At 73.4% G+C, this 56,013-nt stretch carries 53 protein-coding genes and 1 pseudogene (1 of these 54 only partly in view); 13 read left to right on the top strand and 41 right to left on the bottom strand.

What is annotated here, in order from left to right; all coding sequences use genetic code 11:
• The 9 genes and pseudogenes from ACYVDO_RS19110 to ACYVDO_RS19070 form a co-directional block, all read right to left on the bottom strand.
• A protein-coding gene (locus ACYVDO_RS19110; protein ID WP_460938882.1) for an NADH-quinone oxidoreductase subunit G crosses the window boundary here: on the bottom strand, window positions 1-1,421 show its 5' portion. 1,090 nt of this gene lie to the left of the window's left edge; 1,421 of the gene's 2,511 nt are visible here — the first part of the coding sequence; it begins with the start codon at window positions 1,419-1,421; its stop codon lies beyond the left edge, outside the window.
• Window positions 1,418-2,731: an NADH-quinone oxidoreductase subunit NuoF gene (nuoF, locus tag ACYVDO_RS19105; protein WP_460938880.1), complete on the bottom strand. Its 1,314-nt coding sequence runs from the start codon at window positions 2,729-2,731 to the stop codon at window positions 1,418-1,420. Before nuoF ends, ACYVDO_RS19110 begins: the two co-directional genes overlap by 4 nt.
• Window positions 2,728-3,624: an NADH-quinone oxidoreductase subunit NuoE gene (nuoE, locus tag ACYVDO_RS19100; protein WP_460938878.1), complete on the bottom strand. Its 897-nt coding sequence runs from the start codon at window positions 3,622-3,624 to the stop codon at window positions 2,728-2,730. The genes nuoF and nuoE overlap by 4 nt, the downstream gene beginning before the upstream one ends.
• Window positions 3,624-4,976 carry an NADH-quinone oxidoreductase subunit D gene (locus ACYVDO_RS19095; protein ID WP_460938876.1) on the bottom strand — a complete coding sequence of 451 codons (1,353 nt, stop codon included), beginning with the start codon at window positions 4,974-4,976 and terminating at the stop codon, window positions 3,624-3,626. The genes nuoE and ACYVDO_RS19095 overlap by 1 nt, the downstream gene beginning before the upstream one ends.
• Window positions 4,976-5,695: an NADH-quinone oxidoreductase subunit C gene (locus ACYVDO_RS19090; RefSeq protein ID WP_460938914.1), complete on the bottom strand. Its 720-nt coding sequence runs from the start codon at window positions 5,693-5,695 to the stop codon at window positions 4,976-4,978. The genes ACYVDO_RS19095 and ACYVDO_RS19090 overlap by 1 nt, the downstream gene beginning before the upstream one ends.
• A 314-nt stretch (window positions 5,696-6,009) precedes the next feature.
• Window positions 6,010-6,561, bottom strand: a pseudogene (locus ACYVDO_RS19085) (NuoB/complex I 20 kDa subunit family protein); the annotation flags it as partial.
• Between the two features lie 75 nt (window positions 6,562-6,636).
• A complete protein-coding gene (locus tag ACYVDO_RS19080; protein WP_310153794.1) occupies window positions 6,637-6,999 on the bottom strand; it encodes an NADH-quinone oxidoreductase subunit A in 363 nt (120 codons plus the stop codon).
• A gap of 148 nt (window positions 7,000-7,147) precedes the next feature.
• Window positions 7,148-8,470 (bottom strand): geranylgeranyl reductase family protein, encoded by a 1,323-nt coding sequence (locus ACYVDO_RS19075; RefSeq protein ID WP_460938874.1) that lies wholly within the window; start codon window positions 8,468-8,470, stop codon window positions 7,148-7,150.
• Window positions 8,471-8,687: 217 nt separating this feature from the next.
• Window positions 8,688-9,425, bottom strand: coding sequence for a demethylmenaquinone methyltransferase (locus ACYVDO_RS19070; protein ID WP_460938872.1), 738 nt, complete (start codon window positions 9,423-9,425; stop codon window positions 8,688-8,690).
• A gap of 108 nt (window positions 9,426-9,533) precedes the next feature.
• Between ACYVDO_RS19070 and ACYVDO_RS19065 the strand changes: the two genes are divergently transcribed.
• Window positions 9,534-10,829 carry an isochorismate synthase gene (locus ACYVDO_RS19065; protein ID WP_460938870.1) on the top strand — a complete coding sequence of 432 codons (1,296 nt, stop codon included), beginning with the start codon at window positions 9,534-9,536 and terminating at the stop codon, window positions 10,827-10,829.
• Here the strand turns inward: ACYVDO_RS19065 and menD are convergent.
• Both menD and ACYVDO_RS19055 read right to left on the bottom strand, forming a co-directional pair.
• Entirely contained in the window at window positions 10,826-12,601 is a 1,776-nt protein-coding gene (gene menD / locus ACYVDO_RS19060; RefSeq protein ID WP_460938868.1) for a 2-succinyl-5-enolpyruvyl-6-hydroxy-3-cyclohexene-1-carboxylic-acid synthase, read from the bottom strand. The genes ACYVDO_RS19065 and menD overlap by 4 nt on opposite strands.
• Before the next feature lie 45 nt (window positions 12,602-12,646).
• A complete protein-coding gene (locus tag ACYVDO_RS19055) occupies window positions 12,647-13,939 on the bottom strand; it encodes a DUF1479 domain-containing protein (protein WP_460938866.1) in 1,293 nt (430 codons plus the stop codon).
• 86 nt (window positions 13,940-14,025) lie between these two features.
• Between ACYVDO_RS19055 and ACYVDO_RS19050 the strand changes: the two genes are divergently transcribed.
• On the top strand, window positions 14,026-15,279 hold the full coding sequence (locus tag ACYVDO_RS19050) for an ROK family transcriptional regulator (protein WP_460938864.1): 1,254 nt from the start codon (window positions 14,026-14,028) through the stop codon (window positions 15,277-15,279).
• 42 nt (window positions 15,280-15,321) lie between these two features.
• Here ACYVDO_RS19050 and ACYVDO_RS19045 read toward each other — a convergent pair whose 3' ends face one another.
• From ACYVDO_RS19045 to ACYVDO_RS19005, 9 genes are all read right to left on the bottom strand, one after another.
• Window positions 15,322-16,758: a PGAP1-like alpha/beta domain-containing protein gene (locus ACYVDO_RS19045; RefSeq protein ID WP_460938862.1), complete on the bottom strand. Its 1,437-nt coding sequence runs from the start codon at window positions 16,756-16,758 to the stop codon at window positions 15,322-15,324.
• The gene (locus ACYVDO_RS19040; protein WP_460938860.1) at window positions 16,751-17,077 is read right to left on the bottom strand and encodes a hypothetical protein; all 327 of its coding nucleotides are present in this window, start codon (window positions 17,075-17,077) and stop codon (window positions 16,751-16,753) included. Before ACYVDO_RS19040 ends, ACYVDO_RS19045 begins: the two co-directional genes overlap by 8 nt.
• Before the next feature lie 108 nt (window positions 17,078-17,185).
• Complete coding sequence (locus ACYVDO_RS19035) at window positions 17,186-17,923, bottom strand: hypothetical protein (RefSeq protein WP_460938858.1); 738 nt, start codon at window positions 17,921-17,923, stop codon at window positions 17,186-17,188.
• Between the two features lie 9 nt (window positions 17,924-17,932).
• Window positions 17,933-19,315: a M20/M25/M40 family metallo-hydrolase gene (locus tag ACYVDO_RS19030; protein ID WP_460938856.1), complete on the bottom strand. Its 1,383-nt coding sequence runs from the start codon at window positions 19,313-19,315 to the stop codon at window positions 17,933-17,935.
• Complete coding sequence (locus ACYVDO_RS19025; protein ID WP_460938854.1) at window positions 19,312-20,034, bottom strand: esterase family protein; 723 nt, start codon at window positions 20,032-20,034, stop codon at window positions 19,312-19,314. Before ACYVDO_RS19025 ends, ACYVDO_RS19030 begins: the two co-directional genes overlap by 4 nt.
• Window positions 20,035-20,044: 10 nt before the next feature.
• A complete protein-coding gene (locus ACYVDO_RS19020) occupies window positions 20,045-21,190 on the bottom strand; it encodes an alpha/beta hydrolase-fold protein (protein WP_460938852.1) in 1,146 nt (381 codons plus the stop codon).
• 13 nt (window positions 21,191-21,203) lie between these two features.
• A complete protein-coding gene (locus ACYVDO_RS19015) occupies window positions 21,204-22,118 on the bottom strand; it encodes a hypothetical protein (protein WP_460938850.1) in 915 nt (304 codons plus the stop codon).
• A 15-nt stretch (window positions 22,119-22,133) separates the two neighbouring features.
• A complete protein-coding gene (locus tag ACYVDO_RS19010) occupies window positions 22,134-23,363 on the bottom strand; it encodes an ATP-grasp domain-containing protein (RefSeq protein WP_460938848.1) in 1,230 nt (409 codons plus the stop codon).
• Window positions 23,364-23,424: 61 nt separating this feature from the next.
• Window positions 23,425-24,417 (bottom strand): o-succinylbenzoate synthase, encoded by a 993-nt coding sequence (locus ACYVDO_RS19005; RefSeq protein ID WP_460938846.1) that lies wholly within the window; start codon window positions 24,415-24,417, stop codon window positions 23,425-23,427.
• Between the two features lie 88 nt (window positions 24,418-24,505).
• Here ACYVDO_RS19005 and ACYVDO_RS19000 point away from each other — a divergent pair, with 88 nt between their 5' ends.
• Window positions 24,506-24,988, top strand: a complete 483-nt coding sequence (locus tag ACYVDO_RS19000) for a glutathione peroxidase (protein ID WP_460938844.1) — start codon at window positions 24,506-24,508, stop codon at window positions 24,986-24,988.
• Between the two features lie 55 nt (window positions 24,989-25,043).
• Here the strand turns inward: ACYVDO_RS19000 and ACYVDO_RS18995 are convergent, their stop codons facing one another.
• Together ACYVDO_RS18995 and ACYVDO_RS18990 are read right to left on the bottom strand one after the other, a co-directional pair.
• Window positions 25,044-25,445 carry a VOC family protein gene (locus ACYVDO_RS18995; protein ID WP_460938842.1) on the bottom strand — a complete coding sequence of 134 codons (402 nt, stop codon included), beginning with the start codon at window positions 25,443-25,445 and terminating at the stop codon, window positions 25,044-25,046.
• Between the two features lie 51 nt (window positions 25,446-25,496).
• Complete coding sequence (locus tag ACYVDO_RS18990) at window positions 25,497-26,408, bottom strand: hypothetical protein (protein ID WP_460938841.1); 912 nt, start codon at window positions 26,406-26,408, stop codon at window positions 25,497-25,499.
• Between the two features lie 278 nt (window positions 26,409-26,686).
• Here ACYVDO_RS18990 and ACYVDO_RS18985 point away from each other — a divergent pair, with 278 nt between their 5' ends.
• On the top strand, window positions 26,687-27,625 hold the full coding sequence (locus ACYVDO_RS18985; protein ID WP_460938839.1) for a 1,4-dihydroxy-2-naphthoyl-CoA synthase: 939 nt from the start codon (window positions 26,687-26,689) through the stop codon (window positions 27,623-27,625).
• A 40-nt stretch (window positions 27,626-27,665) separates the two neighbouring features.
• On the opposite strand, the gene ACYVDO_RS18980 is transcribed toward ACYVDO_RS18985, so the two are convergent.
• A complete protein-coding gene (locus tag ACYVDO_RS18980; RefSeq protein WP_460938837.1) occupies window positions 27,666-28,118 on the bottom strand; it encodes a hemerythrin domain-containing protein in 453 nt (150 codons plus the stop codon).
• A 100-nt stretch (window positions 28,119-28,218) separates the two neighbouring features.
• Here ACYVDO_RS18980 and menE point away from each other — a divergent pair, with 100 nt between their 5' ends.
• Genes menE through ACYVDO_RS18965 form a run of 3 tightly spaced genes read left to right on the top strand, consistent with a single transcriptional unit; the run spans window position 28,219 to window position 30,601 of the window.
• Entirely contained in the window at window positions 28,219-29,409 is a 1,191-nt protein-coding gene (menE, locus tag ACYVDO_RS18975; RefSeq protein ID WP_460938835.1) for an o-succinylbenzoate--CoA ligase, read from the top strand.
• Complete coding sequence (locus ACYVDO_RS18970) at window positions 29,406-29,669, top strand: PLD nuclease N-terminal domain-containing protein (protein ID WP_460938833.1); 264 nt, start codon at window positions 29,406-29,408, stop codon at window positions 29,667-29,669. The genes menE and ACYVDO_RS18970 overlap by 4 nt, the downstream gene beginning before the upstream one ends.
• Before the next feature lie 44 nt (window positions 29,670-29,713).
• Window positions 29,714-30,601, top strand: coding sequence for a 1,4-dihydroxy-2-naphthoate polyprenyltransferase (locus ACYVDO_RS18965; RefSeq protein ID WP_460938831.1), 888 nt, complete (start codon window positions 29,714-29,716; stop codon window positions 30,599-30,601).
• A gap of 10 nt (window positions 30,602-30,611) precedes the next feature.
• Here ACYVDO_RS18965 and ACYVDO_RS18960 read toward each other — a convergent pair whose 3' ends face one another.
• The 8 genes from ACYVDO_RS18960 to ACYVDO_RS18925 all read right to left on the bottom strand — a co-directional run bounded on the left by ACYVDO_RS18960 (window position 30,612) and on the right by ACYVDO_RS18925 (window position 37,541).
• A complete protein-coding gene (locus tag ACYVDO_RS18960) occupies window positions 30,612-30,893 on the bottom strand; it encodes a DUF4229 domain-containing protein (RefSeq protein WP_460938829.1) in 282 nt (93 codons plus the stop codon).
• 1 nt (window position 30,894) lies between these two features.
• A complete protein-coding gene (gene ccsB / locus ACYVDO_RS18955) occupies window positions 30,895-31,914 on the bottom strand; it encodes a c-type cytochrome biogenesis protein CcsB (protein ID WP_460938827.1) in 1,020 nt (339 codons plus the stop codon).
• Window positions 31,911-33,530 (bottom strand): cytochrome c biogenesis protein ResB, encoded by a 1,620-nt coding sequence (gene resB / locus ACYVDO_RS18950; protein WP_460938825.1) that lies wholly within the window; start codon window positions 33,528-33,530, stop codon window positions 31,911-31,913. Before resB ends, ccsB begins: the two co-directional genes overlap by 4 nt.
• A gap of 1 nt (window position 33,531) precedes the next feature.
• Entirely contained in the window at window positions 33,532-34,311 is a 780-nt protein-coding gene (locus ACYVDO_RS18945) for a cytochrome c biogenesis CcdA family protein (protein ID WP_460938823.1), read from the bottom strand.
• Between the two features lie 12 nt (window positions 34,312-34,323).
• Window positions 34,324-34,962 carry a TlpA family protein disulfide reductase gene (locus tag ACYVDO_RS18940; RefSeq protein ID WP_460938821.1) on the bottom strand — a complete coding sequence of 213 codons (639 nt, stop codon included), beginning with the start codon at window positions 34,960-34,962 and terminating at the stop codon, window positions 34,324-34,326.
• Window positions 34,959-35,573 carry a histidine phosphatase family protein gene (locus ACYVDO_RS18935; protein WP_460938912.1) on the bottom strand — a complete coding sequence of 205 codons (615 nt, stop codon included), beginning with the start codon at window positions 35,571-35,573 and terminating at the stop codon, window positions 34,959-34,961. Before ACYVDO_RS18935 ends, ACYVDO_RS18940 begins: the two co-directional genes overlap by 4 nt.
• A 35-nt stretch (window positions 35,574-35,608) precedes the next feature.
• Entirely contained in the window at window positions 35,609-36,943 is a 1,335-nt protein-coding gene (hemL, locus tag ACYVDO_RS18930; protein WP_460938819.1) for a glutamate-1-semialdehyde 2,1-aminomutase, read from the bottom strand.
• 67 nt (window positions 36,944-37,010) lie between these two features.
• Window positions 37,011-37,541 (bottom strand): MarR family winged helix-turn-helix transcriptional regulator, encoded by a 531-nt coding sequence (locus ACYVDO_RS18925; protein WP_460938817.1) that lies wholly within the window; start codon window positions 37,539-37,541, stop codon window positions 37,011-37,013.
• 142 nt (window positions 37,542-37,683) lie between these two features.
• On the opposite strand from ACYVDO_RS18925, the gene ACYVDO_RS18920 reads away from it, so the two are divergent.
• The gene (locus ACYVDO_RS18920; protein ID WP_460938815.1) at window positions 37,684-38,217 is read left to right on the top strand and encodes a YceI family protein; all 534 of its coding nucleotides are present in this window, start codon (window positions 37,684-37,686) and stop codon (window positions 38,215-38,217) included.
• A 415-nt stretch (window positions 38,218-38,632) separates the two neighbouring features.
• Complete coding sequence (locus ACYVDO_RS18915; protein ID WP_460938813.1) at window positions 38,633-39,622, top strand: LysR family transcriptional regulator; 990 nt, start codon at window positions 38,633-38,635, stop codon at window positions 39,620-39,622.
• Here the strand turns inward: ACYVDO_RS18915 and hemB are convergent.
• The 6 genes from hemB to ACYVDO_RS18885 all read right to left on the bottom strand — a co-directional run bounded on the left by hemB (window position 39,561) and on the right by ACYVDO_RS18885 (window position 45,713).
• Window positions 39,561-40,550 (bottom strand): porphobilinogen synthase, encoded by a 990-nt coding sequence (gene hemB, locus ACYVDO_RS18910; RefSeq protein WP_460938811.1) that lies wholly within the window; start codon window positions 40,548-40,550, stop codon window positions 39,561-39,563. The genes ACYVDO_RS18915 and hemB overlap by 62 nt on opposite strands.
• A 46-nt stretch (window positions 40,551-40,596) precedes the next feature.
• On the bottom strand, window positions 40,597-42,237 hold the full coding sequence (locus tag ACYVDO_RS18905) for a bifunctional uroporphyrinogen-III C-methyltransferase/uroporphyrinogen-III synthase (protein ID WP_460938808.1): 1,641 nt from the start codon (window positions 42,235-42,237) through the stop codon (window positions 40,597-40,599).
• A complete protein-coding gene (gene hemC, locus ACYVDO_RS18900; RefSeq protein WP_460938806.1) occupies window positions 42,234-43,304 on the bottom strand; it encodes a hydroxymethylbilane synthase in 1,071 nt (356 codons plus the stop codon). Before hemC ends, ACYVDO_RS18905 begins: the two co-directional genes overlap by 4 nt.
• The gene (locus ACYVDO_RS18895) at window positions 43,301-44,608 is read right to left on the bottom strand and encodes a glutamyl-tRNA reductase (RefSeq protein ID WP_460938804.1); all 1,308 of its coding nucleotides are present in this window, start codon (window positions 44,606-44,608) and stop codon (window positions 43,301-43,303) included. Before ACYVDO_RS18895 ends, hemC begins: the two co-directional genes overlap by 4 nt.
• Window positions 44,605-45,294, bottom strand: coding sequence for a redox-sensing transcriptional repressor Rex (locus tag ACYVDO_RS18890; RefSeq protein ID WP_460938802.1), 690 nt, complete (start codon window positions 45,292-45,294; stop codon window positions 44,605-44,607). Before ACYVDO_RS18890 ends, ACYVDO_RS18895 begins: the two co-directional genes overlap by 4 nt.
• Before the next feature lie 161 nt (window positions 45,295-45,455).
• Entirely contained in the window at window positions 45,456-45,713 is a 258-nt protein-coding gene (locus ACYVDO_RS18885; RefSeq protein WP_460938800.1) for a glutaredoxin family protein, read from the bottom strand.
• A 50-nt stretch (window positions 45,714-45,763) separates the two neighbouring features.
• Here ACYVDO_RS18885 and ACYVDO_RS18880 point away from each other — a divergent pair, with 50 nt between their 5' ends.
• The 3 genes from ACYVDO_RS18880 (at window position 45,764) to ACYVDO_RS18870 (ending at window position 48,842) form a co-directional block, all read left to right on the top strand.
• Window positions 45,764-46,573: an HAD family hydrolase gene (locus ACYVDO_RS18880; protein ID WP_460938798.1), complete on the top strand. Its 810-nt coding sequence runs from the start codon at window positions 45,764-45,766 to the stop codon at window positions 46,571-46,573.
• Between the two features lie 193 nt (window positions 46,574-46,766).
• Window positions 46,767-47,513 carry a sigma-70 family RNA polymerase sigma factor gene (locus ACYVDO_RS18875; protein ID WP_460938796.1) on the top strand — a complete coding sequence of 249 codons (747 nt, stop codon included), beginning with the start codon at window positions 46,767-46,769 and terminating at the stop codon, window positions 47,511-47,513.
• 168 nt (window positions 47,514-47,681) lie between these two features.
• Window positions 47,682-48,842, top strand: coding sequence for a DUF5667 domain-containing protein (locus ACYVDO_RS18870; RefSeq protein ID WP_460938794.1), 1,161 nt, complete (start codon window positions 47,682-47,684; stop codon window positions 48,840-48,842).
• A 66-nt stretch (window positions 48,843-48,908) separates the two neighbouring features.
• Here the strand turns inward: ACYVDO_RS18870 and ACYVDO_RS18865 are convergent, their stop codons facing one another.
• The 3 genes from ACYVDO_RS18865 to ACYVDO_RS18855 form a co-directional block, all read right to left on the bottom strand.
• Complete coding sequence (locus ACYVDO_RS18865; protein ID WP_460938792.1) at window positions 48,909-50,537, bottom strand: lysophospholipid acyltransferase family protein; 1,629 nt, start codon at window positions 50,535-50,537, stop codon at window positions 48,909-48,911.
• Complete coding sequence (locus ACYVDO_RS18860; RefSeq protein WP_460938790.1) at window positions 50,537-51,586, bottom strand: NAD-dependent epimerase/dehydratase family protein; 1,050 nt, start codon at window positions 51,584-51,586, stop codon at window positions 50,537-50,539. The genes ACYVDO_RS18865 and ACYVDO_RS18860 overlap by 1 nt, the downstream gene beginning before the upstream one ends.
• Window positions 51,587-51,685: 99 nt before the next feature.
• Window positions 51,686-51,784, bottom strand: coding sequence for a 30S ribosomal protein bS22 (locus tag ACYVDO_RS18855; protein ID WP_003792170.1), 99 nt, complete (start codon window positions 51,782-51,784; stop codon window positions 51,686-51,688).
• A gap of 233 nt (window positions 51,785-52,017) precedes the next feature.
• Here ACYVDO_RS18855 and ACYVDO_RS18850 point away from each other — a divergent pair, with 233 nt between their 5' ends.
• The gene (locus tag ACYVDO_RS18850) at window positions 52,018-55,245 is read left to right on the top strand and encodes a M36 family metallopeptidase (protein WP_460938788.1); all 3,228 of its coding nucleotides are present in this window, start codon (window positions 52,018-52,020) and stop codon (window positions 55,243-55,245) included.
• Between the two features lie 107 nt (window positions 55,246-55,352).
• On the opposite strand, the gene ACYVDO_RS18845 is transcribed toward ACYVDO_RS18850, so the two are convergent.
• The gene (locus ACYVDO_RS18845) at window positions 55,353-55,553 is read right to left on the bottom strand and encodes a helix-turn-helix domain-containing protein (protein WP_460938786.1); all 201 of its coding nucleotides are present in this window, start codon (window positions 55,551-55,553) and stop codon (window positions 55,353-55,355) included.
• Window positions 55,554-56,013: the final 460 nt, after the last annotated feature.

Genomic DNA, 56,013 nt, shown 5'->3' with positions numbered 1-56,013 from the left:
AGCACCTCGGCCTCGGTGCCGGGCGCGGACGGGATCAGGGTGCCGCCGAGCTTGTCCAGGCCGCGCGTGGCGAAGGGGGCCACGGCGTACACGGCGGTCTTGTTCCTGCGGTGCGCCTTGCGCAGTCGCAGGAAGACGATCGGGCTCTCCTCCTCGGGCTCGAAGCCCACGAGGACGACCGTCTTCGCGGTCTCGAGGTCGGCGTAGGTCACCGCTCCCCCGTCGGGGCCGGTGGCCACGACGGTGGAGGCGAGGAAGGCGGCCTCCTCCTGCGAGTGCGGGCGGGCGCGGAAGTCGACGTCGTTGGTCGCGAGGACCGCGCGGGCGAACTTGCCGTAGGCGTAGGCGTCCTCGGCGGACACGCGTCCACCGGTGAGCACGCCGACGGCCCTGGCCGCGGCGAGCCCACGCGCGGCGGCCGTGAGCGCCTCGGGCCACGAGGCGACCTGCAGCTGGCCGTCCTCGTCCCGGACCATGGGGAACTCGAACCGGTCACCCGTCGTGGCGTACTGGAAGGCCCAGCGGCCCTTGTCGCAGTTCCACTCCTCGTTGACCGCCGGGTCGTTGATGGCCATCCGGCGCAGCACGGCGCCGCGGCGGTGGTCGGTGCGGATCGAGCAGCCGGAGGCGCAGTGCTCGCAGACGCTCGGGGTGGAGACGAGGTCGAAGGGGCGGCTGCGGAACCGGTAGGCGGCGCCGGTCAGGGCTCCGACGGGGCAGATCTGGACGGTGTTGCCGGAGAAGTACGACTCGAACGGCTTCTCCTCGTAGATGCCGACCTGCTGCAGCGCACCGCGCTCGACGAGGGCGATGAACGGGTCACCGGCGATCTGGTCGGAGAAGCGGGTGCAGCGGGCGCACAGGACGCAGCGCTCGCGGTCGAGCAGCACCTGCGAGGAGATGTTGATCGGCTTGGGGTAGGTGCGCTTGACGTCCTCGAACCGCGACACCGCGCGGCCGTTGCTCATCGCCTGGTTCTGCAGGGGGCACTCGCCGCCCTTGTCGCAGACCGGGCAGTCGAGCGGGTGGTTGACCAGGAGCATCTCCATGATGCCCTGCTGCGCCTTGTCGGCGACCTTGGAGGTGTGCTGGGTCTTGACGTCCATGCCCTCGGACACGGTGATCGTGCACGACGCCTGCGGCTTCGGCATGGCGCGCATCGAGCCGTCGGGGCCCGGAGTCGCGACGTCGACGAGGCACTGGCGGCAGGCGCCGACCGGCTCGAGCAGCGGGTGGTCGCAGAACCGCGGGATCTCGACCCCGATCTCCTCGGCGGCCCGGATCACCAGCGTGTTCTTGGGGACGGACACCGGGACGCCGTCGATGGTGAGGTTCACCAGGTCGACGGGCGGGGGCGTGCTGGCGTCGCCACCCTTGCTGACGGCGTTGCCGCCGGCGGCCGGGGAGGTCTGGACGGTCATGCGGACACCGAATCCTTCGCGAACAGGGTCGAGTCTTGCCGGTCGAACGGGCAGTGGCCCAGCTCGAGGTGCTGCAGGTACTCCTCGCGGAAGTACTGGATGCTGCTGGTGATCGGGCTGGTCGCGCCGTCGCCCAGCGCGCAGAACGCCCGACCGAGGATGTTGTCACAGATGTCGAGCAGCTTCTCGAGGTCCTCCTCCGAGCCCTGCCCGTGCTCGAGCCGGCCGAGGATCTGCTTGAGCCACCAGGTGCCCTCACGGCACGGGGTGCACTTGCCGCAGGACTCGTGCATGTAGAAGTCGGTCCACCGGTCGACGGCGCGCACGACGCAGGTCGTCTCGTCGAAGATCTGCAGCGCCCGGGTGCCGAGCATCGACCCCGCGGCCGCGACGGACTCGAAGTCGAGGGGGATGTCGAGGTGCTGGTCGGTGAACAGCGGCGTCGAGGAGCCACCCGGCGTCCAGAACTTGAGCTTCTTGTTGGGGTCGCGCATGCCGCCGGCCATGTCGAGCAGCTCGCGCAGCGTGATGCCGAGCGGCGCCTCGTACTGGCCCGGGCGCTTGACGTGGCCGGAGAGGCTGAAGATGCCGAAGCCCTGGGACTTCTCGGTGCCCATGCCGGAGAACCAGTCGGCGCCGTGGAGCAGGATCGGCGGGACGGAGGCGATGGACTCGACGTTGTTGACCACGGTCGGGCGGGCGTAGAGGCCCGCGACGGCCGGGAACGGCGGCTTGAGGCGCGGCTGGCCGCGGCGGCCCTCGAGGCTGTCGAGCAGCGCCGTCTCCTCGCCGCAGATGTACGCGCCGGCGCCGGCGTGCACGGTGACCTCGAGGTCGAAGCCGGAGCCGTGGATGTTCTTCCCGAGGTGCCCGGCGGCGTACGCCTCCTCGACCGCGCGCAGCAGGCGGCGGTAGACGTGCACGACCTCACCGCGCACGTAGATGAAGGCGTGGTGGCAGCCGATCGCGAAGGAGGTGATCGCGACGCCCTCGATGAGGAACTGCGGGGCGGCCATCATCAGCGGGATGTCCTTGCAGGTGCCCGGCTCGGACTCGTCGGCGTTGACCACGAGGTAGCGGGGGCCGCCGTCGTCGGGCGGCAGGAAGCCCCACTTCATGCCGGTGGGGAAGCCGGCGCCACCGCGGCCGCGCAGGCCGGAGTCCTTGGTCATCTGGACGAGGTCCGCGGGCTTCATGCCCAGGGCCTTGCGCAGCGCCTGGTAGCCCTCGTGCTTCTCGTACGTCGCGAGGGTCCAGGACTGCGGGTCGTCCCAGAACTTCGTGAGGATCGGGGTCAGCGTGGTGGTCACTTCGCGTCCTTCCCGTCGCCCTTGTCGTCGGCGTCGAACAGCGTCGCCGGCGCGACCGAGCCCTCACCGGGCTTCTCGTCCGGCTCGTTGGCCGGGCTGTCGGTGGAGTCCTGCCGACCGGGTGCCGTCCGGTCGGTGGTGGCCTCGGGCTGGTGCTGCTCGCGCGGGGAGTCGCCGTCGGGGGCCGTCCAGTCGTTCTCCCTGGCCAGGCGCAGCCCCTCCAGGGAGGCCGCGCCAGCGCCGACGCCCTCGTCGGCGAGCCCGTCGGGGAACCCGGCGAGGACGCGCGACACCTGCTTGAAGCTGCAGACCCGGGACGGGCCGCGGGTGGGCCGCACGTCCTTGCCCTCGCGCAGGTCGTCGACCAGCTGCTTGGTGGACTCGGGCGTCTGGTTGTCGAAGAACTCCCAGTTCGCCATGACGACGGGCGCGTAGTCGCACGCCGCATTGCACTCGACCCGCTCGAGGGTGATCCTGCCGTCGGCCGTCGTCTCGTCGTGCCCGATGCCGAGGTGCTCGGACACCTCGTCCCAGATCTGGTCGCCGCCCATGATCGCGCAGAGCGTGTTGGTGCAGACGCCGACGGTGTACTCACCGTTGGGGTGGCGCTTGTACTGCGTGTAGAAGGTGGCCACACCGGAGACCTCGGCCGTCGTCAGGTCGAGGACCTCGGCACAGAAGTCGATGCCGCGACCGGTGACATAGCCGTCGACGCTCTGCACCAGGTGGAGCAGCGGCAGCAGGGCCGAGCGCCTCTGGGGGTAGCGGGCAACGACCTGTGCGGCGTCCTCATGGAGCTGCGCGAGCACGTCCGCGGCATACGGCTCCTTGGACTCGGCGGGCACCGTGAGGTGGCCGGCCGCGGTCTGCATCCCGAAGTTGTCACCAGCCATCAGCGGTCAACTCCTCCCATCACCGGGTCGATCGAGGCGACGGCGACGATGACGTCGGCGACCTGGCCGCCCTCGCACATCACGGCCGCTGCCTGCAGGTTGTTGAAGGAGGGGTCCCGGAAGTGGGCCCGGTACGGACGGGTGCCACCGTCGGACACCGCGTGGCAGCCCAGCTCACCCTTGGGCGACTCCACCGCGGCATACACCTGCCCCGGCGGGACCCGGAACCCCTCGGTCACCAGCTTGAAGTGGTGGATCAGCGACTCCATCGACGTGCCCATGATCTCGCGGATGTGGTCCAGGCTGTTGCCCATCCCGTCCCCACCGATGGCCAGCTGCGCCGGCCACGCGATCTTCTTGTCCGCCACCATCACCGGACCCGCCGACGACGCCAACCGGTCGATGCACTGCTCGGCGATCTTGAGCGACTCGTACATCTCGTCGATCCGGATCCGCAGCCGCGCGTAGGCGTCGGCCTCGGTGCGGGTGATGACCTCGAAGTCGTACGTCTCGTACCCGCAGTACGGCGACAGCTTGCGCAGGTCGTGCGGCAACCCCGTCGAGCGCAGGATCGGCCCGGTGATGCCCAGCGCCATGCAGCCCGCCAGGTCGAGGTAGCCGACGTCGACGGTGCGGCCCTTGAGGATCGGGTTCTCGTTGAGCAGCAGCTCGAGCTCGTGCAGGCCCTTGCGCACCAGCGGGATCGTGTCGCGCACCTTGTCGATGGCACCCGGGGGCAGGTCCTGCGCGACACCGCCGGGGCGGACGAACGCGTGGTTCATCCGCAGGCCGGTGACCATCTCGAAGATCGACAGGATGCGCTCGCGCTCGCGGAAGCCGACCGTCATGACGGTCGTCGCACCCATCTCCATGCCGCCGGTGGCCAGCGCCACGAGGTGGGAGGTGATGCGGTTGAGCTCCATCATGAGCACGCGGATGACGCTGGCGCGCTCGGGGATCTGCTCGGTGACGCCGAGCAGCTTCTCCACCGCCAGGCAGTAGACCGTCTCGTTGAAGATCGGCGTGAGGTAGTCCATCCGGGTGCAGAACGTGGTGCCCTGCGTCCAGGTGCGGAACTCCATGTTCTTCTCGATGCCGGTGTGCAGGTAGCCGATCCCCGCACGGGTCTCCGTCACCGTCTCGCCGTCGAGCTCGAGGATGAGCCGGAGCACGCCGTGGGTCGACGGGTGCTGCGGGCCCATGTTGACCACGATGCGCTCCTCGTGGAGTGCCGCCGCCTCGTCGACCAGCTGGTCCCAGTCACCGCCGCTCGCGTTGAACACGTGAGCTCCCTCTGCGGCGGCCGTGTCGGCGCCGGAGGTCGCGTAGATGTCGTCGTGGGTCGTGGTCATCAGCTGTAAGACCTCCGCTGGTCCGGCGGCGGGACGGTTGCGCCCTTGTACTCGACGGGGATGCCGCCGAGGGGGTAGTCCTTCCGCTGCGGGTGGCCCGGCCAGTCGTCGGGCATGAGGATGCGAGTGAGCGAGGGGTGGCCGTCGAACTGGATGCCGAACATGTCCCAGGTCTCGCGCTCGTGCCAGTCGTTCGCCGGGTACGTCTCGACGATCGACGGGATGTGCGGGTCGGCGTCGGGGCAGGTCACCTCGACCCGGACCCGGCGGCCGCCGTGGGTGATCGAGAGGAAGTGGTAGACCGCGTGGAGCTCCCGACCCTCCTCCTGCGGGTAGTGCACGCCGGACACGCCGGTGCAGATCTCGAACCGCAGGGCCGCGTCGTCGCGCAGCGCCCGCGCGACGGAGGGCAGGTGCTCGCGACGCACGAACAGGGTGAGCTCGCCCCGGTCGACGACCACGCGCTCGATCGCCTGGGGGTAGGACGTCGTGCCGCCGGCGAGGGCAGCCTCGAGCCGGTCGGCCAGCTCGTCGAAGTAGCCGCCGTACGGGCGCACCGCCGCGGCGGGGAACAGGATCGGGCGGACGATGCCGCCGTAGCCGGTGGTGTCGCCGCTGTCGCGGGCGCCGAACATGCCGTGCCGCTCGCCGACGACGACCGGGTCGGGGCCGGTGCCGGGAGGGGCGGGCAGCCGCTCGCCGGTCTCGCGGTCGACCACGGTGCCCGGCTGCGTGGAGGCGGTCGCCGCTGCGATCTCGGAGGCAGGCTGGTCGGGACCGGCGCCCTGGTCGGCGGCGGCGTCCTTGGCCTTGTTGCCCAGGACGTCGCTGTTGGCCGTGGCCTGCTTCGGGTCCTTCTCGGGCGTCACGTCGTCCTTCGCCGGAGTCACGTCGTCCTTCTCCCCGGCCATCAGGCGACACCCCCGCGGGCGGCGTCGTGCGCGTGCGCGTGGCCGTGCGGCTGGTCGTGCGTGTGGTCGTGGGTGTGGCCGACGACCGGCAGCTGGTAGGGGCTGCCGCTGCCGGCGCCCTGGGCCAGCAGCCCGGTCATCTGGTGCGTCGGGGTGGCCGCGAGGGCGGCCTCCTCGGCGGCCCGGGCGGCCTTGACCCGGTTGACGCCGAGCTTGGAGCCCTGGATCTGCTCGTGCAGCGTGAGGATCGCGTTGAGCAGCATCTCGGGCCGCGGCGGACAGCCGGGCAGGTACACGTCGACGGGGACGATGTGGTCGACACCCTGCACGATCGCGTAGTTGTTGAACATGCCGCCGGAGCTGGCGCAGACACCCATCGAGATGACCCACTTGGGCTCGGGCATCTGGTCGTAGACCTGGCGCACGACCGGGGCCATCTTCTGGCTGACGCGGCCGGCGACGATCATCAGGTCGGCCTGGCGCGGGGTGGCGGAGAACCGCTCCATCCCGAACCGCGCGATGTCGTAGTCCGGCGTGCCGACCGCCATCATCTCGATGGCGCAGCAGGCCAGGCCGAACGTGGCCGGCCACACCGAGCTCTTGCGCATGTAGCCCGCGACCTGCTCGACCGTGGTCAGCAGGAACCCTGCGGGCAGCTTCTCCTCAACACCCATCAGACGATCCTTCGTTTCGAGGGCGGACCGGGCGCGGTCCCGCGGTCGTGCGGACGGAGGTGCACGGCATACGGATCAGTCCCAGTCCAGGCCGCCGCGACGCCACACGTAGGCGTACGCGACGAAGACGGTCAGGATGAACAGCACCATCTCGACGAGCGCGAACAGGCCGAGCTTGTCGAAGGCCACCGCGAACGGGTAGAGGAACACCGACTCGATGTCGAAGATGATGAACAGCATGGCCGTCAGGTAGTACTTGATCGGCACCCGGCCACCGCCGGCCGCCTGGGGCGTCGGCTCGATGCCGCACTCGTACGCGTCGAGCTTGGCGCGGTTGTAGCGCTTGGGGCCGGAGATGGCGGCCGCGAAGACGGAGAAGACCGCGAAGCCCCCACCGATCGCCAGCAGGAACAGCAGCGGGACGTAGGGGTTGCTCATCGCCGTGCCACTTCCCTTCCGTTGGTGTGTTCGTGGGGGGTGCGTCCGAGGGGGGCGCCCGAGGGCGGGCTCGCCGTGACGGCGCTCACGCAGTGCCCAATCCTATGAGCGCGCCCCGAGAATGCACGCGCGGCCCCCTGACCGGTCCTCATGCGTCGGGCGCCATCTTCGACAGGGCCGTGATGAGGCGGTCGCTCGCGTCGCCGCCGTGCGGCTCGGCGAGGTTGGCCATCACCTTGAGCAGGAACTTCATCAGCGTCGTGCGCGGCAGGCCGTACTTGGTCGCCAGCCGCATGACCTCGGGGCTGCCGATCATCTGGGCGAACCAGCGGCCCAGCGTGTAGTACCCGCCGAGCGAGTCCTTCATGACCTTGGGGTAGCTCTGCAGCACGCGCTCGCGCTGGGCGTCGGTGCCGCGGGCGAAGGCCTGGGCGATCACCTCGGACGCGAGCCGGCCGGACTCCATGGCGTAGGCGATGCCCTCGCCGTTGAACGGGTTCACCATGCCGCCGGCGTCACCGACGAGGAGCAGGCCGTTGTCGTAGTGCGGCTGGCGGTTGAAGCCCATGGGGAGGGCGGCGCCACGGATCGGGCCGACCATGGTCTCGTCGTTGTAGGTCCACTCCTCCGGCATGGTCGCGACCCAGCGACGCATGACGTCCTTGTAGTCGGTCCTGCCGAAGGCGGAGGAGGTGTTGAGGATGCCGAGGCCGACGTTGGAGGTGCCGTCGCCGACGCCGAAGATCCAGCCGTAGCCGGGCAGCAGCACCTTCTTGCCCTGGTCGTCGGTCGACCACAGCTCGAGCCACGACTCGAGGTAGTCGTCGTCGTGCCGGGGGCTCGTGTAGTAGGTGCGGACGGCGACGCCCATCGGGCGGTCCTCGCGCTTCTCGCGGCCCATCGACAGGCTCAGGCGCGAGGAGTTGCCGTCGGCGGCGACGACGAGCGGCGCGGCATACCGCAGCTCGGGGCCGGTGGAGCGGCCCTTCTCGTCGGTCGCGCGGGCGGTGACCCCGACGATGCGGCCGCGGTCGTCGAGGACGGGTCCGGTGACGTTGGTGGACTCGCGCAGGCGGGCGCCGTGCTTGACGGCGTGCTTGGCGAGGATGTCGTCGAAGTCCTGCCGCGTGCGGACCAGGCCGTAGGGCGGGAAGCTCGCGAGGTCGGGCCACGGCAGGGACAGGCGCATGCCGCCGCCGATGATCCGCAGCCCGTGGTTGCGGATCCAGCCGTCCTCCTCGGGCGTGGGGATGCCGAGGGTGATGAGCTCCTTGACCGCGCGCGGGGTGAGGCCGTCGCCGCAGACCTTCTCGCGGGGGAAGGCCGTCTTCTCGAGCACGAGGACGTCGAGCCCCGCCATCGCGAGGTAGGCCGCGGTGGCCGAGCCGGCCGGGCCGGCGCCGACGACGATGACGTCGGCCGTCTCCGTCGGGATCGCGGCCGAACTCGCCGCGCTGGTCGTCTCAGTCACCCTCGTGCCTCGCTTGTGAACGTCTTCACGAACTGCTCCTGCGGAGACTACTCCGCTACCCGGCGATGGTCACCAGTGAGGGCAGCCTTACCTGACCCGGCAGAAGTGCCCACTCTCCGTCCCCGGCCAGAACCTTCCGCCCGGATCCGGAGGATGGGCACTTCTACCGGCAGAGCGTCAGGCCGAGGGCTTCACCGCTCGGTGCCCTCGGTCGCGTTCAGCCCGCGGTCCGGGCCTCGCTCGTCCCACCCTCGGGCCCTCCCACGGGCTTCACCGCTCGGTGCAGCGCGACGATGCCGCCCGTCAGGTTGCGCCACTCGACCGAGCCCCAGCCCACGCGTCGCACCGCCTCGGCGAGCGCGCGCTGGGCCGGCCAGGCCTGGATCGACTCCGCGAGGTAGACGTAGGACTCGGGGTTCGAGGACACCTTGCGGGCGATCGGGGGCAGCGAGCGCATGAGGTACTCGGTGTAGACCTTGCGGAACGCGCCGTTGGTCGGGTGGCTGAACTCGCACACGACCAGCCGCCCACCCGGTCGCGTCACCCGCAGGAACTCCGCGAGCGCCGTCTCGACGGACGCGACGTTGCGCAGCCCGAACGACATCGTCACCACGTCGAAGCTGTCGTCGGCGAACGGCAGCCGCATCGCGTCCGCCGCGGTGAAGCCGAGGTCCGGACGCCGGCGGTTCCCCACCCGCAGCATCCCCAGCGAGAAGTCGGCCGGCACCACGTGCACGCCGCCGTCGGCGAACGGCTCGCTGCTGGTCCCCGTGCCGGCGGCGATGTCGAGCACGGTCTCCCCCGGCTGCGCGGCGACGGCGCGGGTCACGGCCCTGCGCCAGAGCCGGTCCTGCCCGAGCGAGAGGACGTCGTTGGTCAGGTCGTACCTGCCGGCCACGTCGTCGAACATCGCGGCGACGTCACGGGGGTCCTTGTCGAGGCTGGCGCGGGTCATGGACCCATCCTCCCAGAGCAGCCGCCGGCGCCCTCCCGGAGGTTGTGCCGGTGGTCACGCCGTCCGGGTCCCGACCAGCGGCGCAGCGGTCGTATCGTTGCCCCCGACATGAGCAGCCTGCCCACTCCCGACGCTGCGGCGAGCGCCGGGCCCGCCCCGGTCGTGGCGCGGACCGTCGCCCTGGACCACCCCGGCGCCCTGCTCGCCCTGCTGCCGGACGTCGCCGACCCCCGTGCCCTCACCAGCTGGGTCCGCCGCGGTGAGGGCCTCGTGGGCTGGGGGCGGGCCCTGGAGTTCACCGCCCACGGCGAGGACCGCTTCGCCGAGTGCGAACGGTGGTGGCGCCAGGTCGTCGACACCGCCGTGGTCCGCGACGACGTCCGGGTGCCGGGCACCGGGCCGGTCACCTTCGGGTCCATCTCGTATGCCGCGGGCTCACCAGCCGGCGCGACGCTCGTCGTCCCCGAGGTGGTCGTGGGCGCCCGCGACGGGCGTTGGTGGGTGACCACCATCGGGACCACGGCCGAGCTGCCGGTCCCGGTCGAGCCCACCCCCCAGCCCGAGCCCGCGGAGCCGGTCGGCGTCACCTTCGCCGACGGCTCGCTGTCACCGGCCCGGTGGGCCGTCGCGGTCGACGAGGCGGTTCGGCGGATCACCGCGGGCGAGCTCGACAAGGTCGTCCTCGCGCGCGACCTGCGCGTGCAGGCGACCGAGCCGGTCGACGCGCGCTGGCTGCTGCAGCGCCTCGCCGAGCGCTACGACACCACGTGGGTCTTCGCGGTCGACGGTCTCGTCGGGGCGTCCCCGGAGATGCTGGTCCGGCTCGAGCGCGGTCTCGTGACCTCGCGCGTCCTGGCCGGCACGATCCGCCGCACGGGCGACGACGAGCACGACCTGGCCCTCGCCGGCTCGCTCGCGCGGTCGAGCAAGGACCTGGAGGAGCACGAGTACGCCGTCCGCTCTGTCGCCGACGCCCTGCGCCCACACTGCTCGTCGATGAACGTGCCCGAGTCGCCCTTCGTGCTGCACCTGTCCAACGTCATGCACCTCGCGACCGACGTCGCGGGCGTGCTGGCCGACGGCTCGACCTCGCTGGTGCTGGCGGCCTCGCTGCACCCTTCCGCGGCGGTCTGCGGGACGCCCTCGGACCGCGCCGACGCCGTCATCACCGAGCTCGAGCACATGGACCGGGGCCGCTACGCCGGGCCGGTCGGGTGGATGGACTCCAGCGGGGACGGCGAGTGGGCCATCGCCCTGCGCAGCGGCGCCTACGAGCCGGGGTCCACGACCTCGATGCGGCTGTTCGCGGGGTGCGGGATCGTCGCCGGCTCCGACCCCGACGCCGAGGTCGCGGAGTCGGACGCCAAGCTCGTCCCCATGCGCGACGCCCTCACGGCCCGCTAGCCCGACCGGAGCGCTGCGCGGGCCAGCGCGCCGAGCCGGGCGTTCTCGTCCCGGTGGCGGGACCGGTCGAGGCGCACCTCGACCACGGTGGTCCCGGCCGGCTCCTCGGCCACCAGCCCGGCGAGCCCCTCCGCGTCCCCGGCGAGCACGTGCCGCACACCGTGGGCGGCGCACAGGGCCGCGAGGTCGGTCCCCGTCGGCGTGCCGAACACCCGCTCGAAGTCGCCGGCGAGCTCGGGGCCGCCGGGTTCGAGGAGGGTGAAGATGCCGCCGCCGTCGTCGTTGACGACGACGACAGTGAGGTCCGGGCGCCGCTCCAGCGGGCCGACGAGCAGCCCGTTGGCGTCGTGCAGGAACGTGAGGTCCCCCATGAGCGCGTATGCCGGTGCGGCACCGGCCAGCGCCAGCCCCGACGCGGTCGAGACGCAGCCGTCGATGCCGGCGAGCCCCCTGCTCGCGACGACGTGGACGGGACCACCACGGCGCCGGCCGCCGGCCACGTCGACGTCTCGGACCGAGTTCGACGACCCGAGGAAGAGGGTGGCCCCGTCGGGCAGGGCCTCGAGCACCGTGTGGGCGACCGCGCTGCCACTGGGCCAGGGAGCGCCGGTCGCGTCGAGGGCCGCGGCGACCCGCTCGCCTGCGCGTCGCCACTCCCCGGCCCAGTCCGTCGGCGCCCCGGCGTCGTCCTCGTCGGCGTCAGCATGGGGACCGAGCACGTCCAGGACGCCGACGGGGTGGACCGTCGCCACGGAAGGGCGCGAGCGCACCCACGCGTGCGTCCCGACGGCCTCGACGCGGGTCCCCGGCCGCCGCAGCAGCGCCGCCACGGGCCGTGACAGGGTCAGGCGGCCGACCGTGACCACGCGCTCCGGAGCGTGGGCGTCCAGCCAGTCCGGGTCGGCCAGCACGAGGTGGCCGTGGGGCAGGACGTCCGGCCGCGGGCGCGGGCCGAACGGCTCGGCCAGGACGGGCCACCCGTGGCTGGTCGCCCAGCGCACCGCCCGCTCGAGCTGGCCGGGCTCCGGCAGGTCACCGACGACCACGAGGGTGCGCGCCGGGTGCGGGTCGATGGCCGCCGCCCGCTCCCCCGGATCGCTCGCCGATGCGACGGCGACGCCGGGAGCCGGTTCCGCGACCGGCTCGAGCGGCCCGAACCACGCCGGTTCGTCCGTCGGCACCAGCGGCTCGCGCAGCTGGACGTTGAGGTGCACGGGCCCGGGCTCTGGGTGGAGCAGCGACCCCGAGGTCTGCGCGTCGGCCCAACCGGTCCCGGTCGCGGCCGCCACGGCGTCGCGCGCGGCCCTCCGCCAGGCGACGGCCTCCTGCACCGCCTCTGCGGGGGTGGCGGCGGCCGGGGCGTCGAGGTCGGCCGACCATCGGACGGCGTCGGCGAACATCCCGGGCTGGGTCGTGGTCTGGTTCGCGCCGGTACCGCGCAGCTCGGCCGGCCGGTCGGCGGACAGCACGACCAGGGGGACCACCCCGTGGTGTGCCTCGAGGACGGCGGGGTGCAGGTTCGCCACGGCGGTCCCGGACGTCGTGACCACCACCGCAGGCACCCGTGTCAGCTTGGCCAGCCCGACCGCGAGGAACCCCGCGGACCGCTCGTCCACCCGGACGTGCAGCGTGAGGCGGCCCGCGCGCTCGGCCGCGAGCACGGCATACGCGAAGGGGGCGGACCGCGACCCGGGGCACAGCACGACGTGCCGCACTCCCTGCCGCACCAGCTCGTCGACGACGACGGTGGCCAGCGCGGTCGACGGGTTCACACCGGGGATTGTGTCAGCCGGCCGCCTGACGACGGCCGGGCCCCGTCACTCCAGGCCCAGGCCCCGGCGGCCGGTCTCGTTGAGGTCCTCGAGGTGGAACCGGTCCGGCCACTCGCGCTCGTAGTGCTCCTCGGGGAAGTCGCTCGGGCTCGACCCGGTGAGGAACGCCTCGCGGACGCTCTCGGCATACCGCTCGTTGCGCGGGCACCACGGGGCGGCGGGGATGTACATGACGTTGCCCCAGCCCTTCTGGTCCTGGACGGGGGCGACGCTGTGGACCATGTCGCAGTGCCACCACACCGAGTCGCCGGCCTTCACGTCCGGGATGCCGGCGAGGCCCTCCATGAGCAGCGAGTGCCACTTCCAGTCGGCGGGGAAGACCTGGTTGACCGTGACGCCGCACATCTCGTCGTCCGGCACGTCGTCGAGCAGCGGGCGGAGCATGAGGTAGGCCATCGCCTCGGGGATCGGGACGGTGTGCAGGACGCCCTGGTCGTGGTCCATGTCCGACAGCGCCGTCCAGCCCTGGAAGGTGCGGAAGACCGAGCACATCGTGGAGCCGGGGTACTGCGGGCCGTCCGTGCGGTGGCTGGCGTCCCACGGGTCGTACTCCTCGACGGTGCCGTCGAAGAGGTGGCGGAAGGCCTGCTGGTAGGCCTGCGTCATCCACAGGTCGAGCGTGCCGGGGTCGAGGTGGGTCCCGAGGCCTGCGGAGTCGGCGCCCTCGGGACGGCGGCGGATGCGGTCGGGGTACAGCGAGTCGCGGTGCGGGTCGAACCACCGGACGCCGTCGGACTCGGACACCCACTGGGAGTTGAGGAAGCCCTGCACGGTGGCCATCCGCTCGCTCTGGCGGGCCTGCATCTGCGCGCTCGACCAGTAGATCGGGTAGATCTCGGGCTTGGAGCCGACGCTGCCGAAGAAGTCGTCGCCGGGGCCGCGGTAGGCCTCGAAGAACCCGTTGCCCTCGACGTAGTCGACGATGTCGCGGTCCCACTGCAGCGCCTGCTCGCGGGGGAAGTGGCCACGCACGACGAGGCAGCCGCGGCGCCTGAGCAGGGCCACCTGCTCGGGGGTGACCGTGCCGGCCTCGATGTCGGCGTAGTCGATCACCGGCCAGACCTGCCCGCCCCGCTCCCTGGCCGCGGAGATCTCGGCGACGCGGTCGGCGACCCGGCGCTCGACCACCCCGAAGACCTCGTCGACGGTACGGCCGGAGGCCTCGATCCGGGCCCGCAGCGCGGCCTTGACCTCGCGGATCGCCCCGGACAGGTCCTCGGGGACCGTCTCCCAGTGCGGCAGCTCCGGGCGGGTCGTGGTGAACGCCGGCGAGGTCATGGGTGCTCCTTCGGTAGGACTCCTTACCAACAGCGAGGTTAGCGGCAGGCGCGGCTTTGGGCAACAGTCCTTACTAGGATGCCGCCATGACCCCGCAGAAGCCGTCGCTGGACCTGCTGCGGCGGCTCACCGACAGCCACGTGGTCGGTGCCGTCGTCGACCGCGGTCGGCTCACGCGCGCCGAGATCGCCACCGTCACCGGCATCTCCAAGCCCACGGTGGCCGAGAGCGTGCGGAGGCTGGAGTCGACCGGCGTGCTGGCCGACACCGGCGTTCGCAGCAGCGGCCCGGGACGGGCCGGCCTCTACTACGACCTCGCACCCGGGGTCGGCACGGCGCTCGCGGTCGCCATCGCACCCGAGGGCGTCGTCGCGGAGGTGATCGACGTCCGGGGCGCGGTCGTCGGGCGCGGCAGCGCCCGGGTGACACGACCCGTTCGGCCGGCGGCGGTCGGGCGTGCCCTCACGACGGCCGTCAGGGCGGCGCTGGCGCAGGCCGCGGCGCCCCAGGAGGCTGTGGACCAGGAGGCGGTGGACCAGGAGGCGGTGGACCAGGAGGCGGTGGACCGACCGTCCGCGGCCGGGACGGCGCCGGTGCGGCTCGCCGTGGTCAGCGCCGCGGACCCGGTGGACCGGGCCACGGGGCGTCTCGTGCACCTGCCCGACGCCCCCTTCCTCGTGGGGGACCTCGACCCGGCTGCCGTCCTGGCCGACATCGTCGAGGGACCGGTCGTGGTGGGCAACGACGTCAACTGGTCGGCCCTCGCCGAGCTCGCCGCCCACTCGGGCCAGCCGGAGGACCCGGAAGCGGCAGCGCCGACCGGCGACTTCGCCTACCTCTACCTCGGCGAGGGACTCGGTTGCGCCGTGGTCGCGAACGGCCGGGTGCTCGAGGGAGCCCACGGCCTGGCCGGTGAGGTCTCGCACGTCGTGGTGGGTGGCCCGGGGCGCCGGGCCATGCCGTTCACCGCGGTGTTCGCCGAGCTGGGGCTGCGGCACGACGGCGGAACCGCCGTCGACGTCGCCCGCCTGCGCGAGCTCGTGCACGGCACCGGCCCCCGGTCGCGCCGCGGGCTGGCAGCGCTGGCTGGTGCGGTCGCCGACGTGGTGGCCGCCCTCGTCGCGCTGGCAGACCCCCACGAGGTGGTCCTCGGTGGGCCGTGGGGTCGCGACCCGCAGGTCGTGGCGGCCGTCCGGGACCGCGTCGCGAGCGCCAAGCGCCCGGTGGGGGTGCGGGGCGCGATGGTGGTCGACGCCGCCCTCACGGGGGCACGCGAGCACGCGGTGGCCGCCCTGCGCGCGCAACTGGTCGGGGACCAGGTGCCGGCGGCCAGTCCCTGACCCACGCCCCCTCCGGGCGCGGGAGTTCTCGGAGGCCGCAGCTCACGGCGGCGCCGAGCCGGGATCGACCAGCCGCTCGACGCGGAAGTCCCGCACCACCGGGTCCGGGGCCGCGGGCCGGGCGAAGAAGCGCGTGCTGCCGTCGCGCCACGCGACGGTCGAGGGATCGGTCGCCGCGTCGACGAGGGCAGCGGTCCGGGCGTACTCCGCCGTCGCGTGGGCACCGCTCGCCGTCCGCACCGGGCCACCCCGCAGGTCGCGGGTGACGGTCACCCAGCCGCGGCGGTCGGGGTTCGGCTGGCCCTCCAGCCGCGGGACGGCGTCCTGCTGGTGCTCCAGCGACAGCACGGAGACGTCCACGGGCACGGGCATGCGTGCCACCGGCGAGCCCATCGTCACGACGTGCGTGACCCGGTGTGCGGCCCGGAAGCGAGGAGAGGAGGCCAGCCCGGCGGCCACGATGCCGCCCAGGCTGTGGCCGGCGAGCATCACCGGCTCCCCCGACGTGTCCCGTCCGGTGGCGGCCATCGCCTGGTCGAGGGCGGTCGTGACCCCCACGGCCAGCGCCGTCGACTCCCCCGCCATGAGCCGGACGTCGGAGGTGACGTCGAAGGGGTTGTCCCCCGACTGCGCGTCCCACGACTGGGTGCCGCTGACCTCGACCAGCCAGACCGATCCACCCTGCGCCTGGGGCACCTCGACCACCCGGACGTGGCCCGGGTAGTCCTCCGCGTCGCTGAGGTTCGCGAGGTCGTCTGCCAGGGCGGTGAGGTCGTCGGGAGCCCGGGAGCCGGCGCGCGGCCACCGTTCCGCAGTGACCTTCGCGCCACCGGACTCGCGCAGCAGCCCGGCCACCCCGGCCACCTGCGTGAGGACGCGCAGGGCGGTCTCGTAGTCCCCGGCCGGCCTGTCCTGTGTCGGCAGCCCTCGCCCCGTCGGCGGCCCCGTGGGGGCCGGCTCGACCAGGCCGTCGACCCCGCCGGCGACATCGGCCACCCCCGGCACGACGAACAGCGCCTCGTCGACGGCACCTGCCACGTCGACCCCCGCGGCGTGCAGGGCGAGGAGACCGACCGTGATCTCGGGAGCCACTCGCACGAGTGCGACGAAGGCTGCGTCCTGGACCGCCTCCACGGTCGCCGCGACCGCCTGGTCGGTCGCCCGGTAGGCCTCGACCGCCGCCGCGGCACCTGCCGACAGCCCCAGGAGCGCCGCGGCCTGGCCGCCTGCGTCCCGGCGGGCCAGCGCCAGCGCCGCCTGGGCCAGGGCGAGGCTGACCGGCGCGAGCGAGCCGCTGGCCACCAGCCCGGGATCCACCGAGACAGCCACGAGCCTCGCGCAGACGGCGCCCAGGCCCGTGCCCTCGAGCGCGAGGACGCGGGCCGCGTCCTCGACCCCGGCGAGCTCGACGGCGGTGCCGGCGACCCCACCCCGCACGCGGACTGCGGGAGCGGCCGGCAGCACGGGCAACTCAGCCATCCAGGCCTCGCTGCACCGTGCGCCGCACGTGGTCGGCGACGTCGGCGGCTGCCCCGGCGGCGGTCGCGAGCTCCGCGACCACCCGGTCCACCGCGCGGGCGTGGGCCTCGACGAGGTCGGCCGCGTGGTCGAGACGGGCCGCCGTCGCGCGCAGGGCATGCACGCGCTCCTCGACCCGGTCGCGGAACAGCCGGCCTGCGGGCGAGTGCCACCTCACCGCGCCCACCCCCGCGAGGCGGCGGGCGCCCCCACGGACGCGCTCCGCCTCGTCGCGCACCGTGGCCGCCAGCCTCCGCAGCCTGCTCGAGTCCACCTCCACCCGGCCATCCTCGACGGACCGCCGGCGCAGGCCCGGCTCGAGCCCGGGCTCCTGTGGACGACGAGAGGCCGAGGCGCCCCGTGTGGACGACCCGGCCGCCCCACGGCCTCAGCGCAACGGCACCGACTGGGGCCCGTCGGCCGCGAAGCGCAGCACCGGCGTCCCGTCCGGGTCGACCCGTACCGCGTAGTCGCCGTCTGCGATCGGCGTGACCCTGCCGTCCGCCTGCCGGTACAGCCGCGGGACCTCGTCGTAGACGAACGGCCCGCCCCGGTAGACCCGCCAGCTCGTGACCGGGGCGAACCCGCCAGACTGCTCGGCGACGACCCAGTGCCGCCCGTCGACGTCCGTCACCGACAGCCGCGTGTACGTGGGCGAGAGGCTCCACTGCACCCCGAGCAGGGCGAGGCAGCCGGCCGCGACGGCTCCCACGCCCGCGGCTGCGAGGACGGTGAGGACGACGGCAGGGCCACGCAGGCGTCCCCGCGCCAGGCGCCGGACGGCGACGACGGCCGAGCACCCGACGGCTGTCGCAGCCAGCCACACCAGCGCCCACAGGGCGATCTGCGCCTGACCCGCGTCGAAGGGCCCCACCAGCAGCAGCGGCCGCCGGTGGTACGCGTCCGTGTACGGCGCCACGGCGCGCAGCCCGACCGCTGCCAGGCCCCCTACGACGAGGGCGGCGAGGACGACCACCACCACCTGCCTCCCGGCCCCCCGACGCGGACTGGAGCCCTCCCCCGTCCGGGCGTCGGCACGGTCCGGTCCACCGGCTCCGGCTCCGCCCGGCTCGCCCGGGTGCGCGCCGGCGTGCACGTGCGCCTCGCTCCCCCGGCTTCCCACCATGGGGACACGCTAGCCGCGGCCGGGGAGCAGCCCCCCGAGGTCGGCGAGGAAGAGCGCCTGGGCCAGGGCCGTCCGCTGCAGCTCCCCCGGGTCGACCGACTCGTCGACCGCGTGGATCCGCGAGGCCGGCTCCTCGACCCCGAGCAGGAGGATCTCGGCGTCAGGCACCAGCTCTGCCAGCGCCGTCGCGAGCGGGATCGAGCCACCCTGGCCCGTGGTGACCACCTCGCGCCCGAACGCCGCACGCATCGCCCGACCCATGGCCGCGTATGCCGGGCCGTCGGTGCGGGCGCGGAAGCCCTGTCCCAGCGACACCGGCCTGGCCTCGACGTGGGCACCGTAGGGGGTGTGCCGGACCAGGTGCTCGACCAGGAGCTGCTGGGCACGTGCGGCGTCGACGTCCGGTGGCACGCGCAGGTTCACCACCGCCCGCGCCTCGGCGTGCACCGCGGCGGTCACCTGCGAAACCGCCGTCGCGTCGAGGGCGATCACGGTGGCGGCCGGCCGCGCCCACAGGAGGTCGCCGACCGTGCCGTCGCCCCGGAGCGGGTCGACGCCGTCGAGCAGGGCGGTGTCCTGGCGGAACCTGCTCTCCTCGAACGGGTTCCCGTCCCACGTCCCCGAGTGGTCGAGTCCGTCGATGGTCGTCTCGCCGGTGTCGTCGCGCAGGGTCCCCAGCGTCGCGACGAGCGCCTGCAGCGCATCGGGCGCGGCGCCGCCGAACATCCCCGAGTGCGCGGCGTGCTCCATGGTGCGGACGGTGACCAGCACGCTGCCGGTGCCACGCAGCGACGTGGTCAGCGTCGGCAGCCCCAGCTCGACGTTCCCCGTGTCGGCGATGAGGAGGGCGTCGCAGTCGACGAGCTCGGGCGACTGCCGGGCGAGCGCCTCCATTCCGCCGCTCGACTGCTCCTCGGAGCCCTCGCAGACGACCGCGACCTCGACCGGCCACGACCCGAGCACCTCGCGCAGCGCCCGCAGGCCGAGGACGGAGGCCATGAAGTTGCCCTTGCAGTCGGCGGATCCCCTGCCGTACCAACGTCCGTCACGCTCGGTCAGCTCCCAGGGCGGCATCGACCACGAGGCGGGGTCACCCACCGGGACGACGTCGTGGTGGGAGTAGAACAGGACGCGAGGGGCCCCGGTCGGTCCCGCTGTCCGGCCCACCACGGCCTGCGACCCGTCCGGTGCCGGCAGCGCCTCCACACCGTCCAGCCCGACGTCGCGCAGGAGCTCCGCGACCAGCGATGCCGCCCGCCGGCACTCCTCCACCGGCTCGATCGCCGGGTTGGCGACCGACCGGCACGCGACGAGCCGCGCGAGGTCGTCCCGCACCCGCGGCATACCGGCCTCGACGGCCGCGGCCAGCCGCTCGGCGACGTCCCCGCTCACGGGACCAGGTCGTCGAGGTAGAGCGGCAGCATCTCCCACCACGTCGGCCAGTCGTGGTCGTAGGAGGGCCCCCAGTCATCGACGCGGTTGGGCACCCGCTTGTCGCCGAGCACCCCCGCCACCTCCCAGGCGCCGCCGGGGTCCTCCCACCGGCCCGACCCGGTGGCGAGGACGACGAACCGGCTGCGCAGGGTGTCCAGCTGCGGCCCCTCGAGCCCGGGCAGGAAGTGCAGCGGCGAGGCGTAGTAGAAGTCGTCGGTGAAGCCGCCCCCGATGAACCGCTCGATCGAGTACGTCCCGCTCATGCAGACGGCGGCGCCGAACAGGTGGGGGAAGCGGCACAGCAGGGCCAGGGAGTTGAAGGCGCCGATCGAGGCACCGGCGACGACGACGGGCGAGGCGGAGGAGTCGGCGTGGATCGCCGGCACGACCTCCTCGGCGACCGCGCGCTGGTAGGCGTCGAACAGCCAGCGCCGGTGGTCGGTCGAGCCGTCGCGGCGCATCATCGCCTGCCCCGCCGCGCTGTCGCACGAGTAGACCTTGACCCGGCCGGCCTCGACCATGGGCCAGAGGTGGCCGACGAGCTGGTTGCGCTCCACCTCCTCGGCGTCGCCGCCCGCGGTCGGCAGGAGCAGCACGGGCGTGCCGTAGTGACCCCAGCGGACCAGTGTGATGTCGCGGTCCATGCGGTCGGAGTGCCAGCGCTCGGTCACCTTCACGTCGGGATCCTCACTCGTAGACGAACTTCTGCGGCCCGGGGAACAGCCACGAGAGGCCGTCGCGCAGCCGGTCGCGCCAGTCCTCCCAGTTGTGCCCGTCCCGGGCCTCGACGTACTTCACGTCCATGCCCGCGGCTCGGAACACCTGCACCATCGACCGGTTCGGCGTGATGAGCGGCTCGTAGGTGCCGCAGGACATGAAGATCCGCTCGACGGGGGCCGTCGGCTTGGCGCGGTAACGGTTCACGAACTTCACCACCGGGTCGAACGGCGGGCCGCCACCGTGGTCGGTCCCGATGTCGGTGAAGACGAGCGAGGCCGACTGCAGGAACAGCGACCCGAACACCCCCGGGTACCGCACGGCCGTCGACAGCGACGCGATCCCGCCGAAGCTGCTGCCCATGAGGCACCGGCCGGCGGGGTCGTCGACCAGGGGCAGTCGCTCGGCCAGGGTCGGCAGAAGCTCGCGCGCGACGAACCGGGCGTGCGGCGCGTGGTTGGGGTACTCCTTGAGCCGGTCGCGCGGGGGGACGAACGCTGCGACGAGCGGGGCGACGTCGAGGCGGTGGATGAGGTTGTCGAGCACGGTCTTCATCGCCGCGTAGTCGAGGTAGTCGGTGCCGTCGTGGACGACGAGCAGGGGGTAGCGCTGGGCCGTCGAGTACCGGGCGGGCAGGTAGAGCCGCACCGGCTGCTCGCGGCGCAACGCCTTGGAGCGCAGCGTGTCCTCGACGACCTCACCCTGCCGGGCCTCGGGGTCGTGGTGCACCCAGTCGGGCACCTCGTACCCGGTCGCGGCGCACACCGAGCTCGACCCGACGGGCGAGTGCGCGACCCGGGGGTTGAGCGGGTCGTTGAAGGTCTCGTAGTGCTCGCCGCGGCGGGTCTCGAGCTGGTACTCGACCCGCGACCCGCTCGGCAGCTCGGTCGTGACGGCCCACAGGTCCGTCCCGGCCAGCTGCCGCATCGGCAGCGGGTCGGTGAGGCCGACGACCCGGTGCCGCACCCGCACCTCGTCGGCCTCGCCCCGGAACAGGAACGTGACGCGTTCCCCCTCGACGATCGGCGCGCCGTACCGGGCGACGAACCGGTCCACCGACGCCGGCCCCACGGGCAGCCGGTCGCGCAGCCGGTTGACCGCCAGCCTGCCGCTCACCGCCCCACCCCCCTCACCGCAGCGCCTCGCGCATGTCGTGGACCGCACCGTCGAGTCCCAGGATGCGTGCCCCTGGCGGCAGTCCGCCGTCCTCGCCGAGCTCGAGCGCGGTGCCGTCGTCGAGCAGGACGCAGTGCTGCTCACCGAACCGGCGCGCCAGCACCGAGCACCGCGCCGCGTCGTCGAGCCGCAGCCGCCGACGGGCGTGCGGCAGCGCGACCACCCCGCGGACCCGGCCCAGCCCACGGTCGTAGACCTCGGCCTCGCTAGCCCCCTCCGGCCCGTGGTCGTGGAAGAGCACGACCCGCTCGGTCAGCGCCATCGCGCCGGCCGACCAGGCCACGACGGGCAGGTCGTCCGGGATGCGGATCGCGAACAGCCGCAACGCCCGCAGCAACGTGCCGACGTGGCCGCCGGTCAGCGCGAGCGCCGCGGACCCCGCGAGCAGCGCCGCGATCTCCCCGCGGTGCCACCCGATGACGCCGCTGTCGTCGATCGGCGCCGTGGCGTCGAGGTCCGCGTACAGCTCCTTGAGCTTCCCGGCATACCAGCGGTCGACGTGCCGGACGACCTCCACGGCGTCGTCGAGCGCGTCGAAGCCGGCACCGCGCCGCTGGAGCGCGTACGCGTCGTCGAGCGCGCCCTGCAGCCGCAGCCGGTAGACCGACAGCAGCGTGTCGTGGCGGTCGCGGAAAGCCAGCCCGGCGGCGGCAAAGGCGGGGTCCTTCTCGAGGACGTCGAACATCCGGTGGTGCAGGCGCAGGTGCCGGGTGTCACCGCCGAGGACGCTGTCGAGCTCGGCGACGTCGTCCTCGCGCTCCTCCCAGCCGGCGTTGATCGTCGCGACCGGGCCGTGCACGCCGAGGGAGCGCAGGGCGGTGCCCGCGGTCGTCATGAAGCGCTGGGGACCCAGCAGCACGGTGCGCATGGTGCAGCAGTCGCCTCAGCAGGCGACCGCGTGGACGTGGACCGTGCGGCCCACGTCGTCGAGCATCCCGCGCAGGACGTCGTAGTCGGGGTGGCGCATCCGGACGTAGGCGTTGGCCATGTAGCCGGCCTCCACCGGCTGGGTCAGGTGGCCCTCCGGCGGGAAGTACGCGTCGATCACCCACTCGTTGTACCGGTCGCGGATCTCGTGCAGCCCGCTGTGACCGACGATGCGGCCGTCGCGGTCGGGGCGCAGCGCGACGATCCCGGCCGAGTAGGGGCGGTGCATCTCGCGCTCGGGCGTCCCGTGCACGATGACGTGCGCCCACTCGCGGTAGACGTCGACGTCGTTGCTCGCGGAGTACAGGTCCCAGCAGCCCACGCCGGGAGGCCGCGCGCCGATCTCGGAGAACTTCAGGCCCTTGGGCCCGTGGAACCACTCCATGTGGGTGGCGCTCGTCTCGATCCCGAGTGCCTCGATGACCCGTTGCCCGAGGTCGCGCACCTCGTCGTAGAACGGCGAGTCCGCCATCCGGTTCGTCGTGACGAACTGGGGCGAGATCCACCGGGTGCGCATCGCCTCGAGGACGTTGGGGTAGTAGTGCGTGGTCCAGTCGTGGACGACGCGCCCGTCGTGGGCGATGGTGTCGTAGAAGCCCTCGTGCCCCTCGACGAACTCCTCGATCGCGATCGACGTCGCGCCGTGCGCCCCGAAGTCGGTCAGGGCGTGGCCCAGCTCGGTGTCGTCGTCGACGCGCACGGTGTCCTTGGCGCCGGCGCCGTCGCGCGGCTTGAGCACGAGCGGGTAGCCCACCCGCTCGGCGAACTCCCAGGCCTCGTGGGCGTGGTCGACGGCGGCCGAGGCCGCGGTCGGGACACCGGCCTGGCGCAGCGCCTCCTTCATCGACGGCTTGTCGCGGCACAGCCACGTCGTGTGCACCGACGTGCCGGGTATGCCGGTGGCCTCGCGCACCTGCGCGGCCACCATCGTGTGCGCCTCCACCGTGGCCTCGAGCCGGTCGACCCAGACCTTGGACTGGATGGACCTCGCGGCGTCGGTCATCTCGCGCAGGTTCGTGACGGAGCCGACCCGGTAGTACCCCGACAGGGCCCCGCGCAGCTCGTCGTCGAGCGCCCACTCGTCGGACTCGCCGATCCCGAAGACGTTCGCCCCCACCGCGGCGAGGGCGAGGGCGAACCGGCGCTGGTTGGCCGGGAACCCTGGCTCGACGAAGACGATGTTCACCCGTCCGACCGTAGCGGCGATCCGGCCCCCCGTCGCGTCGCGCCGGACACGAGGGCCGGGTTCACCCGGCAAGCACGGCGTGCGCCGCCGCCACCCGCTCCCGCCACCAGTCGACCCGGTCGGCCGGGGCTCCCCAGCGGTCCAGCAGCCCCTCGTCGGCGACGACCTCGCGCACCGGGAGGGTGCCGCCGACGGGGACCAGCGGGTCCGCGGTGACGTCGCCCTCGAGCAGGGCCACCGTGCCGAGCCCGCAGGCGTGGTCGAGCGCCGGCAGGGCGGCCGCCAGGGCGACCCCGGCGCGCATCCCGACACTGGTGTCCAGGGCGGAGGAGACGACGGCCGGCAGGCCGCACTCGGCCACGACCTGGAGCGCGCGGCGCACGCCCGCCAGCGGGGCGACCTTGACCACGACGAGGTCGGCCGCGCCCTCCCGAGCCACGAGGACCGGGTCGTCGGCCTTGCGGATCGACTCGTCGGCGGCCACGGGAACGGCGACCCCGGCCCGGGCGAGGGCGAGGCGCAGGTCCCTGAGCTCGGGGACGGTGGCGCACGGCTGCTCTGCGTACTCGAGGTCGTGGGCGGCGAGTGCGGTCAGGGCCCGGACCGCGTCGTCCACCGACCACGCACCGTTGGCGTCGACCCGGATGCGGCCGGCCCGGCCGAGGACGTCACGCACCGCGGCCACCCGGTCCAGGTCGTCGGTGAGCGACTGGCCCGGCTCCGCGACCTTGACCTTCGCCGTCGTGGTCCCGTCGTACCGGGCGAGCACCTCGGCGACGCGCGCGGCCGGCACCGCCGGCACGGTGGCGTTGACCGGGACCTCGTCGCGCACCGGCGCCGGCCACCCGAGCCAGGCCGCCTCGACCGCGGCGGCGAGCCAGCGAGCGGCCTCGGCCGGGGCGTACTCGGTGAAGGGTGAGAACTCCCCCCACCCGAGCGGCCCGCGCAGCAGCGCGGCCTCGCGGACCGTGACGCCACGGAACCGCGTCCGCATCGGGATGGCGACCACGCGCATGCCCTCGAGCAGCTCCGCGAGGGCAGGGAGTCCGGCCATGGGGGTCATTCCACCAGACCGGCAATCCGGGCCGGTTCGCGGACCGAATACCGTGGCGACGAGTCCCCTCCCCGATGTCAGGAGCCCCATGCCCACGCTGTCCGACTTCTCCGCCACCACCCTCGAGGGCACCGAGCAGGACCTGTCGGCGTATGCCGGCAAGGTCGCCCTGGTCGTGAACACGGCGAGCGAGTGCGGGTTCACGCCCCAGCTCGAGGGGCTCGAGCAGCTCTACCGCGAGTACGGCGAGCAGGGGCTGGTCGTGCTGGGCTTCCCCTGCAACCAGTTCGGGGGCCAGGAGCCCGGCGACGCCGAGCAGATCGCGCAGTTCTGCCAGCGCAACTACGGCGTGAGCTTCCCGATGTTCGACAAGGTCGAGGTCAACGGCGAGGGCGCCCACCCCGTCTGGACCTGGCTGCGCTCGGAGAAGGGCGGGCTGCTGGGCAGCGCGATCAAGTGGAACTTCACCAAGTTCCTCGTCGGCCGCGACGGCCGGGTCGTCAAGCGCTACGCCTCCACGACCAAGCCCGCGGACATCGCCGGCGACATCGAGAAGGCGCTCGCCGCCTGACTCGGGCGTCCCGGGGCGGATGCGTCCGGTCCTTCCGCGGCGCCGTCCGTGGGCCTTAGCGCTCGCGGCTGGACAGCACGCAGAACTCGTTGCCCTCCGGGTCGCGCAGGACCGTCCACGGCACGTCGCCCTGGCCCACGTCGGCCAGGGTGGCGCCGCGGTCGAGCAGCGCCTGGATCTCGGCCTCGCGGTCCTGGCTGCTGTGCGGCGCGAGGTCGAGGTGCAGCCGGTTCTTGAGCGTCTTGTCCTCGGGGACGCGCACGAACACCAGGCCCTGCGCCTGCCGCATCCACTCGGCCCCGTCGGTGATGGGGTCCTGCGACATGTGCTTCGGGATGACCGCGACCTCCTCGTCGTTCTCGAAGACGATCACGTAGTCCAGGGTCTGCGCCCACCACCGCGCCTGCGCGGCGATGTCGTGGCAGTCGACGACGACGGAGTACCAGCGGAGAGCCATGCTCCTGACGCTACGACGAGGCGCCGACAGCGACCAGTCGATTTCGCTCCATCAGGGCGATGTCGCGCAGGACGCGCAGGAAGCGCCGCAGCCGCGCCACCAGGAGGTCGGCGGACGCCAGCTCGAGCAGGTCGGGCGTGGCCGAGTAGCGGACCTCGCCGAAGGGGACTCCGCGCGGTCCGGCCACCGCATGCGCGAACGCCCTGCCTCGCTCTCACTGGGCGAGGACCTGAGCCCGCAGACGGCCTGGATGGCCGAGACCGGCATCTGGTGCCCGCTGCCCACGAGGTCGTTGGCCTTCGCCGCCGCCCACAGCACCGCCCCGGGCACCACCTCGTCGCGAGCCGGGCCCCTGAGCAGGCTCGGCTCGGCGGCCACGGCTCGCACGAGCAGGCGGCGGCAGACGGTCCTCACCTCCGCGTCGAACAGGCGCGTGACCACGTCGTCGAGCCGCTCGCCCATCGCGCCCACCCTGTCCCGCAGGTGCGCAGGCACCGCATCGAGGTCCAGCGGCTCGTCGTGCGGCAGGGGATCGACCGGGAGGTTCGCCAGGGCGTCCTCGCCACCGACCAGCCTGGCCAGCCACGCCAGCTCCCGCACGTGCCGCGGCGGCTGCGGGGGCCGCGGGGCCACCACGGTCGGTGGCGTCTGCTTCCTGCCCCGGCCCCCCTCCAGGGCCGCGCACTCGTACCCGGTGCCCTCGACCGGCCGGCGCAGGACGTCGACCACCTGGTCGTCCATCATGACCAAGAGCGTCATGGAGCCCAGCCGGTCCGACTGCCCCGGTCGCTCGTAGGTCCCCGCGTCGTGGTACTCCAACCCGTCGAGGCCCTCGGGGTCGTCGATCGCGTCGAGGAGGGCCCAGTCGCCCGGTCCCACCGGGCGCGGCGGCCGGCCGCGCCAGTCCACGAGCCGCGTCACGGGACGCCCCGGCTCCTCCCCCTGGCCGTTCGTGTGGTCCATCGATCGTCCCCTCTCGCCTGGTCCTGCTACGAGGTGTCGCGGCAGGCATCCCACCACTGTCACAGCACGGACCGGGGCAGCACGAGATATCCACAGCCGGACCTGGGGCCTGCACCTCGGCGGCACGGGTGCTGGGGCACTGATGCGTCACGCGCATCACTGACCCACTACTCGAACCACGAACCACGACCCACCACCCGTTGCCCGCCACGCGCCGCGCCGACCTGCTTGCCGACCACACGGCATACCGCTCACCGGCCGCCGTTAGGCTCGCGCGGGTGAGCGAGCAGACCAGCGTGAGCGACACCTTCGACCCCGCGGCCTGGGAGGAGGTGCCGGGATTCGACCTCACCGACATCACCTACCACCGGGCCAGGGACGTGGGCGCCGTCCGGATCGCCTTCGACCGGCCCGAGGTGCTCAACGCGTTCCGGCCGCACACCGTCGACGAGCTCTACCGCGCGCTCGACCACGCTCGGATGACCCCCGACGTGGGCTGCGTGCTGGTCACCGGCAACGGCCCGGGGCCGGCCGGCACCGGCAGCGAGGGCAAGTGGGCCTTCTGCTCCGGCGGCGACCAGCGCATCCGTGGCCGCTCGGGCTACCAGTACGCGGCGGGCGAGACCGCCGACACCGTCGACGAGGCGCGGGTCAAGGCCGCCGGCGGCCGGCTGCACATCCTCGAGGTGCAGCGGCTCATCCGCACCATGCCCAAGGTGGTCGTGGCCGTCGTCAACGGCTGGGCCGCGGGCGGCGGGCACAGCCTGCACGTCGTCTGCGACCTCACCATCGCCAGCCGCGAGCACGCGCGGTTCAAGCAGACCGACGCCGACGTGGGCAGCTTCGACGGCGGCTACGGCTCGGCGTACCTCGCCCGCATGGTCGGCCAGAAGCTCGCCCGCGAGATCTTCTTCCTCGGGCGCACCTACACCGCCGAGGACATGCACCGGATGGGCGCGGTCAACCTCGTCGCCGACCACGCCGAGCTCGAGTCCACGGCGCTCGAGGTCGCCCGCGAGATCCTCGGCAAGAGTCCGCAGGCCCAGCGCATGCTCAAGTTCGCCTTCAACCTCGTCGACGACGGGCTCATGGGGCAGCAGGTGTTCGCGGGCGAGGCGACCCGGCTGGCGTACATGACCGACGAGGCGGTCGAGGGTCGCGACCAGTTCCTCGAGAAGCGCGACCCCGACTGGTCGCCGTTCCCCTGGTACTTCTGAGCCGCCCCGCCGGGGCGACGCCTCACGGGGACCCATCCCGCTACCCCGAGCCGCCCAGGTCGACCTCGAACGCCTCGTAGACCAGGTCGGCCCCCTTCTGCCGGTGCCGCACGAGCTGCCCCATGAGGGTGGTGACCTCCTCGCGGAACACCGGCAGGTCGGCCATCGTGCCCCCGTGCTCGAGGACCGCGAGGTAGGCGTCGATGTCCGCCCGGAACCGCTCGTGCTCGCCCCGCAGCCGGTGCACCTGCCCGGCGAGGCGCGGGCTGTCCCGGGTCACCGACTCGTAGATGCCACCGGGCCCCTCGGCCAGCTCGACGTGGTCCCGGAAGTCGTGGGCCAGCTCGGCCAGCGCGGCGCGCACGCGCTCACGCCAGGCGCCGCCGCGCGCGATGGGGGAGGCGAGGGCCTCGTCGACGGCGGCGACCGAGTCGCGCAGCTCGGCGCGGTGCACGCGCACCCGGTCGAGGTATGCCGCGAGCTGCTCGTCCATGCCCACCTCCCGGTCCGTGCCGTGAGAGATCCGTCGCCCGTCCATGGTCCCGCTCAACCCTCCGGCCGTCCACGGCCGCTCCGAGAGGTAGCGTCGACCCGTGACCGCCCTCCGGCCCCTGCCGATCGCCACCGGCGAACGGGCCCGGGAGGCGCTGCCGGTCCTGCGTGCCGCCCTCGACGGCTCCGGGCCCGCGGTCCTGCCGTGTGCCGAGGGCGCAGCGCCGCCACCGGTGCCCGACAGCGCGGTCCCCGACCCCGGCACGGCGCTCGTGGTCGGGACCTCCGGGTCCACGGGCACCCCCAAGCTGGCCATGCTGCCCGCGGCCTCGCTGCGCGCGTCGGCCGACGCGACGCACGACCGCCTCGGTGGCCCGGGCACCTGGCTGCTGGCGATGCCGCCGCACCACATCGCCGGGGGGCAGGTGATGCTGCGGTGCCTGGCCGCGGGCACCGAGCCGCACTTCGTCGACCTGACGGCCGGGTTCACCCCGGCCGCCCTCGCGCAGGCGGTCGGCCGGATGGGCGCGGCCCCGCGCCGGTACACCGCCCTGGTGCCCACGCAGCTCGTCCGGGTGCTCGCGGACCCGGCGGCCACCGAGGCCCTCGCCTCGCTGGACGCGGTCCTCGTCGGGGGTGCGGGGACGCCGCCCGGTGTCCTGGCAGCCGCCCGCGCCAAGGGGATCCGCGTCGTCACGACCTACGGCATGAGCGAGACGAGCGGCGGCTGCGTCTACGACGGCGAGCCGCTGCGCGGGGCGCTGGTCCGCGCCGACGCCGAGGGCCGGCTCAGCCTGGGGGGCGCCACCCTGGCGACGGGCTATCTCGGCCGGGCGGACCTGACCGCCCGGTCCTTCTCGACCGACCCCGACGGCACCCGCTGGTTCCGCACCGACGACGTCGGGCACCGCGACGGCGGCGGTCGCTGGCAGGTCGACGGCCGGCTCGACGACCTCGTCAACACCGGCGGCCTCAAGGTCGCGCCCCGGGTCGTCGAGGACGCCCTCACCGACGTCCTCCCGGGCGTGGCCGAGGCCGTCGTCGTGGGCCTGCCCGACCCCGAGTGGGGGCAGGTCGTCGCCGCCGCGCTCGTCCTCGCGCCCGGTGCCGACGCGCCCACGCTGACCGGCGCCCGCCAGGCCCTCCGGGGCACGCTGCCGGCGCACGCGCTGCCCCGCCGGCTGCTCGTCCTCGACGCCGTTCCGCTGCGCGGGCCGGGCAAGCCGGACCGGGGCGCGGTCGTCGGGCTGCTCGCGGCCGACCGGGCCGCGCGTGCGACCATGGAGCCATGATCCGGGTCCTGCCCTGGCTGCTCACGATCGCCCTGACGATCTACGCCGCCGTCGACTGCGTGCAGACCGACGAGCGCCGGGTCCGCAACCTGCCCAAGCTGATCTGGCTGCTCGTCGTCCTGGTCTTCCCCATCGTCGGCCCGGTCGTCTGGTTCATCGCCGGACGCCCGCTGCGGGGCCCGAACTCAGCGGGCCGGATCGAGCGTCCCCAGGCCCCGCGTGGCCCCGACGACGACCCGGACTTCCTCCGTAGGCTCTGACCGACCGCCCCGCCCGCACGACCCGAAGCGAGACAGCACCCTCCATGGCCACTCCCGCCCAGTGGGTCGCCGGCGCCCGCCCGCGCACCCTGCCCGCCGCCATCGCCCCGGTCGTCGTCGGCACCGCCGCGGCGCACCCCCTCGGCAAGGCGAACCTCGGCCTGGCCCTGCTCGCCCTGCTCGTCTCGGTGTCGCTGCAGATCGGCGTCAACTACGCCAACGACTACTCCGACGGCATCCGCGGCACCGACACCGACCGGGTCGGGCCCGTCCGGCTGGTCGGCCAGCACAAGGCGGACCCCCAGAACGTCAAGCTCATGGCGTTCGCCTTCTTCGGGTTCGCGGCGCTGGTCGGGCTGGCCCTCGTCGCCCTCAGCCAGGCCTGGGTGATGATCCCGCTGGGCGCCCTCGCGGTGCTCGCCGCCTGGCGCTACACCGGGGGGGACAACCCCTACGGCTACCGGGGCCTGGGCGAGGTCTACGTCTTCGTCTTCTTCGGTCTCATGGCCACGCTCGGCACGCTCTACACCCAGGCCGGACAGCTCACCTGGACCGGCCTGGCCGCCGCGGTCGGGGTCGGCGCGATCGCCTCGGCGATCCTGGTCGCCAACAACCTGCGCGACATCCCCACCGACCGGGAGACCGGCAAGCGCACCCTCGCCGTGCGCCTCGGGGACCGCGGCACCCGGCTGCTCTACGTGGGCCTGCTCGCCGTGGCGCTCGTCATGGTCGTGGCCGTCGCCGTCGGGCAGCCGTGGGCGCTGCTCGCGCTGCTCGCCTTCGCCGTGGCCTGGAAGCCCGTGCAGGTCCTGCGCAGCGGCGCCACCGGCCGTGACCTCGTGACCGTCCTCGCCGCCACCGGCCTGTTCGAGGTCGTGTATGCCGTGCTGCTGGCGGTCGGGCTCGTCGTGGGCCACGCGGTGGCCGCCTGACGAGGACAGCTCAGCGGTACTCGGAGCGCTCGTCCTCGGCGTCCTCGGCCGCCTCGTCCCGGTGCGCAGCGCCCGCCTCTCGGGCCTGGGCGCGACGCTCGAGCCGCTCCTGCAGCCGCTGCGTCGACTCCTCACGGAACCGCGCGAGGACGAAGTACGAGATCACCATCGAGATGAGCGCGGACAGCACGAGGAGCATCCACTCCTGGTCGCGGTCGCGCAGGCCGAGCAGCCAGAGCAGGCAGACGACGCCGAAGAAGATAAGCACCCGCAGGACCGAGTAGCGCACCATCTCAGAGCCCGGAGTAGGAGTGCTGGCCGACGAAGAACACGTTGACGACGGCGAAGTTGACGATGACGCAGGCGTACCCCGCCAGCGAGATCCACGCGGCCGTCTGGCGGCTGATGCCGCTCGTCGCGCGCGAGTGCAGGTAGGCGGCGTAGACGACCCAGATCACGAACGTCCACACCTCCTTGGGGTCCCAGTTCCAGTAGGACGCCCACGCCTGGCGGGCCCAGATGGCACCGGCGATCAGGGTGAAGGTCCACAGGGGGAAGGCGACGATGTGCAGGCCGTAGGCCGTGCGCTCGATCGAGGGCGCGTCGGGGAAGCGGTCGAGCACCGAGGAGCGCCCGGACCGCTGGAAGGCGTCCTTGAGCAGGTAGATCCCCGTGGCCGCGGCGGCCAGGGTGAACAGGGCGGTCGAGATGACGGCCACGGTCACGTGGATGACCAGCCAGTACGACCTAAGCGACGGGAGCAGCTCGGCCGCCTCGGTGTACCAGACCGCGACGGCCATGCCGAGGACGAGCAGCACCGGACCGGTGATGAACAGCCCGAGCCAGCGCAGGTCACGCCGGGTCGACCAGATCGAGTACGCGAGCGAGGTGAACATCGAGCCCATGACCGCGAACTCGAACATGTTGCCCAGCGGCCAGCGGTCGACCGAGAGGCCGCGCAGCACCACCGAGGCCAGCAGGAGCAGGCCGCCCAGCCACGTCGTGGTCGAGGCGATGCCGGCCGCCGAGCGGGCCCGCTTCGACGGCTCGTCGGCGCCCGCAGCGGCGTCACCGGCCCCTGCCGGGGCGTCCGTCGTCGCGCCCCCCGCGGCTGCCGCAACGGGCTCGGCGGGACCCCCGGCCCCGACCAGCTCGCGCTCGCGGGCCGAGGTGGCGTCCCGGGCCGTCGCGCGGTCGCGCGCGGGCAGCAGGCCCGCGAGGTAGATCGCGTGGCAGACCATGGCGATGGTGAAGACCGCCATGGCTGAGTAGAGGCTGAGGTTGGCGTAACCCGCGAGGGTCTCGTTCGTCATGGGCGTGGGTCCATCTCCGTGCCGGTGGATGCGGTGGCTCGAGGTCGGGTGCTGCTTGCTGCGGTGGCTCGCGTCGTGACCTCGCCGAGCACCTGCTCGACGACCCGGCGCAGGCCGTCGTCGTCACCCTTGGCCAGGCCGCCGACGGTCACCACGGTACGTCCCCCACCCTCGGCGGGGGAAACCCGGACGAACACCCGGCGACGGCGCACCACGAGCGAGGTGATGAGGCCGGCCAGGGCGAGCAGGGCGGCGACGAGCGTGATGCCCTTGCCCGGGTCGTGCCGGATCGACAGGCCGGCGAACCGGTCGACCGAGTCGAAGGTGATCGACCCGCGTCCGCCGGGCAACTGGTAGGTCTGGCCGGGCTCGAGCCAGATCCGCAGCGGCTCGCCCTTGGCGTTCTTCAGCTGCGTCAGCTCCGAGGTGTCCAGGACGTACACCGACTGCGGCCGCCCACCGGGGAGCAGCTCGCCCTCGTAGACCGTGAGGGCCAGGGCCGGCTTCTTCGCGTCGGGGAAGATCGAGATCGGCCCCTGCTCCTTGTCGATGACCGCCGTCGGCAGGAACAGGCCGGAGAAGCCGAGCGGCTTGGGGTCGGCGCCGGTGACCTTGATGGCGCCCACCGACCGGTAGTTGTTGTCCTGGGCCAGGAAGGGCACGGGCCCGCTGTAGGTCTCCTGCCCCTTCGCGTCCTTGACGGTGACCACCGGCGCGTACCCGTTGCCGAGGAGGAACACCCCGGCGCCGCCGATCTCCAGCGGGTGGTTGACCTTCACCGTCTCGGTGGTGGGCGTCGCGCCGGGCCGGCTGGTCGTCGTGAGGTGGGCGGTGAAGTCCCGGGGCTGGCCGAACTGGCCGCGACCGGTGACCCTCTCCTCGAAGGTGGCGTCGAGCTTGTCGACCGTGATGGTGAAGGGCTGGAGCGTGTCCGGGTTCACCCAGGGCCCCGGGGCGAAGGTGTCGTACTGCGACAGGGTGTTGGAGAACGACTTGCCCACGGGGACGATGACGTCGCCCTTCCACCCGAGGAGGTGCCCGATGGCGACGCCGACGATGACGCCGATGAGCGCCAGGTGGAAGACGAGGTTGCCGGTCTCCTTGAGGTAGCCGCTCTCTGCGCTCACGGTCGCGCCGTCGTGGCTGTGCACCCGGAACCGCCTGCCGCGCAGGACCTCCCGTGCAGCAGACACGACGTCCTCGGCGGTGGCGTCCACCTCGGCGCGGGCGGAGTCGTCCAGCCGCTCGAGTCGCGACGGGGTCCGCGGCGGGGTGGACCGCATGGCGCGCCAGTGCACCCGGGTGCGCGGCAGCACGCACCCGACCAGCGAGATGAACAGCAGCAGGTAGATCGCCGCGAACCACGGTGAGGCGTACACCTCGAAGAAGCCGAGCCGGTCGAGGACCGGGCCCGCCTTGGGGTGCTGGGCGATCCAGTCGGAGGTGCGCGCGGGGTCGATGCTGCGCTGCGGCCAGATCGAGCCCGGCAGGGCTCCGATCGCCAGCAGCAGCAGCAGGAACAGCGCCGTGCGCATGCTCGTGAGGTTGCGCCAGGTCCAGCGGGCCCAGCCCACGGCGCCGAGTCGCGGCTGGGTGATGGTCGAGGGGTCGGGCACGTCAGATCACCGTCTGGAATCCGCCGACGAGGGCGGTCTGGAGGTAGCGCGTCCAGCTCTCCCAGACGCCGGTCACGAGCATGAGGCCGATGGCGAGCAGCAGGACGCCGCCGAAGAGCTGGATGGCGCGCTGCCGCCGTCGCAGGAACGCCGACACCGCGCCGAAGCGCTCGAACCCCGCGGCGATGAGCAGGAACGGCAGCCCGAGCCCGAGGGAGTACGCCACGGCCAGGACGATCCCTCGCGTGACGGCGGAGGAGTTGCCCGTCGTGGTGGCGAGGATGGTGACCGCGCCCAGGGTCGGGCCCGTGCAGGGCGCCCAGCCCAGGCCGAAGACGGCGCCGAGCAGCGGGGCGCCCGCGAGCCCGGACGCCGGACGCCAGTGCAGCTTGAGCTCACGCTGGGTGCCGGCCCCGAGGAAGACGACGGCCATGACCAGCACCAGCACGCCGCCGACCCGCATGAGCAGGCCCCGGTGCTCCACGAGGGCCGCTCCCACCCCGGCCAGGAAGGCCGTCACGAGGATGAAGACGACGGTGAACCCCAGCACGAACAGCAGCGAGCCGAGGACCAGCCGGTGGCGACGACGCTGCTCGAGCGTCTCGTCGGACAGCCCGGTGACGTAGCCGAGGAAGCCCGGCACGAGCGGCAGCACGCAGGGCGAGGCGAAGGACACGAACCCGGCGACCAGGGCGACGGCGAGCGCCACCGGCAGCGCACCGGAGGTCACCGTGTCCTGCACGCCCGCGGCGGTCGCCGCGACGGAGATCGAGCTGCTCATCGTCGCGGTGCCTCAGCCCTTCGCCAGCACGTCGTCGACGAGCCCGGTCAGGGTCGAGGCCTTGACCTCGCCGTTGACCCGGGCGGCGATCCGTCCGGTCTTGTCCAGCACCAAGGTCGTCGGCGGGGCGCTGACCTTGCCCTGGAGGTTGAGGATGAGCACCCCGGACGGGTCCGCCAGGGACGGGAACGTGATGCCCCAGCGCTTCGCCGACGTGATGCCGGAGGAGGTGTTGTCCCGGGTGTTGATGCCCATGAAGGTCACCGGCTTGCCCGCCTGCTGGGCGGCCTGCCACGACTTCTCCAGCTCGGGCGCCTCGGTGCGGCACGGGCCGCACCACGACGCCCAGACGTTGAGCACGACGACGTCGCCACCGGCGTCGGGCAGGGCCCACGGCTTGCCGTCGAGCAGCGTGCCGGAGAGCCCCACCGGCTTGCCGCGGTCGGCGGGCGCGATGACCTCGACGGCGCCGTCGCCGGAGATGTAGCCCTTGCGGCTGCCGTCCTTGGCCTGGGCGGCGATCGAGTTGGCGTCGCTGCTGCAGGCGGCGAGGGAGGCTGCGAGGACCGGCACGGCGAGCAGGGCCAGCGCGCGCCGCCCGCCCGGCACGCGAGGCGCGCGGCGACCGCGCGGCATACGGGGCGTGCTCATCCTGTACCCCCTGCGGACCGGACGAGCAGCGCACCGGCCGGTTCGGAGTAGGTGATCGACTCGAGCTGGTCCCCGACCCAGCTCAGCGTCGTGAGGGAGGCGAGGCGGCACTCGCGCCGGCGCGGGTCGTGCCAGAGGCGGTTGCCCAGCAGCTCGTTGCGCGCGGTCCAGATCGGGAGCTGGTGGGAGACGACCACGGCCTCGTGGCTTCGCGCCGCGTCCCGGGCGTCGGCGATGGCGGCCACCATGCGGGCGGCCACCTCGGCGTAGGGCTCGCCCCACGACGGCTTGAAGGGGTTGGTGACGAGCTTCCAGTGCCGCGGGTGCAGGAACTCGACCGGCCGCATCGAGCCGACCCGGTGGCCCTCGAAGAGGTTCGCCGACTCGATGACCCGGTCGTCGGTCGTCACGGCGACGCCGTGGGCGGCGGCCACCGGCGCGGCCGTCTCCTGCGCCCGCAGGAGCGAGGAGGCGACGACGTGGGTGACGTCGTGGTCGGCGAGGTGGTCGGCCACGGCCTGGGCCATCTGCCGGCCCAGCTCGGACAGGTGGTAGCCGTCGAGCCGGCCGTAGAGGACGCCCTCGGGGTTGTGCACCTCACCATGGCGCATCAGGTGCACGACCGTGCGGTCGTGGGGGGCGGCACTCACGAGTCGATTGTCGCAAACGCCTCTGCGGCCGCCGACGCCGCCGCCGGCAGGGCGGCCACGACGCGCTCGACCGCCGCGTCGTCGTGCGCCGCGCTGACGAACCACGACTCGAACGCGCTCGGCGGCAGGTACACGCCCTGCGACAGCATCGAGTGGAAGAACGCCGCGAACGCGGGCACGTGCTGGGCCCGGGCGGTGTCGTAGTCGGTGACCGCACCGTCGCGGAAGAACACGCTGAACATGCTGCCGGCGCGCTGGACGACGTGCGGCACCCCGGCACGCGACAGCTCCTCCCCGACCGCACCGGTGAGGGTGTCGGCGACCGCGGCCAGCCGGTCGTACACCGCGTCGGTGCACTGCTGGAGAGTGGCGAGGCCGGCAGCCGTCGCGACCGGGTTCCCGCTCAGCGTGCCGGCCTGGTAGACCGGCCCGAGCGGGGCGAGCAGCGCCATGACGTCGGCCCGGCCACCGAAGGCTGCCGCCGGGAAGCCGCCACCCATCACCTTGCCGAACGTGAACAGGTCGGGCGCGCCCGCGGCATACGGGCCCTCGAGGCCGTACCAGCCGGCGGCCGAGCAGCGGAAGCCCGTCATGACCTCGTCGGAGATCAGCAGGGCGCCGTGCTCGGCGGTGACCCGGCGCAGGCCCTCGGTGAAGCCGGGGGTCGGCGGGACGACGCCCATGTTGCCGGGGCTGGCCTCCGTGATCAGCGCCGCGATGTCGGCGCCGCGCTCGGCGAAGGCCTCCTCGACGGCGGCGAGGTCGTTGTAGGGCAGCACGATCGTCTCGGCGGCCATCTCCTTGGGCACGCCGGCGGAGTCGGGCAGCGCGAAGGTCGCGACGCCGGAGCCGGCCTGGGCGAGGAGGGAGTCGACGTGGCCGTGGTAGCAGCCCGCGAACTTCACGACGAGCGAGCGCCCGGTGTACCCGCGGGCCAGCCGGATCGCGCTCATGGTCGCCTCGGTGCCGCTGGAGACAAGGCGCACCTGCTCGACCGGCTCGACCCGGCGGACGATCTCCTCGGCGAGCGCGACCTCGTTCTCGCTGGGCGTCCCGAAGGAGAAGCCGTTCTCGATGGCGCCGCGGACGGCCTCGAGGACGGCCGGGTGCGCGTGCCCCAGGATCATCGGGCCCCAGGAGCAGACGAGGTCGACGTACTCGCGGCCGTCGACGTCGCACAGGTACGGGCCCCGCCCCGACGCCATGAACCGCGGCGTGCCGCCGACCGCCCGGAAGGCGCGCACGGGAGAGTTCACCCCACCGGGGGTCACCGCCAGCGCGCGGTCGAGGAGCGCGGCCGAGACGGGTGCGTCGAGGGGGTATGCCGTCATGCCCGCCATTGTCCCAGCCGTCCCTGAGCGCCCGGTGTGGGGGCTGCGGAGGGGCCGGCGCGGGAGCTCAGCCCTCGGCGGCCAGCGGGCCCTGGTCGCGCGCCTCTGCGGTCACGGCGGGGTGCGGGGAGCCGTCGTCGGGGGCCAGCGCCGTGCGGATGGCGTCCATCGCCTGGCCGAGCGCGAGGAACAGCTCCGGCGACACCGGGTCGATGACGTGCTTGCGGACGCTGTCCACGTGGACGACGGCCATCTCCCGGACCGCCTCCATGCCCGCCGGCGTGAGGACCAGCTCGACGCCGCGCTTGTCCTCCAGGCACGACTCCCTGCGCACCCACCCGCGCTTCTCCAGGCGCGAGGCGGTGTGCGTGAGCCGGCTGCGGGACTGCACGACGAGGTCGGCCAGGGTCGACATCCGCAGCCGCCGGCCGGGCGCCTCGGAGATCATCGAGATGATCTCGTACTCGGTGAGCTGGACCCCGTGCGACTGCAGGTCGCGGTCGAGCGCCTCCTCGATGAGCCGGCTGCCCCGCAGGTAGGCCCGCCAGGCGCGCTGCTGCTCCGCGCTGAGCCAGCGCGGTTCCCCCTTGGTGCTCATGGTTCGGAAGTATGGCACCGGCGCTGACGTGACCCAGGTCACATTCGATTAGTTGAAATATAAACGATGCCTGCTATGTTGAGAGGGATGAACGCGCCGGGACCTCCCCGGCAGCCTCTCGAACACACAGGAGATCCTCACCATGGCCAGCATCCACGACCTTCCCGCCGGCACCTGGACCGTCGACGCCTCGCACAGCGAGCTCGGCTTCGTCGCCCGCCACCTGATGGTCACCAAGGTCCGCGGACAGTTCAAGGAGTTCGAGGGCACGGTCAAGGTCGGCGACGCGATCAGCGACTCGCAGGTCACCGCGGTGGCCCAGCTCGCCTCCGTCGACACCGGCTCGGCCGACCGCGACGCCCACCTGAAGTCCGCCGACTTCTTCGACGTCGAGAACAACCCAACCATGAGCTTCACCTCCACCGAGGTCACCGAGGACTCCCTCAAGGGCGACCTGACCATCAAGGGCGTCACCAAGCCGGTCGTGTTCGACCTCGACTTCAACGGCCTGGCCACCGACCCGTGGGGCAACCAGAAGGCGGGCTTCGAGGCCACCACCGAGATCAACCGCAAGGACTGGGGCCTGGAGTGGAACGTCGCCCTCGAGGGTGGCGGCGTGCTCGTCTCCGAGAAGATCAAGATCAACCTGGACGTCCAGCTGCTCAAGGCTGCCTGACCCAGCAGCACCACACCGCGACACGGCGGTTGCTCGGCAAACCTCGGGATCCTGTCCCGCGGGACGTCGAGCAACCGCCGTTTCGCGTGGATGCCGGGGACGCACCTCCTCGCGGACACCCCCCTGCGACGGCTGGCACCCGGCCCCGGGCGACGCCGGGCCGATCACGAAACCCGATCAGCAAACCGGGCCGACCCCCTCCCCTGCCGGCCCTGCCGCTGCGAACCTGTCCGCGAGGGACTCCGGGCGGGCCGTCAGGGGCACGGGGGACAACGGCCCGCCCGGCACTCCCGCCCCGTGCGCATCGCCGCCCCACCCCGGCCCGCAGGTCCCTGACCTCGGTGGACCTGCTTGCGGGCGCTCGCGAACGAGCGCACCATGGTCTGCACCCCAGGTCGCGCAGGGAGGGGGCCACGTGGAGCTGCGGCAGGTGCAGGCGTTCCTCGCCGTGGTCGAGCACGGGGGCTTCCGGCGGGCGGCCGCGCGGACGTACGTCAGCCAGCCCGCCCTCTCCGCGCAGGTCCGTGACCTCGAGCGCAGCCTCGGGGTGACGCTGCTCGACCGGCGCGCCGGCGGGGCCGAGCTCACCCCGGCGGGCGCCGCCCTCCTCGGCCCGGCGCAGCACCTCGTCGACGCGGTCGACAGCGCCCGCCGGACCGCGGCCAACCTGCGCCACTCCGGCACCGTGACCGTGGGCCTGATGCCGGGCGGCGCGGCCGAGCTGACGACGCCGCTGCTCACCGGGCTGGCCAGCCGCTTCCCCGGCGTGGAGCTCGTCGTGCGCCCGGTCGAGCTCGCGTCGTGGCACGACGGCCTGTGCGACGAGGTCGACCTGCTCGTCGCCAACCCGCCGTGGCCGGACCGCGAGCTGCGCGTGACCGAGCTGCTCGCCGACGAGGTGGTCCTGGCCTACCCGAGCGACCTGCTGCCGGACCGGCCGGCGACGATCTCCCTCGCGGACGCCCTGGCGCTGCCGCTGGCCGACATGGCGGACCTGCCGGCGCGCGCGGTCGCGGACTTCTGGACGCTGGCCTGGCTGGCCAACGGCGACGGCGACTACCGACGCTCGGGACCGCCGGTCGAGGGCTTCGAGCAGACCCGCGACGTCATCCTCGCCGGCACCGCCGGCGCCTTCGCGCCGGGCTGGGTCGCGCGCGTCTTCCCGACGAGGGCCTTCGGGGTCGCGCGGCTGGCCGAGCACCCGGACGCGGGCGTCCGGCTGCTGTCACGGCCGGACGCCCCGGAGGTGGTCGAGGCGATGCACGTCGAGGCCTCGCACATCGTCCGCGAGATCGGGCCGTGGGTCCTGGGCGACCCCGTCGGGGCGCAGGCCCGCGGCGCGGTCAGCCGCGAGCCGGGCGACCCAGCAGCGCAGCCGCCTCGAGGGCGTAGTACGTCAGGATGACCTGCGCCCCGGCGCGGCGGATGTTGAGCAGCGACTCCATGAGCGCGCGTTCGCGCTCGATCCAGCCGTTGGCCGCGGCCGCCTCGATCATCGAGTACTCCCCCGAGATCTGGTACGCCGCAACGGGAACCGGCGACATCGCTGCCGCGGCGGCCACGATGTCGAGGTGAGGCATGGCCGGCTTGACCATGACCATGTCGGCACCCTCGGCGATGTCGAGCTCGAGCTCGCGCAGCGACTCGGTCGCGTTGGCCGGGTCCTGCTGGTAGGCCGCGCGGTCGCCCTGCAGCGAGGACTGCACCGCCTCGCGGAACGGGCCGTAGAGGCCCGAGGTGTACTTCGCGGCATACGCCAGGATCACGGTGTCGGTGAAGCCCTCGGCGTCCAGGGCGGCGCGGACGTGCGCGACCTGGCCGTCCATCATCCCGGAGAGACCCAGCACGTGGGCCCCGGCCCGTGCCTGCGCCAGGCCCATCGCGGCGTACCGCTCCAGCGTGGCGTCGTTGTCGACCACCACCTCGCCGGGGCGGCGCTCGGTGAGCACCCCGCAGTGGCCGTGGTCGGTGAACTCGTCGAGGCACAGGTCGGCCATGACGACGGTGCGGTCGCCGACGGCCTCGACCACGCGCCGCAGGGCGACGTTGAGGATGCCGTCCGGGTCGTCGGCCCCCGAACCGACGGCGTCCTTGTGCTCGGGGACACCGAAGAGCATGAGGCCGCCGATCCCGGCCTCGACCGCCCCCTGCGCCACCTCGACGAGCGAGTCGAGCGTGTGCTGGACGACCCCGGGCATGGCGGAGATGGGCTGCGGCTCGGTGATGCCCTCACGGACGAACACCGGCAGCACCAGCTCGGCCGGGTGCAGCCGCGTCTCGGCGACGAGGCGGCGCAGCGCCGGGAACTGGCGCAGCCGACGCGGCCGGAGCACCGGACCTCCCGGTTCCGGCCGCGGCGTGCTGCTCAGGAGCTCCACCTCAGCGGGCCCGGCGGCGCGCCGACGGCTTCTTGCGCGACGGGCGGACGACGGCCTCGCCGGCCTCGATCGCCGCGGCCGCCAGGCCGAGGCCGTAGTCGGCCAGGGCGTCGACCAGCGCGTCCGAGGAGGCCTCGGGCGCGAGGACGTCGACCCGCAGGCCGTGCTCCTCGGCCGTCTTGGCCGTGGCCGGCCCGATGCAGGCGATCACCGTCGACGGGTGCGGCTTGCCGGCGATGCCGACGAGGTTGCGCACGGTCGAGGACGAGGTGAACACGGCGGCGTCGAACTGGCCGCCCTTGATCGCCTCGCGGACCGGTGCGGCCGGCGGGGCGGCCCGGACGGTGCGGTACGCCGTGACGTCGTCGACCTCCCAGCCCATCTCCTGCAGGCCGGCGACGAGGGTGTCGGTGGCGATGTCGGCGCGCGGCAGGAAGACCCGGTTGATCGGGTCGAGCACCTCGTCGAACGGCGGCCAGTCGGCGAGCAGGCCCTGGGCCGAGTGCTCGCCCGACGGCACGAGGTCCGGCACGATGCCCCACTCGCGCAGCGCCTCGGCGGTCACGCCGCCGACCGCCGCGATCTTGAGGCCGGCGAAGGCACGGGCGTCGAGCCCGAACTCCTCGAACCGCTCACGGACGGCCTTGACCGCGTTGACCGAGGTGAAGCCGATCCACTCGTAGCGACCGGTGACCAGGCCCTTGACCGCGCGCTCCATCTGCTGCGGCGTCCGCGGGGGCTCGACCGAGATGGTCGGGACGACCTCGGCCGTCGCGCCGTAGGACTCGAGCCGGGCGATCGTGCCACCCGACTGCTCCTTGGTGCGGGGCACCAGGACGTTCCAGCCGAACAGCGGCTTGGTCTCGAACCAGGACAGCTCCGAGCGCATCGCCACCGTCGAGCCGACGACCGCCAGGGCCGGGAACTCCACCGACTTCATGACCTTGGCGACCTCACCGAGGGTCGTGACGCGGGTCGACTGCCGGATGGTGGTGCCGCGCTCGGTCAGCGCGACCGGGGTGTCGGCGGAGCGCCCGGCGTCGAGCAGCTTGGCCAGCGCGGCACCGAGGTCCTCGGGCGGCCCGAGCAGCACCACGGTGACCGAGTCGGCCACGGAGGCCGCCCAGTCGACGTGGCGGTCGTTGGCGGAGATCACGTGGACCGCGGGCGAGCTGCTCGAGGTGAGCGGGATGCCTGCGTAGGCCGGGACGGCCGAGACCGCGCTCACGCCGGGGACGACGTCGAAGCCGATGGCCGCCTTGTGACAGGCCAGCGCCTCCTCGGCCAGGCCGTTGAACAGGGCCGGGTCGCCGTCCATGAGCCGGACGACGAGCCCGCCCGGCGCGGCCTTGGCCGCCTTGACGACGAGCTTGGCCCGCATGGCGTGGGTGAGGGGCTGGCCGTGCTCGCCGTGGCCGGCGTCGACGACCTCGACGTCGGTCCTGCAGTAGCGGGCGACGACCGACTCGCGGGCGACCTGGTCGATTACGACGACGTCGGCGGCGCGAAGCAGCTCGACCGCGCGGACGGTCATGAGGCCGGCGTCACCCGGTCCGGCGCCGACGAAGGCGACGCGACCGGGCACCTTGGCGGCGCGGGTGGGACGGGTCTGGGTGGGCTGGGTCGAGCGCGTGGGGCTCACAGTGCACGCTCCGTGCTGTCTCGTTCTGGGCTGCGGGGGTTGCTGCTGTCGACGGCGGCGACCGAATGCTGTCCGGCCGCCCCGGGTGGGTCGGGCGGGCGGCGTCGGGCGCGCTGCGGGTCCTCGGCCACCGGTGGTCGCGGGTCCGGGCCGACGAGCTCGGCACCGCCGTCCTCCAGCAGCACGCCGGCGAGGCGGTGCCCGAGCGACTCGGCCTCCTCGACCGGGCCGACGAGGGAGCGGCGCAGGTCGAACGACCCGTCGACGGCTCCGACGAATGCGCGCAGCGACAGCTCGAGCCCGTCCTCGCCCTCGACGACCTCGGCCAGCGCCCCCACGGGGGCCGAGCAGCCGGCCTCCAGGGCGGCGAGGACCGCGCGCTCCGCGGTGACGCAGGCGCGGGTGTCGGGGTCCTCGAGCGGCGCGAGCACCGCGAGCACGTCGGGGTCGTCGGCGCGGCACTCCACGGCGAGCGCGCCCTGGCCGGGCGCCGGCAGCACCTGGAGCGGGTCGATCACCTCGGCGACCTCGTCGAGGCGCCCCAGCCGGGCCAGGCCGGCCCGGGCCAGGACGACGGCGTCGAGGGCTCCGTCGCGGACCATGGCGATCCGGGTGTCGACGTTGCCGCGGATGTCCTTGAACGACAAGCCCATCCCGAGCGCGGCCAGCTGGGCGACCCGGCGGGGCGATCCGGTGCCGACGAGGGCGCCGTCCCCGAGCTCCCCGAGCGTGCGCCCACCGGAGGACACGAGCACGTCCCGCGGGTCCTCCCGCGTGGGGACGGCCGCGACGACCAGGCCGGGCTGGGGTGCCGTGGGCAGGTCCTTCAGCGAGTGGACGGCGAGGTCGACCTCGCCGGCGAGCAGCGCCTGCCGCAGGGCCGCGGCGAACACGCCGGTGCCCCCGAGGGAGGACAGGGAGGCGGTCGACACGTCACCCTCGGTGACGACCTCGACCAGCTCGACGGTGTGGCCGAGCGCCCGGAGGCGGTCGGCGACCCAGCCGGACTGGGTGGTGGCCAGGGCGCTGCGGCGGGTGCCGAGGCGCAGGACGCGCGGGCTGCTCACGGCAGGCCTCCCTGCTGCGGCGGCACCGAGGCGGTGGCGGCCTGGCCCGGCCGCAGGTCGAAGAGCTCGCGCAGCGCCTGGGCGTAGTCGTCGCCCTGGCCACCCACGGCGAGCTCCTTGACGCGCACGGTGGGCGTGTGGAGCAGCTTCTCGACGATCCGGTGGACGGCGAGCTGCACCTCGGCCCGGGTGGACTCGTCGAGGTCGGGGAGCCGCTGCTCGAGCCGGCCCAGCTCACCGGCGACGACGTCGGCAGCGTGCCGGCGCAGCGCGGCGACGGTGGGGGCGACCGACTCGGCCGCGCGGGAGGTGAGGTAGGCGGCCACCTCGCCGATGACGAGGTCCGCGACCTCCTGCACCTGGGCGGAGGCCTGGCCGGCGGACAGGTCCTCGCCGAGGCTCGACAGCCCGGCCACGACGACCCCGCTCAGCGACGCGACCTCGGGGGCGACGTCGTGCGGGAGCGCGAGGTCGACGTACGCCTGCGACCGGCCGGCGCGTGCCACCTGGGCGTCGGCGGCGGCGGCGAGGTCGACCACCAGGCCGGTCGAGCCCGTGCAGGAGACGACGAGGTCGGCACCGGCGAGGGCCTGCCCCAGCTCGGCGAGCGGTCGGGCGGTGCCACCGGTGCGCTCGGCGAGCCGCTGCGCCTTGGAGAGCGTGCGGTTGACGACGGTCAGCGACCCGACACCCCGCCGGCTCAGGGTCGCGGCCGCCAGGGAGGACATGCCTCCGGCACCCACGACGAGGACGGACAGGTCGCCCAGGCGTCCGAGGTGGGCCTCGGCGCGGGCCAGGCCGGCCTCGACCAGGGAGACGCTCACGGCGTCGATCCCGGTCTCGGTGTGCGCCCGCTTGCCGACCCGCAGGGCCTGCTGGAACAGCGCGTTGAGGGACGGACCGGCGTGGCCCAGGCGCTGGGCGTCGCGCAGGGCCGTGCGCATCTGGCCGAGGATCTGCGCCTCGCCGACGGCCATCGAGTCGAGCCCGCAGGCGACCGTGAAGGCGTGGGCGATGGCGCGGTCCTCGTAGTGGACGTAGAGGTGCTCGCGCAGCTCGGCGCGGTCGACCCCGGTGGCCTCGGTCAGCGCCTCCGTGATGTCGCTGACGGCACCGTGGAAGGTGAGCGACTCGGCATACACCTCGGTGCGGTTGCAGGTGGAGACGACGAGCGCCTCGGAGACGTTCTCGCGGGCGGTGAGGCGCCCCTCGAGGTCGGCGCGGCGCGCCGGCTCCAGCGACATGGCCTCGAGCAGGGGCAGCGGCGCGGTGTGGTGGGACAGGCCCAGGATCACGAGGCTCACCGGACAACCGCCTTGGGGACCGGGCGGACGCCGTCGGCCGCGAGCGCCTTGCGCTGCTCGTGGAACGCGAGGATCTGCAGCTCGGTGGACAGGTCGACCCGGCGCACGTCGACACCCTCGGGGACGACGAGCACGCTCGGGGCGAAGTTGAGGATCGAGGAGACCCCGGCCGAGACGAGCTGGTTGCAGACGTCCTGGGCGGAGCCGGCGGGCGTGGCGATGACCCCGATCGCGAGCCCCTGCTCGGCGACCAGTGCGGGGAGGGCGTCCATCGACTGCACCGTGATGCCGGCGATCTGCTCGCCGTGGAGCCGCGCGTCCTGGTCGAGCAGGGCGACCACGCGGAACCCGCGGGTCGCGAAGCCGCTGTAGGCGGCCAGCGCGTGGCCGAGGTTGCCCATGCCGACGATGGCGACCGGCCAGTCCTGGGTGAGCCCGAGCTCGCGGGAGATCTGGTAGGCGAGGTGGTCGACCTCGTAGCCGACGCCGCGCACGCCGTAGGACCCCAGGTGGGACAGGTCCTTGCGGAGCTTGGCGCTGCGCACCCCGGCGGCGGCTGCGAGCTCCTCGGAGGAGACGGAGGCGATGCCCCGCTCGGCGAAGCCCGTCAGGGCCCGGAGGTACTCGGGAAGCCGGGCGACCGTGGCGTCGGGGATGCCCCGACGGGCGCTCGGGTCGGCAGACACGTTGTTTCGGGCTCCTTCTCGACACAGGCAGCCCGCGCCTGGCTGGAGCGGACGGGAGCCCTTGCAGGTTACGCTCTTGTGAACGGATGCACAAAGTCACAAGCAGGCCGCCGTCCCGTGCGTGAGACAGGTCGACGTGGGCGGCCCCGGCGGGCGGCCGGTCAGCCCGCCAGCGCCGCGCGCAACCGCGCCTCGTCGACCCGCCAGTAGTCGTGCTGGCGGCCGTCGACGAGCGTCACCGGGATCTGCTCGGCATACCGCTCCAGCAGCTCGCGGTCGTCCAGGACCGACACCTCGCGCCACCCCACCCCGAGGTCGGCGGCGACCCGCTCGATGACGACGCGGGCGTCGTCGCACAGGTGGCACCCCGGCTTGCCGATGAGGGTGATGCGCGGCGGCGGGGCGGGTGTGGCGGACACCGCTCCAGCGTATGCCGCGTGGCTGCGGGCCTGGTCCTAGGCTCGGCCCCATGACCGAGGCCGCCGCCACCGAGCTGGACACCGAGCCGGCGACGCCCCGCGACCCCGGGGCCGCAGCCTTCTTCGACGTCGACAACACGGTGCTGCGCGGCGCGAGCATCTGGCAGCTCGCCCTCGGCCTGTGGCGCCGGGACTTCTTCACCCTGCGCGACGTGAGCGCGATGGCGTGGAAGCAGGCGCGGTTCGCCCTCCTCGGCGAGAACCTCGCCCACGTCGAGCAGATCCGCAAGCAGGCACTGGGCTTCATCGCCGGGCACTCCGTCGCCGAGATCCACGCGATCGGCGAGGAGATCTTCGACGAGGCGATGCAGGACCGCATCTGGCCGGGCACCCAGGCCCTGACCCGGATGCACCTCGAGCAGGGCCAGGAGGTCTGGCTCGTCACCGCCACACCGGTCGAGGTCGCGACCGTCATCGCGGACCGGCTGGGGCTCACCGGGGCCCTCGGGTCGGTCGCCGAGGCCGTCGACGGCGTCTACACGGGACGGATGGTCGGCGACTTCCTGCACGGGGCGGCGAAGGCCCGCGCCATCGAGGCGCTGGCGGCCGAGCGTGGCTTCGACCTGGCGCGGTGCGCGGCGTACTCGGACTCGGCCAACGACATCCCCATGCTCTCCCTCGTCGGGCACCCGGTCGCCATCAACCCCGACGGGGCGCTGCGCGACCACGCCAGGGCGCACGGCTGGGCGATCCACGACTACCGCACCGGCCGCAGGGCCGCCAAGGTGAGCGTCCAGGCCGTGGGCGCCACCGCCCTGGCAGGGGTGCTCGCCGCGGCAGCCCGCCGCCGCCGCCGCTGAGCGGATCTGCGCGGGCACGGCACTGTGACCGGGGTCTCCTGACAAATGCTGCGTTATCGGGGAAACTGTCCCTCGGTCAGGAGGTGTCCCCATCCGCGCTCGCCAGTACCGGAGTCCAGCCGCGACGTCGTTCGCGATGGCCGGTCGGCCTGCCCTCGTGCTGTCAACGACTCCCCTGCCCGCGGGTTACGGGATGCCCTCGGCGCAGCCACTGCACCAGCGGACCGGGACCGGCGCCCACGGCCTGCCGGCCGCCACCGCCGACTTCCTCTCCTCGCTGCGCGTGCTGCTCAGCATCGCGGGCGACGCAGGGACCCTGTCCGGCGGCGGGCGCGGCTCGGGTCGCGACGCTGCGAGCGCAGGCTTCGGGCCGGGCGAGGCGCCCCAGGACTTCGAGCGCGTGTCGGCCCTCGTCGAGCTGGCCCAGCGCGGCGACGCCGAGGCCTTCGGGATGCTCTACGAGCGGTACGTCGACACCGTCTACCGGTACGTCTACGTGCGCGTGGGGACCCGGCAGCTCGCGGAGGACCTCACCTCCGAGACCTTCCTGCGGGCCCTGCGGCGGATGGACTCCTTCTCGTGGCAGGGCCGGGACATCGCGGCCTGGTTCATCACCATCGCCCGCAACCTCATCACCGACAACGCCAAGTCGGCCCGCTTCCGCATGGAGGTCAGCACGGCCGACATGCTCGACGCCGACCCGCGCGTCGAGGCGGCGCCCGAGGGTGAGGTGCTCGAGCGGCTGCGCGACGAGCGTCTCCTCGAGGCGGTGAAGGCACTCAAGCCCGAACAGGCCGAGTGCGTGGTCCTGCGGTTCTTGCAGGGCCTCACGCTGGCCGAGACCGCGAAGGTGCTGGGCAAGTCCGAGGGAGCCGTCAAGCAGCTGCAGCTGCGGGCGGTACGGGCACTGCACCGGGAGCTCGCCGATGTGGACCTCTGACCCGCTGCGGCCACCGCGCGCATATCGCTACGAATCGGTGCGTAACTTCGGCACCACCGGCTCGTTCTCAGCGGGAGAGACCGTGACCGAGCTGGGGAGGGAGGTGCCGGCATGCCCCTGCTGAACCGTTCGGCCGACCGTTTCCAGCGAGCGCTCGAGGGTGAGCGGGTGAGCGACTCGCAGCTCGAGCAGCTCGTCGCGACCAGCCGCCACCTCGTGGCGGCCGCCTCGTACGGCCCTCAGCCCGACCCCCAGTTCACCGCCGCGCTGCACGAGCGGCTCATGGCCGAGGCAGCGCGGATGCCCTCCCCGTCCCCCGCCGCGGCACGGGCAGCGGCCGCGCGCCGGGCCGCCGCCCGCACCACCCCGGTGGTGCTCGTCCTGGGTCGCGGCACGCCACGGCTCGTCGCCGGCCTCGCCGCGTCCGCGCTCCTCGTGGGCGGCATCGTCGGCGCGGCCTCGCGCTCCGCGGTGCCGGGACAGGCCCTCTACCCCGTGAAGAGCTGGCTCGACGGGCTGCAGGTCCGGCTCGCCGACAGCGATCTCGACCGGGGTCGCACCTACCTCGGCCAGGCGCAGGAGCACATCTCCGACGCCCGCGAGCTGGCCGAGCACCAGGCCCCGCACGACGACGTCGACGTGGCGCTGGAGGCGGCGATCACCTCCGTGCGCCGTGGCCAGCAGTCGCTCGACACGGCCTACGCGACGACGGGCAACCCGCAGGCGCTGCTCGCCCTGCGCGACTTCACCGCACGGGCGGTCCCGCAGGTGGACGTGCTGGGCGGCGAGGTGCCGCGGGAGTCGATCCCCCTCGTGGCCGAGCTGAAGTCGCTGCTGCTGCAGTCCCAGGAGCAGACCGCACGACGGATCGCCGCCTGCGGCGCGCCCTGCTCGCAGCTGGCCTCGACCATCGGCCCGGCCTCCCTCCCGTCGCTGCCGTCGCCGACGACCACGACGGCCGGTGCCGGCAACGGCACCGGCGGCACGAGCACGGGTCCTGCGGCCACGTCCCCGACGGTGGTCGCGAGGGTGCCCGCCCCCACCGCGACCCAGTCCGGTGCCGGCGCCGGCGCCTCGCTCCCCGGCCCCTCGGCCAGTGTGGGGGTCGGTGGGGTCGGGGCCGGCGCAGGCGGCGGCGGTGCGACTGCCGGCACCGGAGGTGTCGGCGTGGGGCTGCCCACCGTGAGCGCGTCCCTGCCCCTGCCGTCGGCCAGTGCGACGGTGCCGTTGCCCTCGGTCACGCTCGGGACCGGCGGCGCAGGCGCGACCCTGCCCGGCGCGACGCTCGGGCCGGTGACCCTGCCGAGCACCACCCTGAAGCTCCCCTGACCGCCCTGCGCGCGGCACCCTCGGCGCCGGTCAGGAGCAGGACGCCGGCCGGACGGTGGAGGCCGGTCAGAAGAAGACGGAGCGGCGCTGCATGAGCAGCGAGTACAGCGTCTGCTGGATCGTCTCCCGCACCTGGTCGGTGAGGTCGAAGACGAGCATGGGGTCGTCCGCGGCACCCGGACCGAGCTCGGCCGTCTCCACCGGCGTCCCGAACTCGATGATCCACTTGCTCGGCAGCGGCACGAGGCCGAGCGGGCCGAGCAGCGGCCAGGTCGGCGTGATGGGGGCGTAGGGGGCGCCCAGCAGCCGCGCCACCGTCTTGACGTTGCCGATGATCGGGTAGATCTCCTCGGCGCCCACGATCGAGCACGGGATGATCGGCACCCCGGTGCGCAGCGCCGCGGAGACGAACCCACCCCGCCCGAACCGCTGGAGCTTGTACCGCTCCCGGAACGGCTTGCCGACGCCCTTGAAGCCCTCCGGCCACACCCCGCAGAGCTCGCCGGAGGCAAGGAGCCGCTCGGCGTCGGGGTTGGCCGCCAGGGTGGACCCCGACTTGCGGGCCACGTTGCCGATGACCGGGGTCTGGAAGACCAGGTCGGCCCCCAGCATGCGCAGGTGCCGGTGGGCGGGGTGCTCGTCGTGGACCGCCACCTGCGTCATCAGCGAGTCCATCGCGATGGTGCCCGAGTGGTTCGCGACCACGAGGCCACCACCCTCGGCGGGGATGTTCTCGATCCCCCGGACCTCGACCCGGAACCAGCGGCGGTACAGCGGCCGCAGCACGGGCAGGTAGAAGTGCTCGGTGAAGTCGCGGTCGAAGCCGAAGTCGTCGACCGTGTAGTCGCCCGTCAGGCGGCGGCGGACGAACGCCAGGGTGGTCGCCAGGTGCCGCTCGACGTCGTCGGGCGACAGGCCCGCGGCCTCCGCGGCCACGCGGATGGCGCTGATCCCCGCGGCCAGCAGCTCCTCGAGGCCGGGACCGGTGGCGCCGGACGCCGCGGGGGGCGTCGCAGCCGGCGCCGGACGCTGCGTCGCCTCGGCGGGCTCGTCGGGCACCGCCGTGAGCACCCGCACCGGCGCCTCGGCCCCAGGTGCACCCGCGCGCGCCGCTCGCGTGCGACGCCGTGGGGTGGCGGGCTTCGGGGCACGGGCTCCCGACCGGGCGACGGCCTTCTTGGAGGGCACGTCCTTGGCGACGGGGCGTGGCCGGTGCTTGGCCGCCACGGCGGTCTCCTCGGCAGCGGCAGCGGAGGCGGCGCGAGTGGCGGTGGCCTCGGCAGCGGAGGCGGCGCGAGTGGCGGTGGCCTCGGCAGCGGAGGCGGCGCGAGTGGCGGCCTCCTCGGCAGCGCGGGTGGCGGCGGCCTCGGCCAGCAACGGGGTGCTGCGCCGCCGGGCGCGCTCCCCCGACGCCCTCGCCGCGCCGGCGGCGAGCGCCCCGGTGCGCCGGGCCGTCGAGGGCGACCCTGCAGCCCGGGCGGCCTTCGCAGTCCCGGTCTTCGCGCTCCCAGCCGTGCGGATCGTGGTCTTGGCGGTGGTGGCCTTGCGACTCGTGGTCTTCGCGGTGGTGGCCTTGCGACTCGTGGCCTTGTGGGTCGTCGCCTTCGCGGTCTTCGCCTTCGCGGTCTTCGCCTTCGCGGTCTTCGTCTTCGCGGTCGTGGACTTCGTCGTGGCCTTGCGGGTGGTTCCGGGCATCAGACGTTCCTCCCTGCGGCCAGGACCTGGCCGACGGCGTGCACCGCGGTGCCGGCCACGCCGGACACCGCCGACGCCAGCGCGGCGCCGCCCGGCACCACCGAACCGACCCCGCGCACGTAGTCCGCGAACGCCTCCCGGGTGGTGAAGGCCGGCTCGAAGCCCATCTCCTCGCGCATCCGGCGCGTGTCCAGGCCCCGGCCGAAGGCCAGGAACTGCACCTGGTCGCCGCTGAAGTCCGCGAGCCCGGACCGCTTCACCATGCCCCCCAGCAGGCCGGCCGCCTGGATGGGCACCGGCAGGACGGGTCGGCCGGCCATGCTCGCGGCCTGGGTCACCGTGATGACGCCGTCCCCCGCGATGTTCGTGATCCCGGTCGCGGGCCCCGTGGTCGCCCGCAACAGCGCCCCCACGGCGTCGCTCTCGTGCACGAACTGCAGCCGCGCGTCGTACCCGAACGGGACCGGCACCACCGGGAGGGCGAAGTAGTCGGTCAGCGCGGTGCGGATGCCCGGGCCGATGATGTTGGCGAAGCGCAGCATCGAGATCTCGACGTCCGGCCGGCGGCGGGAGAAGCCGCGCACATACCCCTCGACCTCGACCGAGTCCTTGCCGAAGCCCGCGCGGGGCAGCGACTTGGGCCCCATGTCCTCGGTGAACATCGCAGGGTCGCGCGGGCTGGAGCCGTAGACGGCGGCGGAGGACTTCACCACGAGCCGGCGGATGCTCGGCGCCTTCTGGCAAGCGGCGAGCAGCTGCATGGTGCCGATGACGTTGATCTCCTTCTGGGAGACCCGTCCACCCGCGTGCGTCGGGGTGGCGATCACGTTCATGTGGACGACCGTGTCCACCTCGGCCTGGGTGATGATCTTGCCGATCATCGGGTTGCGGATGTCGGCGCGCACGAACTCGGCGCGGCCGATGTCGTGCGGCGGCGGGATGACGTCCACGCCGATCACGCGCGACACCGCCGGGTCCTGCGTCAGGGCGCGCGCGAACCGCCCGCCGAGGTAGCGGGAGACACCGGTCACCAGGACGACGTCAGCCACGAACGGAACCCTACCGAGACCTGCCGCACGCGGCCGGGTGACGTCCGTCGCAGTCGACCGGGGGAGCGAGAAGGCCCCCGCCGGGGCGGGGGCCTTTCGTCACTTCTTGTTGCGACGCTGGTGACGCGTCTTGCGAAGGAGCTTGCGGTGCTTCTTCTTCGCCATGCGCTTGCGGCGCTTCTTGATGACAGAGCCCATGGTGTCCTCTTGGTCGTGGTCGTGTTGCCGGACGGGGCAACAACGCACCACGCCGAACAGTGGTCGACACTCTAGCGGCCACGGCCCGGCAGCCCAAACCCGCCCCCGTGGCGGAGATCCGCCGCCACCGCGTCGCGGGTCCGCCGCGGCCCCGCAGTAACTCCGCGTGGCGCGCGTCGTTGAGCACGACATCCCGGGCCGAGGACGGCCCGCCAGACCGCAGGAGTCCACGGATGTTCCGCACACGTTCGATGGCCGTGGGGGTGTGCCTGCTCGCCGCAGCCACCACCGCGCTCCCCCTGTCCACCGCCACGGCCGCCCTCCCTGCGGCCCCGGTCCTCCCCGCGCTCGGCGACCCCGTCGACGCGCTGGCGCGCACGCTGGACACGCGCGCCGTCACCGCACCGGTCGTGCCGTCCGCGGCCGCCCGGGACGCCGTGGAGGCCCTGCTCGCCGACGCCGGGGCCGGCGCCCGCGCCACCTGGGACGAGCGGTTCGGCACGCTCCGCTCGGTCCACGGCACCGGCTACCTGACGCCCGCCGCCGACGGCCCGGCCGTGGACGTGGCCCGCGGCTGGCTCCGCTCCCACGCCGCCGCGTTCGGGCTCGGCACGGCGCAGGTCGACGCCCTCTCCGTCGCCCGCGACCACACCCTTCCCGGCACCGGCACGCACGCCGTGAGCTTCGTCCAGACCAGCAACGGGGTGGCGTACGCCCGTGGCGGGCGGCTCAACGTGGCCGTGACGCGGGACGGCCGCGTCCTGTCGTATGCCGGCGACCCCACCCCGGGCGGGGCCCTCACCGGCGCGTGGCTGCTCGGCGAGGCCGGCGCCCTGCTCAAGGTCACCGGCTCCCTCGCCTCCGGAACGGCCTTCACCCCCAAGGCGACCGGCACCCAGGCGGGGTACACGACGTTCGACCGCGGCTCCTTCGCCGGCCCGGCATACGTGAAGCGCACCGTCTTCGGCACGCGCTCGGGGCCGGTCGCGGCCTACCGCGTCTACTTCCTCAAGAGCACGGCCCAGGCGTGGGAGGTCGTCGTCGACGCGACCACGGGACGCACCCTCTACCGCGCCTCGGTGGTCGCGCACGAGAGCGACCCGCAGGGCACCGTGTACGACAACTACCCCGGCGCGGCGAAGGGCGGCCAGCCCCGGCAGCAGTCCTTCGGGCCCACCCCGGAGTCGCCCAAGGGCTGGGTCGACCCCACCGGGATCGCCGGGACGGGCGTGACGACCTACGGCAACAACGCCGACACCTACGCCAACTGGTCCAACTTCCTCGTCCCCGCGGACAACGCGCCCCGCCCGGTCGCGCCGACCGGCAACTTCTCGTACACGTACACGAACCGCTGGGCGGCGACGAAGGGCCAGACCGTGCCGCCCTCGTACGCCGAGGACCTGGACCCGGCCGCGACGAACCTGTTCTTCCAGCACAACCGGATCCATGACGAGTACTACCGGCTCGGGTTCACCGAGACGGCCGGCAACTTCCAGCTCGACAACGGCGGCAAGGGCGGCCAGGGCGGGGACCCGGTCCACGGCCTGGTCCAGGCGGGAGCGGCCTCCGGCGGTGACCCGACCTACACGGGGCGCGACAACGCGTACATGCTCACCCTCGACGACGGCCTGCCGCCGTGGAGCGGCATGTTCCTGTGGGAGCCGATCGACGACGCCTTCGAGGGTCCCCACCGGGACGGCTCGTTCGACATGAGCGTCATCCAGCACGAGTACACGCACGGCCTGTCCACCCGGTACGTCGCCGGCGGCAGCGCCCTCGGCAGCCAGCAGGCGGGCTCGATGGGCGAGGGCTGGTCGGACTGGTACGCCCTCAACCACGCGTTCAACGCGGGCCTGGAGACCAAACCGATCGAGGGCGCGTACGTCACCGGCAACCCGACGCGGGGCATCCGCAACTGGAACTTCGACGACAACCCGACGACGTTCGGCGACATCGGGTACGACCTCACCGGGCCGGAGGTGCACGCCGACGGCGAGATCTGGACGGCCACCTTGTGGGACCTGCGCAAGGCGCTCGTGGCGCGGTACGGCGCCGAGAAGGGCGCCGACGTGGCGGCGCGCATCATCACCGACGGGATGCCGCTCACGGCCCCCGACCCGAGCTTCCTCGACGCGCGCGACGGCATCCTCGCTGCCGACCTGGACCGCTACCACGGCGACGACACCGACCTCATCTGGTCGGTCTTCGCCAAGCGGGGCATGGGCGCGAGCGCGCAGTCCGACACCGGTGACGACACCGACCCGACGCCCGCGTTCGACCACCCGGCGGCCGCTCGCAACGGCACCGTCGCGCTCACGGTGGTCAACGCCTCGACCGGCCAGCCGGTCGCGGGTGCCAAGGTCGTCCTGGGCCGGTTCGAGGCGCGGGTCACCCCGCTCGCGCGCACCGGGTCGACCGGCGGCGCGTCGGTGAAGGCCTTGGCGGGGACCTACCCCCTCACGATCCAGGCCCCCGGCTTCGGGGTGCAGACCATCGAGGGCCTGGCCGTCAGCCCCGGCCGCAACACGGCCAAGACCGTCAGGCTCGCCCCCAACCTGGCCTCCACGGCCGCCGGCGCCACCCTCGTCGACGTCTCGAGCCAGGACGACGGCAGCCCGGCCAAGTTCGCCTTCGACGACACCGCCGCCTCCGTCTGGGCGACGAAGGACACCGGCGGCACGCCGTACAACGACGGGCCCGACCAGCGGGCGACCGTCAAGCTCGCCGCCCCGGCCACGGTCAGCAGCGTGCGGGTCAGCGCGTACAAGGCCACGAACGCCTCGCGGTTCACGGCACTGAAGGACTTCACCGTCCAGACCTCCACCGACGGGGTCACGTGGACCACCGCCCGCACCGGGTCGTTCTCGTACTCCGTGCCGCGGCCGGTCGCCCCGGACCTGAACTTCGCCACGTTCAGCCTCGCCAAGCCGGTGAAGGCGGCCTACGTGCGGTTCTTCGTCGACTCGGTGCAGGGCGACACGACCACGCAGGCCCAGGTGGCCGACGTCGAGGTCTTCGGCTCCGGCGCCAGCGTGGCCAACGGGTCGGTCACCCCCGACGCGCCCTACACCGACTCCGGCACCATCACCGCGCCCAACCCGGCTGCCGGTGACCCGACCGGGCTGCAGAACGTGTTCGGCGTGACGGGCACGGAGATGAACACGGCCTGCACCTTCCCGCCGGCTGCCCAGGGCGCCGACGGCTGGGTCACCAAGCTCCCGGCCGGGTTCTCCGACGGGCTGCACTCGGTGTCGGTCAAGGGCACGAGCGACGCCGACGCCACCGTCGGGCACGACCTGGACCTGTACTTCCTCGACAGCGGCTGCGAGCTCACCGGCGCGGTCGCGACGGCCGCCGCCGACGAGTCCGCGGTCATCCCGCCGGGGTCGGTCTACCTGCTCACCCAGCTGTACACCGGTGCGGACGTGGAGGTCGACGTCACCGCGGTCGACAACCGCTGAGCCGTGGGCCGGGGGTCCGTGCGCGCGACGACCCCCGGTCCACCCACGACAGGGGCGGACCCGGCCTGCCGGCCGGGTCCGCCCCTGGTCGTGCGGTCAGCACATCGTCACGCGGTGTCGACGTAGGACGTCCGGAGGTACTTGTGCACTGCGTCCTCGGGGACCCTGAAGGACCGTCCGACGCGGATGGCGGGAAGCTCTCCAGCGTGCACCATGCGGTACACCGTCATCTTCGACACGCGCATGATCGAGGCCACCTCGGCGACGGTCAGGAACCGCACCTCGGCGAGCTGTCGCTCGTTGGTCATGTGACACCTCGATCTTCTACACGCTCGCATCGCCGGCTTCCCCTCCGGCGGACCTCTACGCTCGTGCAGAACGAACTGTAGGGGCAGATGTGACCAGTGGGGAAGTCATTCAGGAAACTCCCTGCCGAAGTCCAGCCGACACGCCGGGTCCGCAGGGTCTTTCCCGACCATCGCACATCCCCGCACCCCCAGCCACCCCGCCATGGCCGGTCCCCACTCGCCGGCGCTCGCTGCGATCCTCGGCCAGTCGTCGTCGGTCGAACCCGATGCGCCCGAATCCTCCGGCCTCCGGTCCTCACTCGCCGGCGCTCGCTGCGATCCTCGGCCTGTCGTGGTCAGACGGTATGACGTGACGCCCTCGGTGTGAGGGTTGGTTGCGGGCCGGGGCCTCGCTGACACATGTTCGTGGGTTACCGGACGAGGAAGTGGCCTTGCCCGGCCTATCCGACAGGTGTGGAGG

The organism is Phycicoccus ginsengisoli (genome assembly GCF_054779295.1).
Note: the sequence above shows the minus strand (reverse complement) of the source record. Positions and strands in the feature narration are given on the sequence as shown.

What these genes read in the sequence shown, in the direction of transcription:
- nuoE (WP_460938878.1), bottom strand. Translation starts at nt 3,624, where the DNA reads ATGGCTGGTGACAACTTCGGGATGCAGACCGCGGCCGGCCACCTCACG.
- ACYVDO_RS19095 (WP_460938876.1), bottom strand. Translation starts at nt 4,976, where the DNA reads ATGACCACGACCCACGACGACATCTACGCGACCTCCGGCGCCGACACG.
- ACYVDO_RS19080 (WP_310153794.1), bottom strand. Translation starts at nt 6,999, where the DNA reads ATGAGCAACCCCTACGTCCCGCTGCTGTTCCTGCTGGCGATCGGTGGG.
- ACYVDO_RS19070 (WP_460938872.1), bottom strand. Translation starts at nt 9,425, where the DNA reads ATGACCCGCGCCAGCCTCGACAAGGACCCCCGTGACGTCGCCGCGATG.
- ACYVDO_RS19065 (WP_460938870.1), top strand. Translation starts at nt 9,534, where the DNA reads ATGAGCAGCCTGCCCACTCCCGACGCTGCGGCGAGCGCCGGGCCCGCC.
- ACYVDO_RS19055 (WP_460938866.1), bottom strand. Translation starts at nt 13,939, where the DNA reads ATGACCTCGCCGGCGTTCACCACGACCCGCCCGGAGCTGCCGCACTGG.
- ACYVDO_RS19050 (WP_460938864.1), top strand. Translation starts at nt 14,026, where the DNA reads ATGACCCCGCAGAAGCCGTCGCTGGACCTGCTGCGGCGGCTCACCGAC.
- ACYVDO_RS19045 (WP_460938862.1), bottom strand. Translation starts at nt 16,758, where the DNA reads ATGGCTGAGTTGCCCGTGCTGCCGGCCGCTCCCGCAGTCCGCGTGCGG.
- ACYVDO_RS19035 (WP_460938858.1), bottom strand. Translation starts at nt 17,923, where the DNA reads ATGGTGGGAAGCCGGGGGAGCGAGGCGCACGTGCACGCCGGCGCGCAC.
- ACYVDO_RS19015 (WP_460938850.1), bottom strand. Translation starts at nt 22,118, where the DNA reads ATGCGCACCGTGCTGCTGGGTCCCCAGCGCTTCATGACGACCGCGGGC.
- ACYVDO_RS19005 (WP_460938846.1), bottom strand. Translation starts at nt 24,417, where the DNA reads ATGGCCGGACTCCCTGCCCTCGCGGAGCTGCTCGAGGGCATGCGCGTG.
- ACYVDO_RS19000 (WP_460938844.1), top strand. Translation starts at nt 24,506, where the DNA reads ATGCCCACGCTGTCCGACTTCTCCGCCACCACCCTCGAGGGCACCGAG.
- ACYVDO_RS18995 (WP_460938842.1), bottom strand. Translation starts at nt 25,445, where the DNA reads ATGGCTCTCCGCTGGTACTCCGTCGTCGTCGACTGCCACGACATCGCC.
- ACYVDO_RS18990 (WP_460938841.1), bottom strand. Translation starts at nt 26,408, where the DNA reads ATGGACCACACGAACGGCCAGGGGGAGGAGCCGGGGCGTCCCGTGACG.
- ACYVDO_RS18980 (WP_460938837.1), bottom strand. Translation starts at nt 28,118, where the DNA reads ATGGACGAGCAGCTCGCGGCATACCTCGACCGGGTGCGCGTGCACCGC.
- ACYVDO_RS18970 (WP_460938833.1), top strand. Translation starts at nt 29,406, where the DNA reads ATGATCCGGGTCCTGCCCTGGCTGCTCACGATCGCCCTGACGATCTAC.
- ACYVDO_RS18965 (WP_460938831.1), top strand. Translation starts at nt 29,714, where the DNA reads ATGGCCACTCCCGCCCAGTGGGTCGCCGGCGCCCGCCCGCGCACCCTG.
- ACYVDO_RS18960 (WP_460938829.1), bottom strand. Translation starts at nt 30,893, where the DNA reads ATGGTGCGCTACTCGGTCCTGCGGGTGCTTATCTTCTTCGGCGTCGTC.
- ccsB (WP_460938827.1), bottom strand. Translation starts at nt 31,914, where the DNA reads ATGACGAACGAGACCCTCGCGGGTTACGCCAACCTCAGCCTCTACTCA.
- ACYVDO_RS18945 (WP_460938823.1), bottom strand. Translation starts at nt 34,311, where the DNA reads ATGAGCAGCTCGATCTCCGTCGCGGCGACCGCCGCGGGCGTGCAGGAC.
- ACYVDO_RS18940 (WP_460938821.1), bottom strand. Translation starts at nt 34,962, where the DNA reads ATGAGCACGCCCCGTATGCCGCGCGGTCGCCGCGCGCCTCGCGTGCCG.
- ACYVDO_RS18935 (WP_460938912.1), bottom strand. Translation starts at nt 35,573, where the DNA reads ATGCGCCATGGTGAGGTGCACAACCCCGAGGGCGTCCTCTACGGCCGG.
- hemL (WP_460938819.1), bottom strand. Translation starts at nt 36,943, where the DNA reads ATGACGGCATACCCCCTCGACGCACCCGTCTCGGCCGCGCTCCTCGAC.
- ACYVDO_RS18925 (WP_460938817.1), bottom strand. Translation starts at nt 37,541, where the DNA reads ATGAGCACCAAGGGGGAACCGCGCTGGCTCAGCGCGGAGCAGCAGCGC.
- ACYVDO_RS18920 (WP_460938815.1), top strand. Translation starts at nt 37,684, where the DNA reads ATGGCCAGCATCCACGACCTTCCCGCCGGCACCTGGACCGTCGACGCC.
- ACYVDO_RS18880 (WP_460938798.1), top strand. Translation starts at nt 45,764, where the DNA reads ATGACCGAGGCCGCCGCCACCGAGCTGGACACCGAGCCGGCGACGCCC.
- ACYVDO_RS18875 (WP_460938796.1), top strand. Translation starts at nt 46,767, where the DNA reads ATGCCCTCGGCGCAGCCACTGCACCAGCGGACCGGGACCGGCGCCCAC.
- ACYVDO_RS18865 (WP_460938792.1), bottom strand. Translation starts at nt 50,537, where the DNA reads ATGCCCGGAACCACCCGCAAGGCCACGACGAAGTCCACGACCGCGAAG.
- ACYVDO_RS18855 (WP_003792170.1), bottom strand. Translation starts at nt 51,784, where the DNA reads ATGGGCTCTGTCATCAAGAAGCGCCGCAAGCGCATGGCGAAGAAGAAG.
- ACYVDO_RS18850 (WP_460938788.1), top strand. Translation starts at nt 52,018, where the DNA reads ATGTTCCGCACACGTTCGATGGCCGTGGGGGTGTGCCTGCTCGCCGCA.
- ACYVDO_RS18845 (WP_460938786.1), bottom strand. Translation starts at nt 55,553, where the DNA reads ATGACCAACGAGCGACAGCTCGCCGAGGTGCGGTTCCTGACCGTCGCC.